General features: G+C 72.7%; 51 protein-coding genes, 1 tRNA gene and 1 pseudogene (1 of these 53 cut by a window edge). 35 read left to right on the top strand and 18 right to left on the bottom strand.

Going from position 1 to position 56,716, the window contains the following annotated elements; genetic code table 11:
- Positions 1-1,569, top strand: partial view of a DUF4118 domain-containing protein gene (locus tag CLV72_RS29595; RefSeq protein ID WP_281262449.1) — the 3' portion only. It extends 1,158 nt beyond the left edge of the window; only the last 1,569 of its 2,727 coding nucleotides appear in the window; the start codon falls outside the window, past its left edge; it ends in the stop codon at positions 1,567-1,569.
- Positions 1,566-2,243 (top strand): response regulator, encoded by a 678-nt coding sequence (locus CLV72_RS29590; protein ID WP_106253173.1) that lies wholly within the window; start codon positions 1,566-1,568, stop codon positions 2,241-2,243. Before CLV72_RS29595 ends, CLV72_RS29590 begins: the two co-directional genes overlap by 4 nt.
- Here CLV72_RS29590 and CLV72_RS29585 read toward each other — a convergent pair.
- Entirely contained in the window at positions 2,225-3,124 is a 900-nt protein-coding gene (locus tag CLV72_RS29585) for an SDR family NAD(P)-dependent oxidoreductase (RefSeq protein WP_170141169.1), read from the bottom strand. The two genes, CLV72_RS29590 and CLV72_RS29585, sit on opposite strands and share 19 nt — an antisense overlap.
- Before the next feature lie 407 nt (positions 3,125-3,531).
- On the opposite strand from CLV72_RS29585, the gene CLV72_RS29580 reads away from it, so the two are divergent.
- Both CLV72_RS29580 and CLV72_RS29575 read left to right on the top strand, forming a co-directional pair.
- Positions 3,532-5,910, top strand: coding sequence for a phosphoketolase family protein (locus CLV72_RS29580; protein ID WP_245930524.1), 2,379 nt, complete (start codon positions 3,532-3,534; stop codon positions 5,908-5,910).
- Between the two features lie 2 nt (positions 5,911-5,912).
- On the top strand, positions 5,913-7,037 hold the full coding sequence (locus CLV72_RS29575; protein WP_106253165.1) for an acetate/propionate family kinase: 1,125 nt from the start codon (positions 5,913-5,915) through the stop codon (positions 7,035-7,037).
- 6 nt (positions 7,038-7,043) lie between these two features.
- On the opposite strand, the gene CLV72_RS29570 is transcribed toward CLV72_RS29575, so the two are convergent.
- A complete protein-coding gene (locus CLV72_RS29570) occupies positions 7,044-7,997 on the bottom strand; it encodes an FAD binding domain-containing protein (RefSeq protein ID WP_106253163.1) in 954 nt (317 codons plus the stop codon).
- Entirely contained in the window at positions 7,994-10,579 is a 2,586-nt protein-coding gene (locus tag CLV72_RS29565) for a molybdopterin-dependent oxidoreductase (protein ID WP_106253161.1), read from the bottom strand. Before CLV72_RS29565 ends, CLV72_RS29570 begins: the two co-directional genes overlap by 4 nt.
- Before the next feature lie 228 nt (positions 10,580-10,807).
- On the opposite strand from CLV72_RS29565, the gene CLV72_RS29560 reads away from it, so the two are divergent.
- Positions 10,808-11,461: a TetR/AcrR family transcriptional regulator gene (locus CLV72_RS29560; protein WP_106253158.1), complete on the top strand. Its 654-nt coding sequence runs from the start codon at positions 10,808-10,810 to the stop codon at positions 11,459-11,461.
- Between the two features lie 6 nt (positions 11,462-11,467).
- On the opposite strand, the gene CLV72_RS29555 is transcribed toward CLV72_RS29560, so the two are convergent.
- Positions 11,468-12,829, bottom strand: coding sequence for a dihydrolipoyl dehydrogenase family protein (locus CLV72_RS29555; RefSeq protein ID WP_245930522.1), 1,362 nt, complete (start codon positions 12,827-12,829; stop codon positions 11,468-11,470).
- Between the two features lie 246 nt (positions 12,830-13,075).
- On the opposite strand from CLV72_RS29555, the gene CLV72_RS29550 reads away from it, so the two are divergent.
- The 4 genes from CLV72_RS29550 (at position 13,076) to CLV72_RS29535 (ending at position 19,022) form a co-directional block, all read left to right on the top strand.
- Entirely contained in the window at positions 13,076-13,672 is a 597-nt protein-coding gene (locus CLV72_RS29550; protein WP_211303167.1) for a TetR/AcrR family transcriptional regulator, read from the top strand.
- A 14-nt stretch (positions 13,673-13,686) separates the two neighbouring features.
- The gene (gene dnaE / locus CLV72_RS29545) at positions 13,687-17,220 is read left to right on the top strand and encodes a DNA polymerase III subunit alpha (RefSeq protein ID WP_106253154.1); all 3,534 of its coding nucleotides are present in this window, start codon (positions 13,687-13,689) and stop codon (positions 17,218-17,220) included.
- A gap of 64 nt (positions 17,221-17,284) precedes the next feature.
- On the top strand, positions 17,285-17,851 hold the full coding sequence (locus CLV72_RS29540) for an HD domain-containing protein (RefSeq protein ID WP_211303166.1): 567 nt from the start codon (positions 17,285-17,287) through the stop codon (positions 17,849-17,851).
- Positions 17,852-17,999: 148 nt separating this feature from the next.
- Entirely contained in the window at positions 18,000-19,022 is a 1,023-nt protein-coding gene (locus tag CLV72_RS29535; protein ID WP_106253149.1) for a phage baseplate protein, read from the top strand.
- Between the two features lie 24 nt (positions 19,023-19,046).
- Here CLV72_RS29535 and map read toward each other — a convergent pair whose 3' ends face one another.
- Positions 19,047-19,829 carry a type I methionyl aminopeptidase gene (map, locus tag CLV72_RS29530; protein ID WP_106253146.1) on the bottom strand — a complete coding sequence of 261 codons (783 nt, stop codon included), beginning with the start codon at positions 19,827-19,829 and terminating at the stop codon, positions 19,047-19,049.
- Positions 19,830-19,893: 64 nt separating this feature from the next.
- Here map and CLV72_RS29525 point away from each other — a divergent pair, with 64 nt between their 5' ends.
- Positions 19,894-20,187, top strand: a complete 294-nt coding sequence (locus tag CLV72_RS29525; protein ID WP_106253144.1) for a helix-turn-helix domain-containing protein — start codon at positions 19,894-19,896, stop codon at positions 20,185-20,187.
- Positions 20,188-20,346: 159 nt separating this feature from the next.
- Here the strand turns inward: CLV72_RS29525 and soxR are convergent.
- Positions 20,347-20,799, bottom strand: a pseudogene (gene soxR, locus CLV72_RS29520) (redox-sensitive transcriptional activator SoxR); the annotation flags it as partial.
- A 111-nt stretch (positions 20,800-20,910) separates the two neighbouring features.
- Between soxR and CLV72_RS29515 the strand changes: the two are divergent.
- Together CLV72_RS29515 and CLV72_RS29510 are read left to right on the top strand one after the other, a co-directional pair.
- The gene (locus CLV72_RS29515; protein WP_245930521.1) at positions 20,911-22,113 is read left to right on the top strand and encodes a sensor histidine kinase; all 1,203 of its coding nucleotides are present in this window, start codon (positions 20,911-20,913) and stop codon (positions 22,111-22,113) included.
- Between the two features lie 64 nt (positions 22,114-22,177).
- Positions 22,178-22,822, top strand: coding sequence for a response regulator transcription factor (locus CLV72_RS29510; protein ID WP_170141168.1), 645 nt, complete (start codon positions 22,178-22,180; stop codon positions 22,820-22,822).
- Positions 22,823-23,318: 496 nt separating this feature from the next.
- Here the strand turns inward: CLV72_RS29510 and CLV72_RS29505 are convergent, their stop codons facing one another.
- From CLV72_RS29505 to CLV72_RS29490, 4 genes are all read right to left on the bottom strand, one after another.
- Positions 23,319-24,851 carry a nitrilase-related carbon-nitrogen hydrolase gene (locus CLV72_RS29505; RefSeq protein ID WP_106253142.1) on the bottom strand — a complete coding sequence of 511 codons (1,533 nt, stop codon included), beginning with the start codon at positions 24,849-24,851 and terminating at the stop codon, positions 23,319-23,321.
- A complete protein-coding gene (locus CLV72_RS29500; protein WP_106253139.1) occupies positions 24,848-25,507 on the bottom strand; it encodes a DedA family protein in 660 nt (219 codons plus the stop codon). The genes CLV72_RS29505 and CLV72_RS29500 overlap by 4 nt, the downstream gene beginning before the upstream one ends.
- A 344-nt stretch (positions 25,508-25,851) precedes the next feature.
- Complete coding sequence (locus tag CLV72_RS29495; RefSeq protein WP_245930520.1) at positions 25,852-26,397, bottom strand: gamma-glutamylcyclotransferase family protein; 546 nt, start codon at positions 26,395-26,397, stop codon at positions 25,852-25,854.
- Positions 26,398-26,417: 20 nt separating this feature from the next.
- Positions 26,418-26,777 (bottom strand): hypothetical protein, encoded by a 360-nt coding sequence (locus CLV72_RS29490; protein WP_106253222.1) that lies wholly within the window; start codon positions 26,775-26,777, stop codon positions 26,418-26,420.
- Between the two features lie 357 nt (positions 26,778-27,134).
- Between CLV72_RS29490 and CLV72_RS29485 the strand changes: the two genes are divergently transcribed.
- Both CLV72_RS29485 and CLV72_RS29480 read left to right on the top strand, forming a co-directional pair.
- Entirely contained in the window at positions 27,135-27,410 is a 276-nt protein-coding gene (locus tag CLV72_RS29485; protein WP_146159619.1) for a hypothetical protein, read from the top strand.
- Positions 27,411-27,959: 549 nt separating this feature from the next.
- A complete protein-coding gene (locus tag CLV72_RS29480) occupies positions 27,960-28,571 on the top strand; it encodes a LysE family translocator (protein ID WP_106253219.1) in 612 nt (203 codons plus the stop codon).
- A gap of 11 nt (positions 28,572-28,582) precedes the next feature.
- Here CLV72_RS29480 and CLV72_RS29475 read toward each other — a convergent pair whose 3' ends face one another.
- A complete protein-coding gene (locus CLV72_RS29475) occupies positions 28,583-29,116 on the bottom strand; it encodes a GNAT family N-acetyltransferase (RefSeq protein ID WP_106253216.1) in 534 nt (177 codons plus the stop codon).
- A 217-nt stretch (positions 29,117-29,333) separates the two neighbouring features.
- On the opposite strand from CLV72_RS29475, the gene CLV72_RS29470 reads away from it, so the two are divergent.
- The gene (locus CLV72_RS29470; protein WP_106253133.1) at positions 29,334-29,816 is read left to right on the top strand and encodes a nitroreductase family deazaflavin-dependent oxidoreductase; all 483 of its coding nucleotides are present in this window, start codon (positions 29,334-29,336) and stop codon (positions 29,814-29,816) included.
- Positions 29,817-30,781: 965 nt separating this feature from the next.
- On the opposite strand, the gene CLV72_RS29465 is transcribed toward CLV72_RS29470, so the two are convergent.
- The gene (locus tag CLV72_RS29465; protein WP_106253130.1) at positions 30,782-31,366 is read right to left on the bottom strand and encodes a TetR/AcrR family transcriptional regulator; all 585 of its coding nucleotides are present in this window, start codon (positions 31,364-31,366) and stop codon (positions 30,782-30,784) included.
- 86 nt (positions 31,367-31,452) lie between these two features.
- Here CLV72_RS29465 and CLV72_RS29460 point away from each other — a divergent pair, with 86 nt between their 5' ends.
- The 3 genes from CLV72_RS29460 to CLV72_RS31935 all read left to right on the top strand — a co-directional run bounded on the left by CLV72_RS29460 (position 31,453) and on the right by CLV72_RS31935 (position 35,161).
- On the top strand, positions 31,453-32,622 hold the full coding sequence (locus CLV72_RS29460) for an MFS transporter (RefSeq protein ID WP_170141166.1): 1,170 nt from the start codon (positions 31,453-31,455) through the stop codon (positions 32,620-32,622).
- Positions 32,623-32,800: 178 nt separating this feature from the next.
- Positions 32,801-33,967: a DUF418 domain-containing protein gene (locus CLV72_RS29455; RefSeq protein ID WP_106253125.1), complete on the top strand. Its 1,167-nt coding sequence runs from the start codon at positions 32,801-32,803 to the stop codon at positions 33,965-33,967.
- Positions 33,968-34,744: 777 nt separating this feature from the next.
- Entirely contained in the window at positions 34,745-35,161 is a 417-nt protein-coding gene (locus tag CLV72_RS31935) for a hypothetical protein (RefSeq protein WP_146159618.1), read from the top strand.
- A gap of 66 nt (positions 35,162-35,227) precedes the next feature.
- Here CLV72_RS31935 and CLV72_RS29450 read toward each other — a convergent pair whose 3' ends face one another.
- Complete coding sequence (locus CLV72_RS29450) at positions 35,228-35,740, bottom strand: flavoprotein (protein ID WP_342755699.1); 513 nt, start codon at positions 35,738-35,740, stop codon at positions 35,228-35,230.
- 53 nt (positions 35,741-35,793) lie between these two features.
- Positions 35,794-36,501 (bottom strand): HAD family hydrolase, encoded by a 708-nt coding sequence (locus CLV72_RS29445; protein ID WP_106253119.1) that lies wholly within the window; start codon positions 36,499-36,501, stop codon positions 35,794-35,796.
- Positions 36,502-36,602: 101 nt separating this feature from the next.
- On the opposite strand from CLV72_RS29445, the gene CLV72_RS29440 reads away from it, so the two are divergent.
- The 11 genes from CLV72_RS29440 (at position 36,603) to CLV72_RS29395 (ending at position 46,151) form a co-directional block, all read left to right on the top strand.
- Complete coding sequence (locus tag CLV72_RS29440; RefSeq protein ID WP_106253116.1) at positions 36,603-37,817, top strand: helix-turn-helix domain-containing protein; 1,215 nt, start codon at positions 36,603-36,605, stop codon at positions 37,815-37,817.
- 675 nt (positions 37,818-38,492) lie between these two features.
- Complete coding sequence (locus CLV72_RS29435) at positions 38,493-38,816, top strand: hypothetical protein (RefSeq protein ID WP_106253113.1); 324 nt, start codon at positions 38,493-38,495, stop codon at positions 38,814-38,816.
- Positions 38,817-39,131: 315 nt separating this feature from the next.
- The gene (locus CLV72_RS34030; protein WP_106253213.1) at positions 39,132-39,500 is read left to right on the top strand and encodes a helix-turn-helix domain-containing protein; all 369 of its coding nucleotides are present in this window, start codon (positions 39,132-39,134) and stop codon (positions 39,498-39,500) included.
- Positions 39,497-39,889: an ATP-binding protein gene (locus CLV72_RS29425; protein WP_106253111.1), complete on the top strand. Its 393-nt coding sequence runs from the start codon at positions 39,497-39,499 to the stop codon at positions 39,887-39,889. Before CLV72_RS34030 ends, CLV72_RS29425 begins: the two co-directional genes overlap by 4 nt.
- Before the next feature lie 81 nt (positions 39,890-39,970).
- A complete protein-coding gene (locus CLV72_RS29420) occupies positions 39,971-40,705 on the top strand; it encodes a GntR family transcriptional regulator (protein ID WP_106253108.1) in 735 nt (244 codons plus the stop codon).
- A gap of 108 nt (positions 40,706-40,813) precedes the next feature.
- Positions 40,814-41,221 carry a plasmid replication, integration and excision activator gene (locus tag CLV72_RS29415; RefSeq protein WP_106253210.1) on the top strand — a complete coding sequence of 136 codons (408 nt, stop codon included), beginning with the start codon at positions 40,814-40,816 and terminating at the stop codon, positions 41,219-41,221.
- A 101-nt stretch (positions 41,222-41,322) separates the two neighbouring features.
- The gene (locus CLV72_RS29410; protein ID WP_146159617.1) at positions 41,323-42,807 is read left to right on the top strand and encodes an FtsK/SpoIIIE domain-containing protein; all 1,485 of its coding nucleotides are present in this window, start codon (positions 41,323-41,325) and stop codon (positions 42,805-42,807) included.
- A gap of 77 nt (positions 42,808-42,884) precedes the next feature.
- A complete protein-coding gene (locus CLV72_RS31930) occupies positions 42,885-43,112 on the top strand; it encodes a hypothetical protein (RefSeq protein ID WP_146159616.1) in 228 nt (75 codons plus the stop codon).
- Complete coding sequence (locus CLV72_RS29405; RefSeq protein ID WP_106253106.1) at positions 43,109-44,791, top strand: replication initiator; 1,683 nt, start codon at positions 43,109-43,111, stop codon at positions 44,789-44,791. Before CLV72_RS31930 ends, CLV72_RS29405 begins: the two co-directional genes overlap by 4 nt.
- On the top strand, positions 44,788-45,018 hold the full coding sequence (locus CLV72_RS29400) for an excisionase family DNA-binding protein (RefSeq protein WP_106253103.1): 231 nt from the start codon (positions 44,788-44,790) through the stop codon (positions 45,016-45,018). The genes CLV72_RS29405 and CLV72_RS29400 overlap by 4 nt, the downstream gene beginning before the upstream one ends.
- Entirely contained in the window at positions 45,018-46,151 is a 1,134-nt protein-coding gene (locus CLV72_RS29395; RefSeq protein ID WP_106253102.1) for a tyrosine-type recombinase/integrase, read from the top strand. The genes CLV72_RS29400 and CLV72_RS29395 overlap by 1 nt, the downstream gene beginning before the upstream one ends.
- A 100-nt stretch (positions 46,152-46,251) precedes the next feature.
- Here the strand turns inward: CLV72_RS29395 and CLV72_RS29390 are convergent.
- Positions 46,252-46,322, bottom strand: a tRNA-Gly gene (locus CLV72_RS29390).
- A gap of 65 nt (positions 46,323-46,387) precedes the next feature.
- On the opposite strand from CLV72_RS29390, the gene dcd reads away from it, so the two are divergent.
- Positions 46,388-46,984: a dCTP deaminase gene (dcd, locus tag CLV72_RS29385; RefSeq protein ID WP_106253099.1), complete on the top strand. Its 597-nt coding sequence runs from the start codon at positions 46,388-46,390 to the stop codon at positions 46,982-46,984.
- Between the two features lie 124 nt (positions 46,985-47,108).
- Here dcd and CLV72_RS29380 read toward each other — a convergent pair whose 3' ends face one another.
- Positions 47,109-47,702 (bottom strand): rhomboid family intramembrane serine protease, encoded by a 594-nt coding sequence (locus tag CLV72_RS29380; RefSeq protein WP_106253097.1) that lies wholly within the window; start codon positions 47,700-47,702, stop codon positions 47,109-47,111.
- Positions 47,703-48,191: 489 nt separating this feature from the next.
- Here CLV72_RS29380 and CLV72_RS29375 point away from each other — a divergent pair, with 489 nt between their 5' ends.
- The 4 genes from CLV72_RS29375 (at position 48,192) to CLV72_RS29360 (ending at position 52,725) form a co-directional block, all read left to right on the top strand.
- Positions 48,192-49,640 (top strand): quaternary amine ABC transporter ATP-binding protein, encoded by a 1,449-nt coding sequence (locus CLV72_RS29375; RefSeq protein WP_425428138.1) that lies wholly within the window; start codon positions 48,192-48,194, stop codon positions 49,638-49,640.
- Positions 49,637-50,929, top strand: a complete 1,293-nt coding sequence (locus CLV72_RS29370; RefSeq protein WP_106253094.1) for an ABC transporter permease — start codon at positions 49,637-49,639, stop codon at positions 50,927-50,929. Before CLV72_RS29375 ends, CLV72_RS29370 begins: the two co-directional genes overlap by 4 nt.
- Before the next feature lie 66 nt (positions 50,930-50,995).
- Positions 50,996-51,925 carry a glycine betaine ABC transporter substrate-binding protein gene (locus CLV72_RS29365; RefSeq protein WP_106253092.1) on the top strand — a complete coding sequence of 310 codons (930 nt, stop codon included), beginning with the start codon at positions 50,996-50,998 and terminating at the stop codon, positions 51,923-51,925.
- A 218-nt stretch (positions 51,926-52,143) separates the two neighbouring features.
- Positions 52,144-52,725 (top strand): DUF6069 family protein, encoded by a 582-nt coding sequence (locus CLV72_RS29360; protein WP_106253089.1) that lies wholly within the window; start codon positions 52,144-52,146, stop codon positions 52,723-52,725.
- A gap of 132 nt (positions 52,726-52,857) precedes the next feature.
- Here CLV72_RS29360 and CLV72_RS29355 read toward each other — a convergent pair whose 3' ends face one another.
- Positions 52,858-53,733: a hypothetical protein gene (locus tag CLV72_RS29355; RefSeq protein ID WP_146159615.1), complete on the bottom strand. Its 876-nt coding sequence runs from the start codon at positions 53,731-53,733 to the stop codon at positions 52,858-52,860.
- A gap of 483 nt (positions 53,734-54,216) precedes the next feature.
- Positions 54,217-56,376 (bottom strand): (Fe-S)-binding protein, encoded by a 2,160-nt coding sequence (locus CLV72_RS29350; protein ID WP_106253083.1) that lies wholly within the window; start codon positions 56,374-56,376, stop codon positions 54,217-54,219.
- 245 nt (positions 56,377-56,621) lie between these two features.
- Between CLV72_RS29350 and CLV72_RS31925 the strand changes: the two genes are divergently transcribed.
- The coding region (locus CLV72_RS31925; RefSeq protein ID WP_146159520.1) for an Hsp70 family protein at positions 56,622-56,716 on the top strand (95 nt) is incomplete at its 3' end.

Genomic DNA, 56,716 nt, shown 5'->3' with positions numbered 1-56,716 from the left:
TCGGCCGAGGCGCTGAGCCGGGCCCGCAAGGCGTGGGGCTGGGCGCTGGCGGTGCTGGCGCCGCCGGTGCTCAGCATGCTGCTGCACCTGCCGGGGCCCGACCGGCTGAACCTAACCACCGACTTCCTGCTCTTCCTGGGCGTCACCGTGCTGGTGGCGCTGGTGGGCGGGCTGTGGCCGGCCATGGTGGCCGCGGTGTGGGCCAGCATGATGCTGAACTTCTTCTTCACCCCGCCCACCCGCACCCTGGTGATCTCCCACCCCGACAACGTGATCGCGCTGGGCGTGTTCGTCGCGGTGGGGGTGTCGGTGGCGGCCGTGGTCGACCTGGCGGCCCGCCGCGCCCAGCAGGCGGCGCGGGCGCGGGCGGAGTCCAGCACGCTGAGCCTGCTGTCCACCAGCGTGCTCAGCGGGGAGCGCACCGTCAGCTCGCTGCTGCGGCGGGTGTCGGAGACCTTCGGCCAGACCTCGGTGACGCTGCTGGAGCGCAACGGCGGCTGGCGGCCGGTGGAGAGCGTCGGCGGCGCGCCGTGCACCGGGCCGGGCGACGCCGACGTGCTGGTGCCGGTGAGCGACACCCTCAGCCTGGCACTGCGCGGCCGGGTACTGCCCGCCGAGGACCAGCGGGTGATCAGCGCCTTCGCGATCCAGGTGGGCGCGGCGCTGGAGCGGCACCGCCTGGTCGAGGACGCGGCCGCGGCCAAGCGGCAGGCCGAGCACAACAAGATCCGCACCGCGCTGCTGGCCGCCGTCTCCCACGACCTGCGCACGCCGCTGGCCTCGATCAAGGCGTCGGTGAGCAGCCTGCGGGCCACCGACATCGATCTGGACCCCTACGACCAGGGCGAGCTGCTGGCCACCATCGAGGAGTCCGCCGACCGGCTCGACGGGCTGGTGGGCAACCTGCTGGACATGAGCCGGCTGCAGACCGGCTCGGTGGTGCCCAAGACCCGCGCGGTGACCCTGGAGGAGGTGGTCCCGGCCGCCGTGGTCGGCGTGCCGCCCGAGCGGGTGAAGATCAGCCTGCCGGAGTGCCTGCCGCCGGTGCTGTGCGATCCGGGCCTGCTGGAGCGGGCGGTGGCCAATGTGGTCGAGAACGCGGTCAAGCACGCCCCCGGCGGCTCCCCGGTGCTGGTGGCGGCCAGCTCGCTGGCCGGCACCGTGCAGGTGCGGGTGGTGGACCGCGGCCCCGGCGTGCCCGACGCCGCCAAGGAGCGGATCTTCGAGGCCTTCCAGCGGCTCGGCGACGCGCCGCGCGGCATGGGGGTGGGGCTGGGCCTGGCGGTGGCGCGCGGCTTCACCGAGGCGATGTCGGGCACCCTGTCCGCCGAGGACACCCCCGGCGGCGGGCTGACCATGGTCTTCTCGCTGCCCGCCGCGCAGACCGGGGACGGCGGAAACGACGGCGGTGCGGTGGGCGTTGAGGAGACAGAGTGCGTTGAGGAGACGGAAACAGGGCGCGTCGAGGAGACGGGGCGCGTCGGAGGGGCAGAGCGCGCTGAAGGGGCGGAGTCCGCCGACGAGGCGGGGGACGGCGGCGCGGCCCGAGGCGATGGAGGGAAAGCGTGACGCGGGTTCTCGTGGTGGACGACGAGCCGCAGATCGTCCGCGCGCTGCGGATCAATCTGCGCGCCCGGGGCTACGAGGTCGACGCGGCGCCCGACGGCCGGGCGGCGCTGGCCGCCGCGGCGGCCGGCCACTTCGACGTGGTGCTGCTCGACCTCGGCCTGCCCGACATGGAGGGTGTGGAGGTCATCCAGGGGCTGCGCGGCTGGACCGGTGTGCCGATCATCGTGCTGTCGGCCCGGCACAGCTCGGCTGAGAAGGTCCGCGCGCTGGACGCCGGGGCCGACGACTACGTCACCAAGCCCTTCGGCATGGACGAGCTGCTGGCCCGGCTGCGGGTGGCGGTGCGCCGGGCGGTGCCGGTGGAGTCCGAGGCGGTGCTGCGCACGGCGTCGTTCACCCTGGACCTGGCCGCGCGCAAGGCCCGCCGCGAGGACGGGCAGGACGTGCGGCTGACCCCCACCGAGTGGCGGATCCTGGAGGTGCTGTCGCGCAACTCGGGCCGGCTGGTCAGCCAGCAGCAGCTGCTGCAGGAGGTCTGGGGTCCCAGCTACCGCCGGGAGACCAACTACCTGCGCGTCTACCTGGCGCAGCTGCGGCGCAAGCTCGAACCCGACCCGCACCGCCCCCGCCACCTGATCACCGAGCCGGGGATGGGCTACCGGCTGGAGGTGTAGCCGGGCGGCCCGCCGCGCCCGGCGGCCGGGCGCCGCCCGGTGCCGCTGAGCGGGGTGAGCACCGCCCCGTCGGGCGGCAGCACCGCCGCCGACAGCGCGCCGCCCAGCCGGGTGGTCCACGGCGTGTCGGGGCCCGGGTAGCGGGTCAGCGCCCGGCAGACCGCGTCGGCGGCGGCCTCGGGGTCGATCCCGGTGTCCGCGGTGTAGGGGCGCCCGTCCGCGGGCTCGCGGACGGGGGAGAAGTTCACCGAGGTCGCGGTCACGCCGTCGTCGGGCCCGCCGGGCACCGCCGTGCGCAGCCAGGTCTCGAAGGCGGCGCGCGAGGCGGCGTAGGCGGCCCACCCGTCGGCGGGGCCGCCGGCGCGGGCGGTGCCGATGGTGACGATGTGCCCGCCGCCGCGCGCCCGCATGGCCGGCAGCAGGCCGAGCAGCAGCCGGACCGGGCCGAGGTAGTTCACATGGGCGGCGCGGGTGTGGTCGGCGAAGCGCTCCACCGGGGAGGGGCCCGGGGCGCCGGCGCGGCGCAGCGAGCGGGAGGCGTCGTTCACCACGATGTCGACCCGGCCGTGCTCGGCCAGGACCTGTTCCACCAGGTGGGCCACTGAGGCGGGGTCGGCGATGTCGGCCGGGTGGACGCGGGCCGCGCCGCCGGCCCGCACCGCGGAGTCGCGCACGGCGGTCAGCCGCTCGGTGGAGCGCCCGGCCAGCAGCACGGTGGCGCCCGCCCCGGCCAGCCGCAGCGCGGTGGCGGCGCCGATGCCGGAGGAGGCGCCGGTGACCAGGGCGACCCGGCCGCGCACGGCGGTGCGCAGCGCGCGCAGGTGGGTGCCGTACCCGAGCGTGCCGAGGACCGCCCGTGCCTGGCGGTGCAGGGGTGTCACGATCGGTCCTCCCCGCGCGGGGCCGGTGTCTGCCGACGAAAAGCTATCGGAAACCTGGCGAAGCGGCACGAAGGGCGTCGGCGGAAACGGCCCGCCGGCCCGGCGGGGGAGCGGCGGGCGCGGCCGGCCGGAACCTGATCATCGATTGCATACGGTATTGACTCAGCGTGCGCATGGACGTACGCTTCGTGACGTTTCCTGGTGAGCAGTGCGGAGTCGTGACAGGAAACGCACGCGAGCGGCGGCCCTCCCCTCCCCGTATCCCCCTCGGGCCGCCGCTCCCGCACGCCCGCCGCGGCCCCCGTCCCCGGGCCGTGGTTGAAGGCTCGGCATCCGGGTTAAAGGCGGGCCCGAGGCGGCCGCGAGGGCCGTGCCGGGAAGGGGGACGACGAACCGTGCGGACCGAGATCCCGCCGCAGGCGCCCGGCGCGGCGCCGGCCTTCGACCAGCGGGCGCAGCTCCAGGTGGACGCGTTCTGGCGGGCGGCCAACTACCTGTCGGTGGGGCAGATCTACCTGCTGGACAACCCGCTGCTGACCGAGCCGCTGCGCCCCGACCACATCAAGCCGCGGCGGCTTGGCCACTGGGGCACCACCCCGGGCCTGAACTTCCTCTACGCCCACCTGTCCCGGCAGGTCGCGCTGCGCGAGCTGGAGATGATGTGGATCGTCGGCCCCGGCCACGGCGGTCCGGCCGCGGTGGCCTGCGCCTGGCTGGAGGGCACCTACACCGACGTCTACCCCCATGTGGGCCGGGACGCCGACGGGATGCGGCGGCTGTTCCGGCAGTTCTCCTTCCCCGGCGGCGTGCCCAGCCATGTGGCGCCGGAGACCCCGGGGTCGATCCACGAGGGCGGCGAGCTGGGCTACTCGCTGGCCCACGCGCACGGTGCGGCGTTCGACAACCCCAATCTGGTGGTGGCGTGTGTGATCGGGGATGGTGAGGCCGAGACGGGGCCGTTGGCGGCGAGCTGGGCGTCGGTGAAGTTCGTGGATCCGGTGCGTGATGGCGCCGTGCTGCCGATCCTGCATCTGAACGGTTACAAGATCGCCAACCCCACCGTCTGGGCCCGCGTGCCGGAGGAGGACCTGGCCTCCTTCCTGGAGGGCCACGGCTACCGCCCGTACTTCGTCTCCGGCGACGACCCCTCGGTCATGCACGGCAGGATGGCCGGGGTGCTGGACGAGGCGCTGGACGCGATCGCCGCCATCCAGCGCGCCGCCCGCCAGGGCGGCGGCGACGGCGCGCGGCCGCGCTGGCCGGTGATCGTGCTGCGCACCCCCAAGGGCTGGACCGGCCCCCGCGAGGTCGACGGCAAGCCGGTGGAGGGCACCTGGCGCTCCCACCAGGTGCCGCTGGACAAGGTCCGCGAGGACGGCGCCCACCTGCGGATGCTGGAGGAGTGGCTGCGCCGGTACCGGCCCGAGGAGCTGTTCACCCCCGGCGGCGTCCCGGTGGACGATGTCACCGCCGTGCTGCCGCGGCCCGAGCGGCGGATCAGCGCCAGCCCGCACGCCAACGGCGGCCTGCTGCTGCGGCCGCTGCGGCTGCCGGACTTCCGCGACTACGCGGTGGAGGTGGAGCGGCCGGGGACGGAGACGGCGTCGGCCACCACCGTGCTGGGCGGCTGGCTGCGCGACGTGGTCCGGGCCAATCCGCGGACCTTCCGGCTGATGGGTCCGGACGAGACCGCCTCCAACCGGCTGAGCGAGGTCTTCGAGGCCACGAACCGGGCCTGGTCGGCCGAGCGGCTGCCCACGGATGAGTTCCTGGGGCCCGACGGGCGGGTGATGGAGGTGCTCAGCGAGCACCTGTGCCAGGGCTGGCTGGAGGGCTACCTGCTCACCGGCCGCCACGGCCTGTTCAACTGCTACGAGGCCTTCATCCACATCGTGGACGCCATGTTCAACCAGCACGCCAAGTGGCTGAAGGTGTCGCGCACCCTGCCCTGGCGGCGGCCGATCGCCTCGCTGAACTACCTGCTCACCTCGCACGTGTGGCGCCAGGACCACAACGGCTTCACCCACCAGGACCCCGGCTTCATCGACCACGTGCTGAACAAGAAGCCCGAGATCGTCCGGGTCTACCTGCCGCCCGACGCCAACACCCTGCTGTCGGTGGCCGACCACTGCCTGTCCTCGCGCGACTACGTCAACGTGATCGTCGCCGGCAAGCAGCCGGCCCTGACCTACCTGCCGATGGACGAGGCGATCGCGCACTGCACCCGGGGCATCGGCACCTTCCCCTGGGCCGGCACCGACGACGGCGAGACCCCGGACGTGGTGCTGGCCTGCGCGGGCGACATCCCCACCCTGGAGACCCTGGCCGCCGCCGAACTGCTGCGCGAGCACCTGCCCGAGCTGAAGGCCCGGGTGGTCAACGTGGTCGACCTGATGCGCCTGCAACCCCCCACCGAGCACCCGCACGGGCTGCCCGACGCCGAGTTCGACACCCTGTTCCCGCCGGACACCCCGGTCATCTTCGCCTTCCACGGCTACCCGTGGCTGATCCACCGCCTCACCTACAAGCGCGCCGCCCACCCCCACATCCACGCCCGCGGCTACAAAGAAGAAGGCACCACCACGACCCCCTTCGACATGGTCATGCTCAACGACCTCGACCGCTTCCACCTGGCCATGGACGTCATCGACCGGGTGCCCGGCATCGGCCCGCGGGCGGCGCACCTGCGCCAGTACCTGTCCGACCAGCGCCTGGACGCCCGCGCCTACACCCGCCGCCACGGCGAGGACCGACCCGACATCCGCGACTGGACCTGGAGCCGCTGACCATGCGCGTCCTCGTCGTCAACGCCGGGTCGAGCAGTGTGAAGCTGAGCCTGCTCGACGCCGACGACACCGTGATCGGCCACCAGCGGCTGGCCGCGACCGCGGGGGTGGCCGGCTCCGAGGAGCTGGCCCGCGCCCTGGAGCGGCTGGACGGCGCCGACGCCGTCGGGCACCGGGTGGTGCACGGCGGCCCGGACTTCACCGCGCCGGTGCGGCTGGACGAGGCGGTGGTGCGGCGGCTGCGCGAGCTGACCGACCTGGCGCCGCTGCACCAGCCCAAGTCGCTGGCGGGCATCGACGCCGTGGGCGCCGCACTGCCCGGCACCCCCGCCGTCGCCTGCTTCGACACCGCCTTCCACGCCGGGCTCCCGGCCGCGGCGGCCGCCTACGCGCTGCCCGAGGAGTGGCGCTCGCGCTACCGGATCCGCCGGTACGGCTTCCACGGTCTCGCGCACGCCTACGCCGCCCGCCGGGCGGCCGAGCTGTCGGGCGGCGCCGCGGGGCGGCTGGTGGTGGCGCACCTGGGCGCGGGCGCCTCGCTGGCCGCCGTCCGCGACGGGGCGAGCGTGGACACCACGATGGGCTTCACCCCGCTGGAGGGCCTGGTGATGGCGACCAGGAGCGGCTCGGTGGATCCCGGCCTGGTGCTCTGGCTGGTCCAGCACGCCGGGATCGCGCCCGCCCGGATCGCGCAGACCCTGGAGCACGAGTCCGGGCTGCTCGGCCTGGCCGGCACCGCGGACATGCGCGAGGTGCTGGCCGCCGCCGACCGGGGCGAGGAGCCGGCCCGGCTGGGCCTGGAGGTCTACCTGCACCGGCTGCGCGCCGGGATCGCCGCGATGGCGGCCTCCCTCGGCGGCCTGGACGCGCTGGTGTTCACCGGCGGCGTCGGCGAGGCGTCGGCCGCGGTGCGCGCCGGGGCGGCCGAGGGGCTGCGCTTCCTGGGCGTGGCCGTCGACGCGGCCGCCAACGGCGCCGCCGACACCGGCGAGGCCGATGCCGAGATCGGCGCCGCGGGCGCCCGGGTGCGCACCTTCGCCATCGCCGCCCGCGAGGACCTGGAGATCGCCCGCGAGGTGCGCGAGGTGCTCGGCGCGGTGCGGCCCCGGGCCGCCGCGGGCGGCTAGCGGCCCTCAGCCCTGCTCGGCGGCGCGCTCCAGCACGTCGCGGACGGTGTCGCGGAGCAGGCCGACCTTGTAGCCGGTCTGCGGCAGCGGCCGGCAGCGCTCGGCGGCCAGCGCGGCCGCCGCGGCCAGCACGGCGGCGTCGGCGGGCCGGCCGATGAGGGCCTGCTCCACCTCGGTGAGCCGCAGCGGGGTGCGGGCGACCCCGCCCGCCGCCACCCCGGCGGCGCGGACCCGCCCGTCGGTGACGACCAGGCGCGCCACCGCCTCCACCAGCGGCCACTCCGCGGCGGTCCGCGCGGTGGCGCGGCGGTAGGCGGCGCGCTCACCAGGCTCGGGCACCGGCAGGTCCACGGCGAGCAGCACCTCCCCCTCGGGGAGCAGGTGGTCGCGGGTGGGGTCGGAGCCGTCGCCGTAGAGATCGGCCACCGCCAGGGTGCCGCGGGCGCGGGTCTCGGCGGTGGCGCCGTAGCCGACCAGCGCCATCGCCAGCGAGGACGGATGCGGCGCCACGCACGGACCCTGATCGACCGCGACCCCGTTCGCGTGCACGCCGGTGCGGGCCGGGCAGCCGGTGCCGCCGCTCTGGTGGCAGGAGAAGTGCGGATTGCGCAGGTAGGAGCAGCGGTTGCGCTGCAGCAGGTTGCCGCCGAGGGTGGCGGCCGCCCGCACCTGCGGGGTGGCCAGCGCGGCCGCCGTCGCGGTCAGCGCCGGGTAGGCGGCGCGCAGCCGCTCGTCGGCGGCGATCTCGGCGATCGGGGTGGTGGCGCCGATCCGGGCGGAGCCGTCGGCGCGCCAGCCCACCCCGCCGAGCGCCGCCACCCCGCCCAGGTCCACGTAGGGGCCGCGGGCCAGGCCGAGCCGGTGCAGCACGGTGAGGTCGGTGCCGCCGGCCCTCGGGCGGCCGCCGGAGGCCAGCGCCTCGGCGACGCCGTCCAGGCTGGTGGGGGCGGTGGTGCTCATCGGTTGATCCCTTCCAGCAGGCGGTCGGGGCGGATCGGCAGGTCGAGCGGGCGCCAGCCGGTGGCGTTGTACACGGCGTTGCCGACGGAGGCGGCGACGCCCACGGCGGAGACCTCGCCGAGGCCCACCCCGCCGCCGGTGACGTACTCCCAGCCGTCGGGGTGGAAGTGGATCTCCATCTCGGGGGTGTCGCCGATACCGGGCAGGTGGTAGTCCTCCAGGTTGTCGGTGAGCAGCACCCCGGTGGCCGGGTCGGCCCGGCGCTGCTCGAACAGGGCGTAGCCGACGCCCTGGATGATGGCGCCCTCGGCCTGGTTGCGGGCCGGCCCCTGCGCGTAGACGCGGCCGATCGCGAGCCCGCCCCAGACCCGGGTGACCCGCACCGAGCCGAGCAGGGTGTCGACCTCCACCTCGGTGACGTGCACGGCGCCGCTCATCCCGCGGCCGATCGCGGCGTCGGCGACGGAGAAGGGGAGCAGGTAGCCGCCGCGGTCGCGGGCGCGGCGGCCGGTGACGCGCAGGCCGTCCGCGCCGTCGAGCAGCGCCGCCACCGGGGCCTCGCGGCCCGCGGTGCCGGCGCCCTCGCGCAGCGCGGTGCGCAGCCGCACCGCGGCGTCGTGCGCGGCCGGGCCGACGGAGGTGGTGGAGCGGCTGCCGATGGAGGGAGGGCCCGGGACGTGGTCGCTGCTGCCGATCTCCACCCGGACCCGGTCGGCGGGCAGCCCCAGTTCCTCGCGGACCACGTTGGCGATGACGGTGCGCAGCCCGGTGCCGAGGTCCTGGGTGGCCGAGCGCGCCACCACGGTGCCGCGCTCCACCGTCAGCTCCACCTGGGTCTTGGGGCTGGCCATGTACAGCCAGTTGCCGGCCGCCACGCCGACGCCGCGCCGGAAGCGGCCGGCGGCCGAGCCGGTGGCGGGCCGCCCGGTCCACAGCGGCAGGGCGGCCGCCGTCTCGTACAGGGCCCGGCGCTTGGGGTTGCCGTCCCAGCGGCGGCGCAGCGAGATGGGGTCCTCGCCGAGGCGGTGCGCCATCTCGTCCACGGCCTGCTCCAGCGCCCAGGCCAGCTGCGGCCCGTTGGGGGCGCGGAAGGGCGCGCCGGGCGGCAGGTTGGTGAGCACGTCGCTGTCGCGGATGCGGCGCGGCGCGGTGCCGTACATGAGGCGGGCCATCAGGCCGACGGAGCTGCCGGTGGACGCGCCGCCGTCGCCCTGCGCGTCGACGGTGAGGGCGGCCAGCCGGCCGCGCTCGTCGGCGAGCAGGGACAGCTCGGTGCGGCTGCCGGGGCGGCTGCCCCCGTCGGTCAGCTCCTCGGCGCGGTCCAGCACCACCCGCACCGGCGACCCGGTCAGCCGGGCCAGCTCCACCGCGGCGACGGCGTCGGCCGTCAGGTTGGCCTTGGCGCCGAAGCCGCCGCCGACGTGCTCGGCGACGACGTGCACCTGTTCGCGCGGCAGCTTCCAGCGCTCGGCCGCCGCGTCGGCGACGGCGGAGACCCGCTGGGTGGAGATGTACAGGTGCAGGTGGCCGGCGTCGTCGAAGCGGGCGACGGAGGCGTGCGGCTCCAGGGCGGAGTGCACCTGGACGGCGGTGGTGTACACCGCCGAGACCAGCCGCTGGTCGCCGCGGCGCCGGGCCCGCTCGATCCGCCGCTCGGCGGTGCCGCCGCCGGGCAGGGGCAGTCCCGAGGTGGTGTGCAGATTGCCCTGCCAGCGGCCGGGCAGATTGGCGCCCTCGGCCGACGACAGCGCCGACTTGCGGCTCTCCTCGGTGTCGTAGACCAGCGGGGCGCCCTCGGCGAGCGCGGACCCGAACTCGGTGACGGCGGCCAGCGGGGTGTAGGAGACCTCGACGCGGGCCGCGGCGGCGGTGGCCGCGGCGTGGTCGGCGGCGGCCACGGCGGCGACCGGCTGACCGGCGTAGCGGACCACTCCGTCGGCGGGGCGCAGGTCGACCAGCGGGACGCCGTTCGCCTCGATCGCGTCGACCCGCGCGTGGGCGTGCGGGGAGCGGATGATGACGCCTTCGAGCTGGCCGGGCAGCCGCACGTCGGTGGTGTAGCGGGCGGCGCCGGTGACCTTCGCGGCGGCGTCGACCCTGGCCGGCTCGGCGGGTTCGTCGTGCCGGCCGGCGCAGGCGGCGGCGATGGCGGCGTAGATGCCCTGGTAGGCGCCGCAGCGGCACAGGTGGCCGGCCATCGCGGCGGCGATCTGCTCGCGCGAGGGCTCGGTGTCGCCGTGCTCGACCCGCCAGCCGTCGACGAAGGCGGCGGCCTCCACGACGAAGCCGGGGGTGCAGTAGCCGCACTGCATGGCGTCGTGGGCGGCGAAGGCGCGCTGCACCGGGTGCTCGCCGCCCAGGCCCTCCACGGTGGTGATCTCGCGGTCGGCGAGGGCGGCGGTGGGGGTGATGCACGAGGCGCGGGGCACGCCGTCGACCTGGACGGTGCAGGCGCCGCAGACGCCGGTGCCGCAGACCAGCTTCGTCCCGGTCAGGCCGAGGCCGTCGCGGAGCGTGCGGACGGCGGGCTCGTCGGGGTCGGCGTCGACACCGGTGACGGCGCCGTTGACGGTGAGCTTCATCCGGGCTCCTGTCGTTGGTGCGCGGAGCGGTGGCGGCATGGGCCGCCTGCCGATGTTGACAACGTCAACGTATGCAGCGAGGTTGTCGTTGTCAACATGGCCGCCGGGTCCGGGCCGCGCCCCCCGCGCCCGCGCCGGGCCGGGCGCGGGAGCGCGCACCGCGCTCACCTCCGCGAACTCCCTTCCCGCGCGCCCGGGGCGCGGCCGGACGCGTAGTAAGGTCACGGCATGAAGCGGTCCAGGAGCGGGCCGGGAACCGGCGGCCGCGTCGGCCCGGGCCCCGCGCACCCGGCGGAGTCCGGCGACGGCACCCGCGCCCGGCTGGTCGCGGCCGCCAGCGAGCTGCTGGCCGAGGGCGGCCCCGACGCCGTCACCCTCCGTGCCGTCGGCGCCCGCACCGGTGTGTCGCGCACCGCGCCCTACCGCCACTTCAAGGACAAGGACCACCTGCTGTCCGCGGTGGCCGCCCGCAGCTTCGGCGTCCTGCACGACGAGGTCCGCGCGGCGGTGCAGGCCGGCGGCGGCCCGGCCGGGCCGCTGGACGCGCTGGAGCGCGGCTGCGTCGCCTACATCCGGGCCGGCCTGGCCCGGCCGCGCCACTACCAGCTGATGTTCCGCGACGCCATCCCCTTCGACGACAGCGGCGAGTCCTACGCGGCGGCCGGGGTCGCGCTCAAGTACTTCGACGAACTGCTCGCCGCCTGCCGGCGCGCCGGCCACGTGCGCGCCGGCGAAGGCAAGGAGCAGGTCATCGTCTTGTGGGGCACCCTGCACGGCCTGGTCGACCTCAGCCTGACCGGGCGGCTGCACACCGGCAAGGTCGACGTGTCGGCCTCGGCGTCCCGGCTCGTCCGCGTCCTGCTCGACGGCCTGCGCCCCTGAGGCGCCTCAGCCCAGGTGGTTCAGCGCGTCCTCGATGGCGCGGTGGAAGGTCGGGTACGCGTACATCATGGTCGCCAGCCGCTCCAGCGGCACCCGGGCGTGCACCGCGACGGCCAGCCCGGACAGCACCTCGCCGCCCGACGGCCCGGCCGAGGTCGCGCCGACCAGCACCCCGGCGTCGGCGTCGGCGACCAGCTTGATGAAGCCCTCGTTGCCCGCCTTGTGGATGAAGCCGCGCGAGGACGACGGCAGCGCGCTGTAGCCGGTCGCCACCCGCAGGCCGCGCTCGCGGGCCTGGTGCTCGGTGACGCCCGCGGCGCCGATCTCGGGGTCGGTGAAGGTGACGCGGGGCAGCCCGTGGTACTCGGCCTCGTGCACCGGCAGGCCGAGGATGTCGTCGCCAACGATCTTCGCCTGGTACATCGAGACGTGGGTGAAGGCGCCCTTGCCGGTGATGTCGCCCACCGCCCACACGCCGGGCGCGGCGCGCAGCCGGCCGTCGACCGGGATGTAGCGGGCGTCGGGGTCCAGGCCGATGCGGTCCACGCCCAGGGCGGCCAGGTCGGTGCGGCGGCCGGTGGCCACCAGCAGCCGCTCGGCGCCCAGGGTGTCATCGCCCAGGTCCAGCTGGAAGCCGCCGCCCTCGTGCCGCACCCCCGACAGCTTCACGCCGGTGCGCACCGCCACGCCGTCGGCGGCCAGCACCTGGTCGAGCACCTCGGAGGCCTCGGGCTCCTCCACCTTCAGCACCCGGTCGCCCGCCTCCAGGATGGTGACCCGGCAGCCGAAGCGGGCGAACATCTGCGCCAGTTCGAGGCCGATGGGGCCGCCGCCCAGCACGGCCAGCGACTCCGGCACCTCCACCGCCTCCAGCGCCTCGCGGTTGGTCCAGAACGGGGTGCCGGCCAGGCCCGGGATGTCGGGCACCAGCGGCGAGGTGCCGGCGTTGACCACGATGGCGCGCTCGGCGGTGAACTCGCCGGAGCGCCCGTCGTCGACGGCGACGGTGCGCGGGCCGGTCAGCCGGCCGGTGCCGCGGACGAAGCGGCCGCCCTTGCCCTCGAAGCGCTCGACGGCGGCCCGGTCGTCCCAGTCGTCGGTCGCCTCCTCGCGGATGCGGCGCGCCACCGGCGCCCAGTCGGGCCGCACCTCGGCCTCGCCGGCCATGCCCGGCACCCGGCGCGCCTCGGCCAGCAGCCCGGAGGCGCGGATCATCATCTTGCTCGGGATGCATCCCCAGTAGGGGCACTCCCCGCCCACCAGCCGGTGGTCGAGCCCGACGACGGACAGCCCGGCCTCCGCCAGCCGCCCGGCCAGCGCCTCACCGCCCGGGCCCATGCCGATCACCACGACGTCAACGGTCTCCACCACAGCTCCCCCTGCTCCTACCGGCGGCTCGCGCGCCGCGCCCATCGGCCCGGCCCCGTTCAACCTACGCCGACCGAGGGCGCGCGGCCGGGCAAATCCGCCGCCCGGCGCGTGGACGCGGCCGTATCCGGCCCCGTCCGCCCCGGCCGCGCGGCGTTCCGGCCGCTCGGGCGCCGAGTCGATCTGAACATCCGTTCTGAACGAATGTTTTGAACGATGGTTCAGATCTGCGGTACGGTACCGGCCATGGGACACCGGGAAGAGCTGATGGCCGCGGCAGTGCGCTGCCTGGCCGAACGCGGCTACGGCCGCACCACCTCGCGCGATATCGCGGCCGCGGCCGGCGCGCCGGTCGGCACGATCAACTACCACTACGGCTCCAAGGAGGCGCTGCTCAACGCCGCCCTGCTCCAGGTGGTGCACGGCTGGGGCGAGCGCACCATCGGCGCCGCCTCCGCCGGCGCCGAGAGCACCGCCGACCGGCTGCTGCGGCTGTGGGACGGCGCGGTCAATTCCACCGTCGAGGAGCGCCCCATGCTGGTGGCCACCCTGGAGGCGCTCGCCCAGGCCGAGCACTCGCCCGAGGTGCGCAGGCAGATCGCCGACGCCTACGAGCGCGGCCGGCCGGAGCTGGCCGAGGCCCTGCACGGCATCCGCGACGGGGCCGACGACGAGGCGGCCCGCGCCGTCGGCTCCGTGCACATGGCGCTGATCGCCGGGCTCAACCTCCAGTGGCTGGTCGACCCCGACCGCGCGCCCTCCGCCCGCCAGGTCGCCACCGGCCTGCGCGCCATCGCCGCCGCCCTGGAGGACGGCGAGGCCGGCGCCGGCGGCACCGACTGAGCCCGGAGCCCGCGGTGACCCGCCCCTTCACCCACCTGCACGTCCACACCCAGTACTCGCTGCTGGACGGCGCCGCCCGCCTCGGCGAGCTCTTCGCCGCCTGCGCCGGCATGGGCATGACCCACCTCGCCATCACCGACCACGGCAACCTGCACGGCGCCTACGACTTCTTCCACTCCGCCGCCCGCGCCGGGATCACCCCCGTCATCGGCATCGAGGCCTACGTCGCGCCCGAGTCGCGCCGCGACCGGCGCCGGCACCAGTGGGGCCAGCCGCACCAGAAGCGCGACGACGTGTCCGGCTCGGGCAGCTACACCCACAAGACCATCTGGGCCACCGACGCCACCGGCCTGCACAACCTGTTCCGGCTCTCCTCCGACGCCTACGCCGAAGGCTGGCTGCGCAAGTGGCCGCGGATGGACAAGGAGAGCCTGGCCACCTGGTCCGCGGGCCTGGTCGCCTCCACCGGCTGCCCCTCGGGCGAGGTACAGACCCGGCTGCGGCTGGGCCAGTTCGACGCCGCGCTGAAGGCCGCCGCCGACTACCGCGACATCTTCGGCGCCGACGGCTACTTCCTGGAGCTGATGGACCACGGCCTGGAGATCGAGCGCCGCGTCCGCGACGACCTGCTGCGCATCGGCGCGAAGCTCGGCATCCCGCCGCTGGTCACCAACGACGCCCACTACACCCACGCGCACGAGGCGGCCGCGCACGACGCGCTGCTGTGCATCCAGACCGGCCGCGCCCTCGACGACCCCGACCGCTTCCGCTTCGACGGCACCGGCTACCACCTGAAGTCCGCCGCCGAGATGTACGCGGCCGACTCCTCCGACGCCTGGCAGCAGGGCTGCGCCAACACCATGCTGGTCGCCGAGCGGGTCGACACCGCCGGCATGTTCGCCAAGCGCGACCTGATGCCCGTCTTCGACATCCCCGAGGGCCACACCGAGACCAGCTGGTTCCGCGCCGAGGTGGCGCGGGGGCTGGAGCGCCGCTACCCCGGCGGCCCGGACGAGCGGCGGCTGCGGCAGGCCGAGTACGAGATGGACGTCATCATCCAGATGGGCTTCCCCGGCTACTTCCTGGTCGTCGCCGACTTCATCATGTGGGCCAAGGGGCAGGGCATCGCGGTGGGCCCCGGCCGCGGCTCGGCGGCCGGCTCGCTGGTCGCCTACGCGCTGGGCATCACCGACCTCGATCCGATCGAGCACGGCCTCATCTTCGAACGCTTCCTCAACCCCGAGCGCGTCTCCATGCCCGACGTCGACGTGGACTTCGACGAGCGCCGCCGCTTCGAGGTGATCCGCTACGTCACCGAGAAGTACGGCGCCGACAAGGTCGCCATGATCGGCACCTACGGCACGATCAAGGCCAAGAACGCCGTCAAGGACGCCGCCCGGGTGCTCGGCTACCCCTACGCGCTGGGCGACCGCATCACCAAGGCGATGCCGGCCGACGTCGGCGGCAAGGGCATCGAGCTGGCCGGCATCACCGACCCCGCCCACCCCCGCTACGCCGAGGCCGGCGAGGTGCGGGCCCTGTACGAGGGCGAGCCCGACGTGCGCCGCGTCATCGACACCGCCCGCGGCGTGGAGGGCCTGGTCCGGCAGATGGGCGTGCACGCCGCCGGCGTGATCATGTCCAGCGAGCCGATCACCGACCACGTCCCGGTCTGGGTCCGGCACGCCGACGGCGTCACCATCACCCAGTGGGACTACCCCAGCTGCGAGTCGCTGGGCCTGCTGAAGATGGACTTCCTCGGCCTGCGCAACCTGACCGTCATCGACGACGCCGTCCGGATGGTGCGGGAGGGCACCGGCACCGGCCTGGAGCTGCTGCGGCTCCCCCTGGACGACCCCGCCACCTTCGAGCTGCTCTCCCGGGGCGCCACCCTCGGCGTCTTCCAGTTCGACGGCGCCGCGATGCGCTCGCTGCTGCGGCTGATGAAACCGGACCGCTTCGAGGACATCACCGCCGTCACCGCCCTGTACCGGCCGGGCCCGATGGCGATGGACTCCCACACCAACTACGCGCTGCGCAAGAACGGGCGGCAGGAGCCCGCCCCGATCCACCCCGAGGTGGCCGAGCCGCTGCGCGAGGTGCTGGACCTCACCTACGGCCTGGTCGTCTACCAGGAGCAGGTGCAGAAGGCCGCCCAGGTGCTGGCCGGCTACACCCTGGGCCAGGCCGACCTGCTGCGCCGGGCGATGGGCAAGAAGAGCAAGGAGGTGCTGGACCGGGAGTTCGTCCCCTTCCGCGAGGGCTGCCGGGAGCGCGGCTACTCCGACGAGGCGGTCCAGGCCGTGTGGGACGTGCTGGTGCCCTTCGCCGGCTACGCCTACAACAAGGCGCACGCCGCCGCCTACGCGCTGGTGTCGTACTGGACCGCCTACCTGAAGGCCAACCACCCCGCCGAGTACATGGCCGCGCTGCTCACCTCCGTGCGCGACGACAAGGACAAGTCGGCGGTCTACCTCAGCGAGTGCCGCCGGATGGGCATCACCGTGCAGCCGCCCAGCGTGAACGAGTCCGCGGCCGACTTCGCCGCCCGCGGCGCCGGCACCGTCCGCTTCGGCCTGGGCGCGGTGCGCAATGTCGGCCGCAACGTGGTCGACTCGATCGTCGCCCGCCGCGAGGAGCTGGGCAAGTACGCCTCCTTCCCCGACTTCCTGGCCAAGGCCGACGCCGTCGTGTGCAACAAGCGCACCGTGGAGTCGCTGATCAAGGCGGGCGCCTTCGACGAGCTGGGCCACACCCGCAAGGGCCTCGCCGAGCGCTACGAGGCGATGGTCGACAGCGCCGTGCGGCTCAAGCGCAAGGAGGCCGAGGGGCAGTTCGACCTCTTCGGCTCCGGCGGCGGCGCGGCTCGCGAGGAGGCCGGCGGCCTGGGCCTGGACGCGGACTTCGCCGCCGACGAGTGGGACAAGTCCCGGCTGCTCGCGCAGGAGCGCGAGATGCTCGGCCTCTACGTCTCCGACCACCCGCTGCTCGGCGTCGAGCACCTGCTGGCCGAGCGGACGGACGCCGCCATCGGGCGGCTCACCGGCGGCGACCGGCCCGACGGCGCCGCCGTCACCATCGGCGGTATCGTCTCCGCCCTCCAGCGCAAGGTGACCAGGAAGGGCGCCACCTGGGCGATCGCCACCGTGGAGGACCTGGAGGGCTCCATCGAGTGCCTGTTCTTCCCCGCCGCCTACCAGCTGGCCGCCACCCAGCTGGTCCCCGACGCGATCGTGCTGGTCAAGGGGCGGCTGGACCGGCGCGACGACGTACCGAGGCTGGTGGCGACGGAGCTGAGCGTGCCCGAACTGCCGGCCGGCGGCGGGCAGGCGCCGGTGCGGCTCGGCATCGCGGCCTCCGCGGTCACCCCGGAGGCGGTCCGCCGGCTCAAGGAGATCCTGCTCGCCCACCCCGGCGGCACCGAGGTGCACCTGTGGGTGCGCGGCGCCGCCAAGACCTCGGTGTACCGGCTGGGCTTCCGGGTCGCGGCCGGCCCGGAGTTCTGGGCCGAGCTGAAGGCGGCCGTCGCCGTCACCCGGGTGCCCTGACCGGCCCGGGGACCGCGAGCGGGTAGCGTCGGGGGCGGTCGTCGATCAACGGATGCGGGGGGCGATGGACCCGTTCGACGAGGAGCGGCTGCGGCCGCTGCCGGCCGAGGCGCAGCGGCTGCTGGCGCGGGCCGGCGCCCCGCCGCGGCTGCTGGCCCACTCCCGGCTGGTGTGCGACACCGCCGCGCAGGTGCTCGACGCGCTGGCCGAGCGGCACCCCGGCCTGCCCGTGGACGCCGGCGCGGTGCTGTTCGGCGCCGCGGTGCACGACATCGGCAAGACCGTGCACCCCGAGGAGCTGTCGGTCTCCGGCCACCGGCACGAGCCGGCCGGCGCCGCGCTGCTGGCCGGGTACGGCGTGCCGCCGGAGCTGGCCCGATTCTGCGCCCTGCACGCCGACTGGGAGCGCGAGGCCGCCACCCTGGAGGAGCTGCTGGTCAGCCTGGCCGACAAGGTCTGGAAGGGCGCCCGGGTGGAGTCGCTGGAGCTGCGGGTGGTGCGCGTGCTCGCCGCCGCGAGCGGCCGGCCCGAGTGGGAGGTCTTCGCCGCCCTGGACGACGCGCTGACCGCGATCGCCCGCCACGCCGACGCGCGCCTCGCCTACCAGGCGCGCCATCCGGTGGCCGGCTGAGCCGGGCCGGGCGGGCCGGGGCGCCTTGGTCAAGCTTCGGTCTGGTTCGCGGATTAATGTCCGCTCATGTGCGCCCGCGGCGCGGGACGGCGCCGATCCGGCGGGGTACCGTCCGGGGGAGCGCCGTCCGCGACCCGGGAGGGGACCCGTGCCCATCGAAGCGACCAGGCGGCAGCTGCTGCGCGCCGGTGCCGCCCTCGGCCTGGCCGCCGCGCTGCCGGCCGTCTCGCCCGCGGCGCCGGCCGCCGCCGGCGTGCCCGACTCCCCGCGCTTCGACCTGACGGCGCCGTCCACGGCGCTGCTGCGCGAGCGGCGGCTGCACAACGCCACGGTGCTCCAGTCGCTGGCCTTCGACAACACCAACCGGCGGCTGTTCACCGTCCAGCTGGTGCAGGGCGGGCTGACCCTGACCGGGGAGTCCGGCCCGGTCAGCGGCGCCGAGCGCGCCCGCCGCGGCGACCTGGTCGTCACCCGGCTCGACCTGTCGGGCGAGCGCACCGGCCGGATGTACCTGAAGGGCTTCGGGCACGGCGTGCAGATCGGCGCCGAACCGGTGGGCCCGGACAGCTACCTGTGGACCGAGACCGACGCCGTCAGCGACGGCACCGACGCGTGGGGGCGCGCCCTGGCCCGCTTCCCCTTCACCGACGGCCAGGTGCTGACCCCGGCCGCGGCGGACCTGGAGAAGCATGAACCGGTCCCCGGCGCCACCGCCACCACGGCGGCCGTCGACCCGGCGCACGGCCGGCTGGCCATGCGCTACCGGCGGTCGGGGCGGACGCGGGTCGCCGTGTACGCGCTCGACGACCTCAGAGCCCGCCGCTACACCCCGCTGGCCGACGTGGCCCAGCCGCCGGCGGTGGCCGCCGAGCACCCCTTCCAGGGCTACGCGGTGCACGGCCGCTACCTGTACATGCTGGAGGGCAGCGCCTACGGCACCCCCGGCTCGGCCGAGCCGACCGGCAACACCCACGTCACCTGCGTCGACCTCGGCAGCGGCGCGGTGGTGGACCGGCGGCTGACCCGGGCCGGCTACACGCTGCCGTTCCGCGAGCCCGAGGGCATGGCCGTCCAGCTCGACGGCTCCCGGGCCCGGCTGTGCATGGGCTTCGCCTCCGGCGAGGCCGGCGCGCGGCTGGCCAGCGTCTACTACAAGGACCTGCTGGTCTGAGCCGCCCGCCGGGCGGGCTCCGGTTCACGTCCGCGCGTGCTCCGGCAGGGTGAGGATCTCGGCCCCGTCGCGGGTGATGGCGATGGTGTGCTCGCTGTGCGCGGTCCGGCAGCCGGTCGCGCTCCGCAGCGTCCACCCGTCGGCGTCGGTGACCAGCCGGGCGGTGTCGGCCATCACCCAGGGCTCCAGCGCCAGCAGCAGGCCGGGGCGCAGCCGGTGGCCGCGGCCGGGCTGGCCGGTGTTGGCGACGTGCGGGTCCTGGTGCATCGTCGAGCCGATGCCGTGCCCGCCGAACTCGGTGTTGATCGGGTACCCGGCTTCGCTGAGGACGGTGCCGATGGCGTGGGAGATGTCGCCGACGCGGGCGCCCGGCCCGGCGGCGGCGATGCCCGCGGCGAGCGCGCGCTCGGTCGCCTCGATCATCGCGAGGCTCTCCGGGGGCCTCGCCTCGCCGACGATGAAGCTGATGGCGGCGTCCGCGGCGACCCCGCCTCTGGAGACGGCGAGGTCGAGGGTCAGCAGGTCGCCGTCGGCGAGCGTGTAGTCGTAGGGCCGCCCGTGCAGCACGGCGTCGTTGACGGCGGTGCAGATGTAGTGGCCGAAGGGGCCGCGCCCGAAGGACGGCTCGTAGTCGACGTAGCAGGACAGCGCCCCGGCCTCGATGATCATGGCCCGGGCCCACCGGTCGATGTCCAGCAGGTTCGTGCCGACCGCGCTGCGCCCCTTCAGCGTGTGCAGGATGTCGGCGACCAGGGCGCCGGTGTCCTTCGCCCGGGCGAGCTCGGTGGGGTTCAGGATCTCGATCATGCGGCGCCTTCCTTGCTTCCAATAACTATCCCGGTCATATTATCCCGGTACTAGAATCCGAGCCATGGTCAGGTTGCCGCTCACTCCCGCCGAGGTCGAACGCGGACAGCGCCTGGGCGCCCTCCTCCGCCGGGCCAGGGGGGCGCGCTCGCTGCTGGAGACCGCGCTCGACGCCCGCGTCTCACCCGAGACCCTCCGCAAGATCGAGTCCGGCCGGGTGGCCACCCCCGCCTTCCCGACCATCGCGGCCATCGCCGAGGTGCTCGGTCTCTCGCTGGACGAGGTGTGGGCCGAGATCAACCGGCCGGAGGCCGAGGCCGGATCCGCGCGGCCCGGCGCGGCGCACGCGAGCGGCTGAGCCCCCGGCCCGGCCCGGTCAGTGCGGTTCGCCCGCCTCGCAGTCCGGGCAGTCGGCCACCGGCCCCTCGGGGCAGGGGACGCACTGCTCCTCGGCCGCCTGCGGCTCGGCGGTGATGGTGGCGGTGCTCGCGGTGTTGCCCGCCGGCGCCGTCGAGCGCGGCGGGACGAGCAGCAGTGCGCCCGCGCCGCCGATGCCGAGGTGGTCGTGCGGGTTGGACAGCTTGCAGTGGCCCAGCGACAGGCAGCCGCAGCCGATGCAGTCGGTCAGGTCGTCGCGGAGCCGGCGCAGCTGCTCGATGCGGTCGTCGAGTTCGGCCCGCCACGCCTCCGACAGCCGCATCCAGTCGCCCCGGGTGGGGGTGCGGCCGTCGGGCAGCCGGTCGAGGGCGTCGTGGATCGCGGCGAGCGGGATGCCCACCCGCTGCGAGGCGCGGATGAAAGCGACCCGGCGCAGGGTGTCGCGGGCGTAGCGCCGCTGGTTGCCGGCGGTGCGGCGGCTGCTGATCAGGCCCTTGGCCTCGTAGAAGTGCAGCGCCGACACGGCGACGCCGCTGCGGGCGGCGAGCTGGCCGACGGACAGCTCGTGGACGGACTCGGGAAGTTGCGGCATGTCCACAGCCTAGCAAGACCTCAACTAATATTCAGGTCCATTTGCCGGGGTGTGCCCGGACCTGCGGCTTTCCGCATGGCGCCGGGGCGGAGCCGTCCCTAGAGTGGCGGGGTGCCCCCAGCAGCCAGGCCGCCCGGACAGGCGGCGGACCGCCGCGCGTTCCGGCGCCGGGCGCTCAGCCGCCTGCTCTGGCCGGCCGGACTGGCGCTCGGCCTGCTCAGCGCGCTCGCCGGAGCGGTGCTGCTGCCGGCCGGGGCGGTGCCGCTGCTGCTCACCGCCGCCTGGCCGCGCCCGCACCGCGCGGTGCTGCGCGCACTGCGGGCGGCGGCGGGCGCCCTCGTCGACCTGGACCGGCGCAGGCTGGCCTACTACTACGCCGACCCCGGTGCCGCCGCCCTCCCCGAGGGCGGCCGCGCGGGCGCGTACCTGGCCGCCCGCGTCCCCGTCGGGCTGCTCGGCGGCGCGGTGCTGTTCCTGCTGGTGTGGGGGGCCGGCACCGGCCTGGGCGTCCTGGCGCTGTGGCTGTCCGGGCACCGGGCCGACGGCATCGCCCCCAGCCCGGCGATCGTCGGCTACTTCGCCGCCGTCGGCGTCGTGCTGGCCTACCTCGTGCTCCAGGGCATCGCCGGAGTGGTCGCGCTGGAGCGGCGGCTCGCCCGGCGCTTCCTCGGCCCCGACCCGCGCGAACTCCTCGAACGCCGGGTCGCCGAGCTGGCCACCAGCCGCGCCGACGTGGTGGACGACCTCACCGACGAGCGGCGCCGGATCGAGCGCGACCTGCACGACGGCGTCCAGCAGCGGCTCGTCGCACTCGGCATGCTGCTCGGCCGCGCCCGCCGCAGCCCCGACCCCGAGCGCGCCGACGCGCTCTACCGGCGCGCCCTGGAGGAGTCCGAGCGCGCCCTGCGCGAGCTCAAGGAGGTGTCCTGGCGCGTCTTCCCGGCCGCGCTCGACCACGGCGGGCTGAACGCCGCCCTGGAGGCACTGGCCGAGCGCGCGTCCGTCCCGGTGCGGATCCACTCCGACGTGCCCGACCGCCCGGCCAACCGGATCGACACCGTCGCCTACTTCGTGGTCAGCGAGGCCGTCACCAACGCCGCCAAGCACGCCTCGGCCGCCCTCGTCACCGTGCACGTCACCCAGCGGGACGGCCGCGTCGCCGTCCGGGTCGGCGACGACGGGGTGGGCGGCGCCGACCCCGCGGGCGGCGGCCTGTCCGGGCTGGCCCGCCGGGTGGCGTCGGTGGACGGCGCCTTCGCCGTGCACAGCCCGCCCGGCGGCCCCACCACCGTCACCGCGGAGCTGCCGTGCTGACGGGCCCGCCCGGGCCGCGCCGGACCGCACCGGCCGGCGCGACCGCCGTCCATGGGAGTACTCCGTGCGCGTGATCCTGGCCGACGACTCCACCCTGCTGCGCGAAGGTCTCGCCCGGCTGCTCGCCGACGAGGGCCACGAAGTGGCCGCCGCGGTGGCCGACGCCGGCGCCCTGCTGGCCGCCGTCGCCGAGCAGCGCCCCGACGTGGCGGTCGTGGACGTGCGCATGCCGCCCACCCACACCGACGAGGGCCTGCGGGCCGCGCTGGAGATCCGCCGCCGCTGGCCGGACGTGGGCGTGCTCGTGCTCTCGCAGTACGTGGAGAAGCGCTACGCCACCGAACTGCTCACCGGCCCCGCCGACGGCGTCGGCTACCTGCTCAAGGACCGCGTCGTGCGGGTCGAGGAGTTCCTGGACGCCCTGGAGCGCGTCGCCGCGGGGGGCGCCGCCTTCGACCCCGAGGTCGTCAGGCGCCTGCTGGCCCGCACCACCCACACCGACCCGCTGGCCCGGCTCACCCCGCGCGAGCGCGAGGTGCTCGACCACATGGCGCAGGGCCAGACCAACGCCTCCATCGCCGCCCAGCTGCACATCTCGCAGAGCGCCGTGGAGAAGCACGCCAACGCCGTCTTCGACAAACTCGGCCTCAGCCACACGACCGGCTACAGCCGCCGGGTGCTCGCGGTTCTGCGCTACCTGGGGTCCTGAGCCCGCCGGTCCGGCAGGGCGGCCCGGACGGCGCGCCCGCGCGAGCCGGCCGGTCCGGACCCGCGACGGTTGGGGGACGTCCCGGGTCCGGACCGGAAGGGCGCGCGGCGGCTCCCCAGCGGGACGGGTCCGCCCGGCCCGCCGGTCCGACCGGTGCGGTACGCGCCTGCCGGCCGGGGGTGAGACCGGCGGCCGGGCGGCCGAGGCGCCGTGCACAGGCGGTGAGCAGGGCTCCCACGGCCGGGACGCCCCGAAGTCGGCCGTCGGGTCGGGGGACCCCCCGGTTTCCATTCTTCCGTGTCGACGGGCTGGGACGAGGCGGGCGGTGGGATCTGTGGACGGGCGGCCGGGCGGCCGGCGCCTTGTCCACAGGGCGGTGGATCCGGATGGCGCGTCCGTCCGGTGCCGGGTACCGGACCACCGGCCCCTTCTCCCGCCCCCGCCCCGGCGGCGCCCCCGGGGGGAGCGCCGCCGGGGCGCCGGGCACCGCGACGGGCTACCCGCAGGCGCCGATCCGCTCGGGGGCGGCCGCCGAGGGCGCCGCGCCGCGGCGGCGGGCGGCGGCCGCGGCCAGCGCGGCGGTCGCCGCCACGCACAGCCAGGCGAAGACGTCGCCCACCGCCCCGTACACGGTCCGCACTCCGCGCGTGGGCACCTCGGCCACCATCGTCTGCCGGTCGGTGCGGAAGTAGTCGACCCGCGCCAGAGTGCGGCCGAGCGGGTCGTAGCTCACCGACACGCCCCGGTTGGCCTGGCGGACCATGGCGAAGCCGTTCTCCACCGACCGGAACAGCGCGCCCCGCGCGTGCAGCTCGGCGATGCCCGCCCAGGTGTTGGCCGACACCAGCATCACGTCCACGCCCTGGGCCCCCGCCTGCCGCGACAGGTCAGGGAAGTCCGCGTCGTAGCAGATGATCCCGGACAGCCGCCCGAACGGGCCGTCGTGCACCGGAACCACCCCGTCGCCCGCCCGGTACGGCTCCAGGACCGGCACCGGGTGCGCCTTGTCGTAGGTCCACTCCACCGCACCGTCCGGCCCGACCAGCACGGTCTGGTTGCGCACGTACGGCTCGGCGCCCGTGTACACGGTCAGCGCCGACTGCACGTACACGCCGTGCCGCCGCGCCACCTCCCGGACCCGGTCCAGCAGGTGCCCGGCGTCGTCGCCCATGGTCAGCCCGGCCGACTCCGCCCAGACGACCAGGCGCGCCCCGGCCGCGGCCTCCCGCTCGGTCGACGCGATCAGGTCGTCGTTGACCGGGCCGAAGACCGCGCGCATCCGCTCCGGTCCCGCCGCCGCCATCTCCGGCACGGAGCCGAAGGCCGCCAGCCCGCCGGCCATCTCCTCCCAGGCGGCGCGGGACGCGCTCACCCCGGCCACCCGCACCGTCGGCCCCGTCGACGGCAGCAGCGCCAGGCGGGCGCCCCCGGCGGCGAGGACCGCGAGCAGCACCGCCGCGCACACGGCGGCGGTCCGCCGCGGGCCCGGCCCCGCGCCGCGCCGCGCCCAGACCAGCGCCGCGACGGACGCCGCCCAGGCCACCAGGAAGCTCACCCCGTACACACCGGTCACCGACGCCACCTGGATCAGCGGCAGATTGCCCGACTGGGTGGCGCCGAGCACGCCGTAGAGCACCCCGAACGGGGTGGCCGACGCGATCGCGAACTCCACCGCGACCTTGGCCAGCGGGAACACCAGGGTGACCGCCCAGGCGGTGCGCGGGCGGTCCGCCAGGCGGGGCGCGACGAGCCGGTCGACCAGGTACGGGACGGCCTGCGCCGAGCCGAGCGGCACGGCGAGGGCGAGCACCAGAGGGTTCGACTGCTCCGCGTTGACCAGCCAGAAGGCCATGGCGGCCGTCGACGACGCCCAGATCCCGAGCGTTCCGGGCACCGCTGCGGCGCCCCGGCTGAACACCAGCAGCAGCGCCGGGTACACCCATGCGGCCGCCGGCACGTCCCAGCGCCCCTGCACCGCCAGCAGCGAGACGGCCGTCCCGGCGAGCAGCCACAGGTACCGGCGGCTCACGCGTCCGCCCCGGACCCGCGGCGCGTCTCACGGTGCGCGGGGCGCCGCCGCTCCCGTCCGGCCGCCAGCAGCCGCGACACCGCGAACCAGGCGACGGCCAGGGCCGCGGCCACCAGCACGCCGCGGGAGAACAGCCCGGCGTACTCCTCCACGAGGTGCCAGTTCTCGCCGAGCAGGTATCCGGCCATGACGAACACGGTGTTCCAGATCAGGCTGCCGAGCGCGGTGTAGAGCAGGAAGACCGGGATCGGCATCCGCTCGACCCCGGCCGGAACCGAGATGAAACTGCGGAAGATCGGCACCATCCGGCCGAAGAACACCGCCTTCACCCCGTGCCGGGCGAACCACGCCTCGGTCCGGTCGATGTCGCTCAGCTTCACCAGCGGGATCCGCGCCGCCAGCGCCCGGGTGCGCTCCCGCCCCAGCAGCGCCCCGATCCCGTACAGCGCCATCGCACCCACCACCGAGCCCACCGTGGTCCAGGCGATCGCGCCGAACAGGCTCATCTCGCCCTGGCTGGCGGTGAACCCGGCCAGCGGCAGGATCACCTCGCTGGGGATCGGCGGGAAGATGTTCTCCAGGGCGATCGCCAGCGCCGCACCGGGCCCGCCCAGCGTCTCCATCAGCCCGACGACCCTGTCCACCAGGCCGTCCATCAGTCCACCCGAGCCGGGCGCCGCGACCGCCGCCGGCCCGTGCGAAGCGTGCGCGAGATCCTGTCCGATTTCTGAGAGCATGCCCGAACGCTACGGAGCGCACACCCGCCCCACCATGCGGGAAACCATCGGCCTCCACCGCCTTCCCGCAGCCCAGGGGGTGCGGTGGACCGTAGGGCGGCGCGTCGGCGCACCCGGCGCGCGGCCAAACCGCCCCCGGACGCGAGCCCGTGTCCCCAAGCTGTGGACGACGCCCGCCCGACGCCCGGTCGATCCACAGCCCACAGGGCCGGGCTTTCCCCGACGCCCGGCACCAGGAAGAATGGTGTGCAAGGGGGCTCCCCCTACGACGGCGCCGGAGGCGTCGACGGGGCCGGACGGCCCCCGTCCGGCCGCCGGCCGGCGCGGCCGCCACCGGCGGTCCGCGCGGCGGCCTCAGGCCGCGTCCCCCGCTCGAACGCACCGCGCCACTGGGCGCAGTGCTCGACGTAGCCGGGCAGGTGGACGGCTGCGAAGCGCTCGGCCGACCACGCCTCGGGCCCGGCCACCACCCCGGGCAGCGACACGTAGCACCAGCCGTGCCGTCCGTCGGTCGTGGTGAGGCGGCGCAGGTCGTAGAGGTCGGCGTCCTCGAAGGCGTCGACCACCCGCCACTCGGGCGGAGTGAGCCCGTGCAGCAGCAGCCCCTCGGCCGTACCGCCGCCCGCCGCCAGCACCGGGTAGACGCGTCCGGGCAGCGCCAGCGCCCGCCACCCGGCCACCCGCGCGGGCTCGTGCGCGGGCACCCGGTCCAGCAGCGCCCGCAGCACCGCCGGGAAGCGCAGCGTGCCGTAGGCGAACAGGGTGTCGGGACGGGCGGCCGGCCGGTCGGGCGAGGGGGCTTGCGACACGGGTACCTCCGGGTGAGTTCTCAGAGCTCGGGCCAGGTGTGGGGCTCGACATAGGCGTGCTCGCCGCGGAAGTACCAGTCGGCCAGGTCGCCCAGCCGCTCCAGGCAGGCGTCGTAGTACTCCGCGGGGGACGGACGGGGGAAGTCCGGATGCGAGGTCCACGGCCCCACCCACGTCGCCAGGTGGTAGAAGCCCTCGGCGAGTCGGCGGTCCAGCAGCTCGTCCCCGGCGCTGTCCGCGCAGACGGCCCGCATCGCCCGCTCCAGCCGGGTGAAGGCGGCCCGGTCCCAGGCCAGGTCCGCGCGCAGCCGGATCAGGAAGCTCCCGTCCTCGGCACCGAACTCCCGCAGCAGCACCGCTCTGGCATCGTCCGCGTCCATGCCCACAGCATGCGCCATCCCGCCCGCACCGCCGCGGGCCGCCCCTGCACCGGCCGGGTCCCGCCTCCGGCACCGGGCCCCGAACCCAGTCCCGCGCGGCCCGGCCTCTTGCACCGGGCCCAACCCCGCTCCGCGCCGCCCCGGTCTCGGCCTCGGTCCAGCCCTGCACTGGCCACGCGCCCGCCCCTGGCACCACCCCGGCCCTGGTCCCGGGCCCCGCCCGAGCGGCCTAAACCTCCCCGCGCCCGTCCGGCCGTCCCCGGCCCGTGCCGGAAGCGGCCGGAACCCGGCCGCCGCGTCCCGGGGTCTCACCGCCGTGTCGCCAGCGGTCGACGGGGCAACGAACATGGAGGCATCGTGAGTGGTCAGGCGCGCTGGACCGTCGTGATCGACGAGAGCATCGGACGCTACCGCCACCGCCACATCGCGGCGGAGGCCCGCGACGGCTACCCCACCCGCGCCGAGGCCCGCGCGGCCGCCCTCCACCTGGCCCGCGGCCACGTACCCGCCCGCCCCCGCGGCGCCGACCAACGCACGGTACTCCGCCACGACGAGGACTCCTACACCGTCATCGTCCAGAGCGCCATCCTCGGCGGCTACTTCCTCGTCAGCGTCGCGGAGGTCGTCGAGTAGGGGGCTGACGCCTGATCGGACCGGACGATCGGCGGACGGATAACGGATCGTTCACCTGGGTACGGCTGAATAGCCATATCGATAGATCGGGGCCAAGAGCCGCTACCCGTCGATCCGTCCGTGCGGCCGCGCACGCCGCACCCGACGCACGCATGCCACCACCTGAGGCCCCACCACCCAACGCCCCATCAGCGAGCACCACGGCCCCGCCGTGCTCCGCACGCCGCCCCGCATGAGCGGCACACCACCCCTACCGCCGTCGGCGCCCGACGTAGGGGGAGACCCCTTGCACACCATTCTCCCGCCGTTCCCAAGGCGCCGAAAGGGCCCGTCACGCCGCTGTGGACAATCGGCGCCCCGGGGCGCCGATTGTCCACAGCCTGGGGAAGGGGCTTGCGCGAGGCGTCCCGCGGCCCTCAGCCCGCCCCCGCCCGCACCGACCGAAAACCCGCTACGGCGATGTCAGCGCACCGGAGTAGTGTGCGTGTCGCACGGCGGACGGACCCCATGCCGCGCGCACCGATCGAGACCGACGCCGGGAGGCCCGCCGTGAGCATCGAGTTCCTGCTGACATCGCTCATCGTGGTCGCCACCCCGGGCACGGGCGTGCTCTACACCATGTCGGCCGGGCTGTCGCGCGGTGCGCGAGCGAGTGTGGTCGCCTCGATCGGCTGCACGCTCGGGATCATCCCGCACATGGTGGCCGCCATCACCGGCCTGGCCGCGCTGCTGCACACCAGCGCGCTCGCCTTCCAGGTCATCAAGTACCTGGGCGTCGCCTACCTGCTGTACATGGCGTGGACCACCCTGCGCGACAAGGGCGCCCTCACCGTCGAGCAGGACGGCGCCCCCTCGTCCGCGCTGCGGGTGATCACCTCCGGCATCCTGGTGAACATCCTCAACCCGAAGCTGACGATCTTCTTCTTCGCCTTCCTCCCGCAGTTCGTCAGCCCCGGCGAGACCAGCGCCTTCCAGCAGATGGCGCAGCTCAGCGCGGTGTTCATGCTGCTCACCTTCGTCGTGTTCATCGCCTACGGCGCCTTCGCCGCCGCCATCCGCACCCACGTCATCAGCCGCCCGAAGATCGTCACCTGGATGCGCCGCTCCTTCGCCGGCGCCTTCGCCGCCCTCGGCGTGCAGCTGGCCTTCACCAACCGCTGAACCCGCGCCGGTCAGCCCCACTCGCCACGGGCGATGCGGTACAGCACGTTCGGACGCAGCGGCCCCTCGGGCGCGGCCGGATCGTCGAAGGAGCCGGCCGGACGCATGCCGATCCGGCGCATCACCGCCTGCGAGCGCGCATTGGCGGCCGTCGTCACGGCGAGGATCTCGGCGAGCCCGAGCGTGCCGAAGCCGTAGGCCAGGACGGCCCGCGCGGCCTCGGTGGCGTAGCCGCGGCCCCAGGCCGCGCGGGCGAGCCGCCAGCCGATCTCCACCCCGGCGAAGGGCATGTGGTCCTCCACCCGGTCCAGGCCCGCGAAGCCGACGAACGCCCCCGTGTCCCGCACCTCGACCGCCCACCACCCGTATCCGCGCCGCTCGAAGTCCGCCTCGAACCGCGCCACGGAGGCGTCGCTCTGCTCACGGGTCAGCACTTCGCCCAGATGCTCCCGCACCAGCGGATCGGCGTTCATCGCCGCCCACGGTCCGAGGTCGGAGTCACGCCAGCGGCGCAGGACGAGTCGGTCGGTACGGAGTTCGGCCATGCCGCCCACCCGAACACGAGCCCCCGCCGCGGCGCGACCGGTTTTCCACGTGCGCACCCGCACCATCTGCGCGCGTGCCCGACCGGGACTCGGTTCTGCGACCGAGGCAAGGCAGGCCGCTCAGGAGAAGGCGGAGCGGGACGGCGGTCTCCCTTCCGCGCACGGCCTGTGCTGGACTGGCCCGACACAATCCGTCCACGGCAATGGAGTGAACGCGATGCCTCTCGACGGCGAATACGGCCCGAGTCCGGCGCAGTGGGTGCGTGAACAGGTCGAGCTGTACGAGAGTTCGGGCGGCACCCAGGGCACAACGCTCTGGGACACCGGCCTGCCGGTCGTCATCGTCACGATGCGCGGCGCTAAGAGCGGCCGGATCCGCAAGGTTCCGCTGATGCGCGTGGAGCACGAGGGACGCTACGCGGCCGTGGCCTCGAAGGGCGGCTACCCGCACCACCCGGTCTGGTACTACAACCTCAAGGCCGACCCGCGGGTGGAGCTCCAGGACGGCCCCGAACGCCAGGCCCTGACGGCCCGCGAACTCACCGGCGACGAGAAGGCCCAGTGGTGGCGGCGCGCGGTCGCCGCTTATCCGCCGTACGCCGAATACCAGGAGAAGACCGACCGCGTGATCCCGGTCTTCGTACTCGAACCCGAGCAGCCGGCCGGACCGGCGGCAGCCCCGGCGCCGGCGGGGAACTGAGCGTCGGACCCCACCCACCGGGCAAGGCGCCGCGCGCCGGGGACATGAGCCCGGCGCCGGCCTGGACGGGAGGCGGGACGGCCTCTGCCTCCGCCGTCGACCCCCGGAGGACATCGGGGACCGGACCACCGAGGTCGAATTCCGGCGCGCGTCGCCGATGTCGGCCGCCCGGGCGGCGGCCCCGGCCAGCCGGCGCCGTGCCGTACGCCGCTCGCGTCGCCCGAGCACGGCCTGCCCGCGAAACAAGCCGCGTCCCGGTGCCGCCACGGTCGCTGTCCACCGGTCCGCTCACCAAGGCCGACGCCCCCGAGGCGGCGTCCGCGAGCTCGCCGCGGCGAAATCCGAGAGCATCCGGCTGCGCCCGGCCCGACGCGACGTTCCCGCGAACGGAAAGAGGTCAGGTGAGCCGGAAGACACCCCTGACTCCGGCGTCGACCCTCGAAGCACTTCAGAACCGGTCGGCGTCCACCGGCCGCCCACCGGGGCCGCCCCCAAGGCAGCGTGCGCGAGCGCGCATCGTGGCGAAATCCGAGAGCAGCCGCCTCAATGCGGCTCGCCGCGACGTTCCCGGAACGCGAACGAAGCAAGGCCAGGTCAGACGGAACGGCCCCCACCCCTTCCGTCGACCCCGAAGGACTTCCCGACCGGACCAGCGCGGTCGAACTCCGCGCGCCTCGCCGACGTCGGCCGCCGCCGGGCGCCGCTCGCGTCGCCCGAGCGCCGCCTGCCCGTGAAACGGCCGCGTCACGGCGCCGCCACGGACCACGTCCACCGGTCCACGCACTCGGGCCGACGCGCCCCCGGTAGCGTCCGCGAGCACGCTGTGACGAAATCCGACAGCATCTGCCCACACCCGGCTCGACGCGACTTCGGACCGAACAGCCGGCACCCTCGCCGTCCGCCGGCACGGCGGGCGCGCACGGCGCCGAGACCGCACCCCGGTTGTCCCCGCTGCGCCGGTCCCGTCACGGCCGCTCGGGCACGATCGCCGCGGCGGCCTCCTTCGCCCAGGCGCTCGCGCGCCCGCTGGCGGTGGCGGCGTCCTCGCCGAAGACCAGGGCGGCGAGCTGGGGGACGGCGTGCGGCCAGGCCGCCAGCCCGACCAGGCCGAACAGGAGCGGGGCGGCCTGGTCCGGGGGGATGCCGAGCCGCCGGGCGAGCCCGTCGACCTTGCCGCGGTACTTGGCGGCCCGTTCGGCGGTGCGGCCGTGCTCGGGCGGCAGTTCGAGGGCCTCCCACTGGAGCAGGCGCAGCAGGTCGGGGTGGGCGCGGTGGTAGCCGCTCACGGCCTCGACGTACCGGGAGGCCAGTTCGCCCGCGCTCCCGGCGTCCTCCGGCAGCGGCACGACCTCGAGCAGGTCGTTCAGCGCGTCGGTGATGACGGCGGTGAACAGGCCCTCCTTGCTGCCGAAGTAGGCGTAGATCCGCTGTTTGTTGACGCCCGACAGCGCCGCGATCCGGTCGGTGCGCCCGCCCGCGAGCCCGTGGCGGACGAACTCGGCGCGCCCGGCGTCGAGCAGGGCGCGTCTGGTCGCGGTGGTGTCGGCCATGCCGCCGAAGTCTAGGGGCGCGGGACACCTGGATGCAACCATCCGGTTGGTTGCTCCAACCATCCAGTTGGTTGTACGGTCGCCGCGTGACCGAGACACCCACTCCTCCCCGCACCGCCCCCTTCGCGTCCACCGCCGCCTTCACGGCCGTCGCGTCGGTCGTGCTGCTCTCCCAGCTCTACGGCTCCATCGCACTGTTCGCCCAGATCAGCGCCGACCTCCACGTCGATACCGCCGCCGTCGGCCTGCTGCAGAGCGCCTTCGGCGTGGCCTACGCGGCCGGATTCATCCTGTGGGGGCCCGCGGTCGACCGCTTCGGTCCGCGCCGGACCATGCTGGCCGGACTGCTCGGCCTCGCCGCGATGACGGCCCTGGCTGCCTCGGCCGCCTCCTTCGGCTGGCTGATCGCCGCCCGCGTCGGCCAGGGGCTGGCGGCGGCAGCCTTCGCGCCCGCCGCCTTCGCCTACCTCGGCACACGGCTGGCCCCGCCGCGGCGCGTGGCCGCGGTGACCATCCTGACCAGCTCTTTCCTCGCCTCAGCGGTGATCGGCCAGCTGCTGGCGCAGCTCGCCGTGGACCACGCCTCCTGGCGCTGGTTCTTCGGCCTCAGCGCCGCCGCGCTGCTGGCCGTCGCGGCCGCGGCCGCGGCCGTCGTGCTCCCGGCTCCCGCACCCGGCTCCGGTGGCGCCCGGCCGCTCGCCGCCCTGTGGACCCTGCTGCGGCGCGGCCCCGTCCTGCTGCTCCTGGTGGCGACCTCGGCGGTACTCGGCCCCTTCATCGCGCTCTACACGGCGGCCGGCGCCTCCGGCTCCTTCCCGGCCCACGAGCTCACCGCGATGCGCGCCAGCGCGCTGCCCGCCCTGGTCTGGGCCGCGTTCGCGACGCCGGTACTGGGCAGGATCCCGGCCCGGGTCCGCCTCGTGGGCGCCTTCGCCGTCGCGGCCGGAGCCTGCGCCGCACTGGCCGGGCCCGCGGACGGCCGCACCGCCGTCACCGTCTGCCTGTTCGCCATCGCCGCCGCGGTGTCCGTCGCCGCGCCCGCCATGATCGAGACCCTGAGCGGCCACGCGCCCGAGCTGCGCGGCACCGTCACCGCCCTCTACACCTTCTGGCTCTTCCTGGGCGCCGCCCTGTCCCCGCTGCTGGTGACGGCGGCGGCCGCCTCCCTGCCCGCCACCGCGACGGCGTCCGCCGCGGCACTGGCCGCCGGCGCCCTGCTCACCCTCGCCGCACGCGCCGCCCCGGCGCGGGGATGACCGCCGCCTCGGGCCCGCCCGTACCCGGGCGGTGCCGCGGCCGCGCGGTGGTGAGCAGTCGCCGGTCGCCCGCTCACACCGCGCCGGGACGGCGGGCGGCGCCCCGGGGACGAGCACATCTGACGTCACGGAGCCGTTTTGACGTCTTAATGACGTCAATATGTGTCATACTGGCACCATGAATGTGGCTGCTGCCTCGTATGCGTCCACGGACGCCACCAAGAGATCCCTCGCGCCCGACCTGGCACGCGGTTTCATGCTGCTGGCCATCGCCATCGCGCACGCCCCGGCGTTCATCGCCGACTTCGACCGGGGCCCGGCCGCCCTCAACGCCGCGGCCGAGTTCTGCAAGCACCTGCTCGCCGACAACCAGGCCCGCACCCTCTTCGTCCTGCTCTTCGGCTACGGCCTCGGCCAGCTGGCCGAACGGCACCTGTCACGCGGCGGCGACTGGACCGACGTGCGCAGACTGCTGCGGCGCCGGGGCTGGTGGCTCCTGGTCATCGGCTTCCTGCACGCGGCACTGCTCGTGACGCTGGACATCATCGCCGCCTACGGCGCCACCCTGCTGCTGTTCGCGGCACTGGTACGGACCCGCGACGCGGTGCTGATGTGGACGGCCGCGCTGACCCTGGTGCCCGCCACCCTCATGGTCGCCTGGCAGGGCATGGTGGCCCTGACCCTCGCCGCGGACGGCACCCCGATGACCCTCGCGGAGTTCATGGCCGACGACTACCTGACCCACGTCGTCACCAACGCCGCGCCCTGGCCGTTGGACACCCTGGTCTCCGTCGTCGCGGTCGTCCCGGGCATGCTGTTCGGCATCTGGGCCGCCCGCCGCCGCTACCTGGACGAGCCCGAACGCCACACCGCGCTGCTGCGCCGCGTCGCCGTCATCGGCATCGCGGCCTCCCTCACCGGCCGCCTGCCCGCCACCCTGCTGCACACCGGCCTGTGGACCACCGACTCCACCCCGCTCGCCTGGGCCGCGATGACCGCCCACACCCTCGCCGGCAACGCCGGCGGCATCGCCATCGCCGCCGCCATCGGCCTGGCCGCCATCCCCCTCGCCCGCCGCCCCGGCCCCGTCACCACCGCCCTGGCCGCCCTCGGCCAGCGCTCACTGACCTTCTACCTGTTCCAGTCCGTCGTCTTCGTCGCCCTCTTCTACCCCTTCACCCTCGACCTGAGCGCCGACATGGGCATCGCCGCCACCTACGGCATAGCCATCGCCACCTGGCTCCTCTCGGTCGCCCTGGCCGACTGGATGCGCCGCACCGGCAACCGCGGCCCCACGGAATCCATCCTCCGCCGCCTCACCTACGGGCGCAGCCCGTCGCGCTGACCATCGGCGAAGCGCGTCGATCCGTGCACGTGGCTGGCACCGACGAAGGAGGTCAAGCGCACTGCCCCGGACCACGCATCCCCGCATGCCGCGGTGTGCCACGGAACTGGCACACGGCCCCGTTCCCGCCGCCAAATGACAAGGCCCAGGTCGCCAGTAACCACCGTCTGACCTGGCTTCGTCGTGAGAGCGGATGGCGGGAATCGAACCCGCGTTATCAGCTTGGGAAGTCGATCCCCGCGAAACTCGGTGACCAGCCAACACGCTGACCTGTGGCGACACTAACGATCACCCCGTGATTCCCCGCATTTCCCCATGATCACCCGCCCCGTGGGGCACGTGTGGGGCACGCCGAAAGCATCGTCACACGCGCCATTGGGCGCGCTTCTCCTCCTGCCGCCACCTCACCGACGCCCAGAACCAGGGCGGCCCGGCTCGGCTACGGCGAGAACCGGGGACAGGGACCAATGCCGAGACGGGTCGTCCTGGGCAGCCGGGGGCCTGGGGGCCGGCAAGGCCCCCAGGGGGAACGCCATCAGCTGATCCATGGGCCAGACCGCAACGCCCGGCATACGCGGCGCAGCTCCGCCACGCGTCCGTATATCGGCAACTGATCAAGCGCCACGGCCTACGTCGCCACCCGCTCGCTCGGCGGGACCGGGCGCCAGCCCGCAGCCCGCCGAGCGGGCGGCCGCGACGGCGCGGAGCGCCGTCGCGCTTGATCCAGTACAGCCGGATTCGGCAACTTCGCCCTTTCTGGCTGTGTAATATATGGCCGTGAATGTGTCAAGCATTGCTGCATTGCTATCGGCGCTGATACCTGGAATTGCGGCAATCGTGCCTATGCTGCTCGGTCAAAGCAGAATACGCAGAAACCTGCGGCACGATATCGAGCTATTGAAGGAGTTGCCTGAGAATAGCGACGCGCGTGCATCTATAATGCAGCATGTCGAATGGCAGGCTGCGAGGCTCCGGGCTCGGGAGGAGACCGGAAGTAGAGAGGTGGGCCTCGGAGTTTTTGCTATTATCCTCGCGGTTGCATTTGGATATTCTTCGATCTTCCTCTTTGGGCAAGGGGTTTGGTGGAGTTGGCTTCTAGGTGTGGCTTGCGCCTTTGTGGCCCTAGTGGCAACGTATGGAGTGTTGGACAGTTTTACAATAAAGGAGCGAGTAAAAAAGAAAGAAAAGAAATAGACCCCACTGGGGCTGCCTGTGGTCAAATAGAATTGATTGATCTAGGCTGTCACGCTGATGTGTAATTCAACCTTCCTTTTCGGTCGTCACCGATTCGAGTGCTAGTTCCCATGGAAATTCGTCCTGCTTCCCTTGTCCTGTTCCAGGTTCATGGGGTCTGAAGGCTTCGGTTTCAATCAGTACGGTCACACCTTCCCGGCGAAGCGTATTTACGCTTCTATCGAATGGATGGCGATTGACTAGTGCGGTGTTAACGAACGGGAGAATAACCACTGGGACGCCCATGCCGATCAACTCGGTTAGTACGTCGAGTGCGTAGTTATCTGCTATCCCGTTGGCGAGCTTATTGATCGTGTTGGCGCTTGCCGGGGCGATGATGGCGGCGTCAGCCTTGGGTGACCTAGGTTGTCCCGGACTTCGGTGACGGCTACGTACACGTCTTCCGGTCTGTTCCTCTAGAGCTGCAATGTCGATGAAGTCTGTAGCGGCTGGTGTTGCAATTACTTGAACATCAAATCCGCGCAGTTGCGCTTGTTCCACCAAACTACTGACTTGCCTTGCGGGGCCCGCTGCGCACACGACAATGTAAAGAGTTCTCCGTTTGGGCACCCAGATTCCTTGGATTTCTTGGCTTAAGACTGCCGAATGTCGTGGTCCTTGACTAGCGTGTCCACTACGTCCGACAGATCAGGAACGACAATTTCCGGGTTTGCCTCACGAAGTTCGTCTGCTGAGGTCGATCCCGATGTCACTGCGATGACTCGTGCTCCTCCATCGTGTCCAGCGGCTACATCGCGGACTGTGTCGCCGACTAGCACGGTACTTTCGCGGTCGAATTCGACGTTATGTTTGCTTGCTGCCCGATCTTGGGCTATGCGTACCAGTTCAGCGCGATCGGTGTTGTCGTCCCCATAGGCGCCGATGTCAAGATCCAGAGCATCGGCGATTCCGAATGCTTGTAGCTTTGCTATGGCGGCGGCACGCGTGTTTCCGGTCAATACCGACTGCACGATTGTCGGATGTTCTGCCAATTGCCGTAGTGCGGAAGCGGCGCCGGGTAGAACGCGTCCTCTGGATCGGAGCGCCCCGGCATGGCGGTGGTACTCCTCGGCCTGTACGCGGGCGAAGGTCTCGAAGTGGTGGGGCTGCTCCTCGATGCCGTGCATCTCTAGCGTCTCGCTGAAGAGCTGCGGCTCAGTGTGGCCGCTGGCGTGGACCATGTCGCGCATGGGTATACCGGTGGCGGCCTGGAAGGCGGCGCCGAAGACCTCCCGGCCGACGCCCCCGGTCTCAATGAGTGTGTGGTCTATGTCCCACAGCACCAGTTGGAGCTTGCTCATGCGGCTAGTGTGCCCTAGTCGGCGTCGGCTGTGTCCCGGCTCGGTGCACTGGCTTGGCCTTGCCCTGTCGGTCGGATCATGATCAGCAAGGAAGCGGCGAGATGAGTTCTACGCCTGAGATTCCCGTCGGAGAGCGCATCAAGTTCTACCGGACCGGTCAGAGGAAGACGCAAGCTGTGGTCGCCGGTCTTGCCGGTGTCAGCGAGGACTATCTTTCGCAGATCGAGCGCGGTTTGAAGTCGCCGACGATCAATCTGTTGCATAAATTCGCGCGGATTTTGAACGTTCCGATGGCCTCGCTGCTGGGAGAGTCGCCGATTCGACAGGACGGCGAGACGCATCCGGTCTCCTCGGCGATCAATCGGGCATTGATCCTGGGTGGTGGTCAGGGAAGTTCAGGAACGGTGGACTTGGAGTCACTACGGAACCGAGTCAACAGCGCGTGGCAGATTTGGCAGTCCTCTCCGAATCGGTATACGGAGTCGTCGGCCCTTCTTCCCGACCTTGTCATGGACGTGCAGGCGGCAGTACGGGATTCGAGCGCAGCCGCTGACCAACGTCGTGAGGCGTCTCGCATCGCAGCAGATCTGTACTTTTTGCTGCGTACGTTCACTAAGCGGATCGGGCGCGTCGATCTCTCCTTGTTGGTCGCCGATCGCGGACTCATGGCCGCTCAGGAAGCGGATGACCCGATCAGGGTCGCTGGGGCACGGTGGAACCTCGCGCACGTCCTACTGGCTCAAGATGATGAGAACGCGCCTGATGGCGCTGAGGAAACCGCTGTTCGTGCGATCGAGGATCTGAAGCGCACGGCAGGGGAGAGCCGGGAAAGCCTCGCCATGCAAGGTGCCCTCTGGCTCACAAGTGCCGTCGCCTCGGTCCGGAACGGCGACCATTGGGCGGCGCGTGACCATCTCCGCGAACGCGCGCTACCCGCTGCGCGGAAGGTCGGAGAGGGCAACGTCATGTGGACCGTCTTCGGTCCCACCAACGTGCAGCTCCACGCCGTAAGCATTGAAATGGAGACCGGAGAGGCGTCGGAGGCTCTCCGGCTTGCCGATGACGTCGATGCCACATCGGCCGCGTCGATCGAGCGGCAGACGACCTTCTCCTTGGAAGTCGCCAGGTGCTACGAGCAACGGCGCAACGACTCCGGCGTCTTCGTTCATCTGCTGAACGCCGAAGAGACAGGCCCGGAAGACCTCAAGTACAACCTGTTGGCCCGTGACCTCGTGCGCGGCCTGGTGAAGCGGGCGCGACCGTCGTATGCGCGACAGGTTCGGGCACTTGCGAACCGGATTGGGCTGTTCGAGTAGATCCGGACTATCGGCTCACCCGAACTGAGAGTTCGGGTTGCACGCTTCGTGCCGCCGTAGCCTGCGTGTCCCGTGATGACGCAGCTACGAGAGGACGTCGTTCCGTGCAGCACTCCGAGAAACCCACCACGCCGAACCCCTGCCGCAACTGTCGTGGCCGTGGTTGGAAGACGGTGCATCAGCGGCGGGGTGTCGTTGTGCAGCTTCCTGGGATGGCGGGTGTTCCGACGTCGCGTCGTGATGAGTGCTGGGCGTGTCGGGGGACCGGGCGGGCTGCGGCGTGATGGCGATCGGTGGAGGCGCCGGAAGCGGGTCGTCGCGGGTTCGGGCGGGTCGAGTAGGGCGGAGGTGTGTCATGGGTTGTGCGGTCGGGTCGGCTGCGGGTCGTGCTGGTGGTTCGGGTGAGTTGGTGGCGGTCCGGGCGGCGTTTCCGGGTTGGCGGGTGTGGCGTAGTTCGGTGACGGGCCGGGTGTGGGCGGTCGGTGCGGGTCGGGGACCGCGGGGCGGTTGGGTGTGTGCGGACAGCCCTGCGGAGCTGTCGGCGGTGTTGGAGGCGCGGTTGCCTCGGCGTCGGCCGGTGGAGAAGGTGCGGCCGGTGGCCGAGGTGGCGATGCCCGTGGGTGACGAACTCGGCGAGCGGATCATCGCGGGTCTGGCGCGGTTGGGGTGTGCGGCGTGAGCGTGGCCGGGGCGGTGTCGGCTGCTGGGGCGCTGGTGGAGCTGGCTGAGGCGCTGCGGCTGCGGGGGATCGATCACGAGCTGCGGGCGGAGGGTCTGACGCTGCGGGTGTGGCGGGGTGTGTGCGAGGAGCGGGTTGCCCTGCGGCCGAATCTTGCGGATGGCGGTCGGTTGTGGTGGTGCGTGTGGTGGGCGCCGGCTCCTGATGCGGATCCGGGGGATGTGGGGGATCTGGATCCGGTGGTGCCGGTGGATGAGGTGGGGGAGTTCGCTCGGCGGGTGGATCGGGTGCTTGAGCCTGCGGTGTCCGCTCGTTCCTAGCTGTGGTCGTGCCCTTGGCCGCGGGTGTGTGTGACGCACCCCTTCGCCCGGGCTGAGGGCTTCCCCTTCGCGTGCGGGTTGGGGCGCCGCTGGTGCGGTGACGCGGAGGGTGCCGCCTCGGGCGGCTGGCGGGTCGGCGTTGTGTACCTGTCCCTGCGGCGTCGACCCGCCTCTCTTTCTGGGGGTCCGGTGTCTGTGGGAGAGCGGGCGCCGGGCCTCCTTCCAAGTGCCGCCGCGCGGCCGGGGTGTCCCCTCCCGATGGTGCCTCGGTCGCGCGGCTTGTCGGTTGTTCGTCGGTGGTGGAGTGGGGTTGTGATGGCGTCGGGTGACGTGCTGATCAGTGTGTCCTTAGCGGCTCGGCGGACTCGGTATGAGCCGGGTGAGTTGGTGGCCTTGGCCGCGTCAGGTGAGCTGGCGGCGGTGAACGTGAGCGGCCAGTGGTGGTTTCACCCGGATGCCTTGCCGCCGCGTCGGGTGCCGGTGACGTCGACGGGTGAACTGCCTGATCTGTTGCTGCCCAGTGAGGTGGCGGGCTTGTTCAAGGTGCATGTGAAGACGGTGAACCGGTGGGCTCGGGAGGGCCGGTTGCCCTCGACCTGGACTGTTGGCGGTCGTCGCCGGTTTCTGGCCGGCCCGGTCCGGGAGCTGTTGGAACGCGGCTGGGATGGATGGGAGGAGGCGTGAGCGGGGTGGAATTGATGCTGACCTTCCCGGCGACTCCGGCGGCGGTGCCGTTGGCGCGGCGGGTGGTGGGGTGTCTGCTGCGGGATCATCCTCGGGTGCGGGATGCCGAACTGGTGGCGTCGGAGCTGGTGGCGAACGCCTTGCGCAACACCACTGATGGTCACGATGTGCGGCTGCTCGTCGGGATCGAGGGCGATCGGGTGCGTATCGATGTGCGTGATGACGGCACAGCGCCGACTGACCGGCCTGCGGCGGTGGGTGAACAGTACTGGCCGGGGATCGTGTCGCTGCTGGCGGACGGGTTCGGTGCGGTTCGTCGTCCCGAGGTCGGCCACCGGGTGCACGGGGAGCTGGTGGAAGAGGGGTGGCGGGTGCTGCCGGTGCCCTGATGCGGGGTGCTCCTGACAGGTTGGCCGGGCGCGGGTTAGGGTGCTTGTGCACATGAGTACTAGAGTCGTCAGGCGGTCGTTATGTCGGAGATGGAGTTCGCGCCTCCCAAGTACGCGCGGATCGTGCAGGCGATTCAGCGGCGGATCTCCGACGGCACGTACGCGCCCGGGGCCATGCTGCCCTCGGAGTCCCAGTTGGTGCGGGAGTTCGGGGCGGGGCGCAGCACGGTGGTGCGGGCCTTGCAGATGTTGAAGATGCAGGGGTGGATCGACCGTGAGCACGGTCGGGGCTCGTATGTGAAGGGCGACCCGACCAAGCCGTCTGATCGGGCGCGCACCGCTGAGGCGGCCTACGATGCGGCGGAGTCGGCGCTGGGCACCGTGATTGCGTTCGCCGGGCGGGCCGATGTCCCGGCGCGGGTGGCGGGTGCGCTGGGGATTCCGGACGGGGCGCCAGCGGTGCTGCGGCGGCGGGTGAGCGCGGACGGTGAAGGCGCGTCGGGGCGCTTGGTGTCGGTGTGGGCGCCGTTGGACGTGGCGGCCGGCACCGACCTGGGGCAGGCGGCGCCGCTTTCGGTGTCGGTGCGGGCTCACCTGTTCGCCTTGAAGCAGCTGCGGCCGGTGCGGGTGACCGAGCGGCTGTGCGCTCGCGCGGCCACGTCCGAGGAGGCGGACGCGCTGAGTCTGGCGCCAGGGTCGCCGGTGCTGGGCATCGTGGCGACCGTCTATGACGCGGCCGGTCAGCCGATCGTCGCCCTCGACATCACGTTGCCGGGGGACCTGAACGAGCTTGAGGACAGCTACACCATCACCTGAGTGACCCACGTCACTCACTTCGACCACTCGTCCGGTCGAGTGGTCGCATATGATCTAGCTACTTGTCCGATCAAGCGGATGAGCGGCTGATGATGTGAGGTGGTCGATATGGCGATTCAGGGTCCGGTGCCGGTGGAGTTCGGGTTCGTGTTCCCGCACGGGGCGTACGCGCTGGGTGTGGAGGCGGTGACGGACTTCGAGACGAAGCGGCCGCAGATCGACAAGGCGACGGGGCTGCCGGTGTGGGCGGTCGAGGTGATCGATGCCGACCCGAACGCACGCGGCAAGGCGAAGTCGGTGAAGGTCAAGGTCGCCGCCGAGGTGTGCCCGACGCTGCCGGATGAGGTGGGCGGGCTGCCGTTCCGGCCGGTGGAGTTCGAGCAGATGACCGTCACTCCGTATGTGGAGGAGGTCGGGAGCCGGTCGCGGGTGGCGTATTCGCTCCGGGCGCGCGGGGTGCGGGCTCCCGGCGGTGGTGGTGCTCGTCGGGCGGCTCCGGTGAAGGACGCGGCCTGACGGGTCGGTGCGGGCGGGGTGGCCTGGTGTTGGCGCACTGGGCCACCCCTGGTGTCTCTCCTCTGTTCCCTGCTCTGAGATGAGAAGAGGTCTGCAAGCTTATGTCCTGGCAGGATTCCCGCCCGGGGGATTCGGTCGATCCGCTGGTGTCGCGGTCGGTCGTGCAGCCGGTGCGGTTCGCCGGTCCGGTGGTGAAGACCCCGGCGGTGTTCGTGATCGTGGTGTGGGTGTGGCGGCTGATCGCCGGGGTGGTCGGCGCGGTGGTGCTGCACCCGGTTGCAACCGGCCTCCTTGCCGTCGTGGTGGCGGTGGGGGTCGTGGTCGATCCGTGGTGGCTGTCGCTGGTCGGCGCGGGCCTGGTGCCGGTCGTCCTGGTGGTGTGGTGGTGGCTGTGGCGGGCGTCGTTCCTGCGGCTGGCCGGGTGGCGGTTGCTGGCGCTGTGGCGACGCTTCTGGGTGTACCGGCGGCACTGGCAGCCGGTGATGGTGGTCGCCGGGTTGGCGGAGTTCTACCAGGACCGGCAGTACCTCCCCAGGTTGGGCCGGGTGCGGTGCACTCCGCATGTCGACCGGGTGTCGGTGCGGATGCTCAAGGGCACGTCGCCGCAGGCGTGGGAGAAGCGCGTTCTCGCACTGGCGCACGGCTTCGACGCGCCGTCGTGCCGGGTGGTGGTCGACGGGCCGCGCCGCCTGGTCGTGGAATTCCCGCGCGGTGACTCCCTGTCGGGGGTGATCCCGGCGCTGCCGGTGCCGGAGGCGGTGGACTTGGCGGCGCTGCCGATGGGGCGCGCTGAGGACGGGTCGTGGTGGCGGATGCGGCTGCACGGCACGCACATCCTGGTCGCCGGGGTGACCGGGGCCGGGAAGGGGTCGGTGATCTGGTCGGCGATCCGCGCCATGCTCCCCGCCATCCGTGCCGGGGTCGCCGAGGTGTGGGCGGTCGATCCCAAGCGGATGGAACTGTCGCTCGGGCGGCGGCTGTTCGCCCGCTACGCCGACACCGCAGAAACCGCCGTGGGCCTGCTGGAAGACGCCGTCGTGCAGATGCAGGAGCGCGCGGGCCGCTACGCCGGGAAGGTCCGCAAGCACACCCCCACCACCGATGACCCGTTCGTCGCGGTGGTGGTGGACGAGGTGGCGTTCCTGACCGCCTACCACCCTGACCGCGACGTCCGCCGCCGTGCTGAAAACGCGCTGGCCACCCTCACGAGTCAAGGGCGCGCGGTCGGCTTCTCGGTGCTGGCGGCATTGCAGGACCCGCGCAAGGAGGTGATGAACCTGCGCAACCTGTTCCCCGACAAGATCGCGCTCCGGCTGGATGAGCCCTCCCAGGTGGACATGATCCTTGGCGAGGGGGCGCGGGAGCGGGGCGGCAATGCCCACTTGATCAGTGCCGACCCGGCCATGGGCGCGGGTGTGGGCTTCGTGCGCTTGGAGACCTCGCCCTACCCGCTGCGGGTGCGGGCCTCCTTCGTCACCGACTCTGACATCACCCGGATGGAAACCGACTACGGGCGCGGGTCCTCGCTGCGGTCATTGCCTGCCGAGTCCGGTGCGGATGACCTGTTCGGTGGTGATGCGGCGTGAGGGGATCGTGGACGCTTCGCCCACCACACGGCGAGGGCGGTCACTCCGATGATCAGGGAAATGGCGGACTGGATCCAGTGGCCGGTGTCGAAGCTCGCGAAAAGGCTTTTCAACAATTGAGGGTCACCGCCGCGCAGTACCCGGAGCCAGTCGAGCAGAGCGAACACGCCGATGTACGGCAGTTGGAACGCGTATATCAGCATGAAACCGGCCGTAAACAGCAGAAGTTTTCGCGGAAAATACGTCATACCGCGACGCTATGGGGCCCGGCCGGCATCGACAACGGGGTCGGGGTGGCCGCATGACGACACCTACGGGGAAGACCACCCGGGCCGAACGCATGGCGATGCCGCTCGCCCGGCAGGTCGCCGAACAGCTGGCTGAACGGCACGGCGTGTGCATCCGGCCGGTGTCGCTGCGGCGGGTCGACCTGGCCACCGGTGAGACGGCCGTGATCGATGTGCCGTGCGGTTCGACGCTGGAGAGCCGCTGTCCGGCCTGCGCCAAGCGCAAGCGCGCGCTGCGGGTTCAGCAGTGCCGGGAGGGCTGGCACCTGGACGCCGAACCCGTGATCGAACCGGACGATCCGACCGAGCTGCAACAGCACTGGATCGAGCGGCGGGCCGTGGTGACCGCCGAACGCGACCGGATCGCCGCTGAGGGGACGGCCGACGCCGGGCAGCTGGCGCGGCTCGATGCGGTGATCGCCGATTTGGACGAGGAGATCACGGCGGCCGGGATGCGGGGCCGCGTCGCGCCCCCGCCGTCGTCTGGGGACGGGGAGCGGTCTGCTCGTCGGGTGCGGTCGACGCGGCGCCGCCAGGACGCGGCCGAGCTGCCCAAGCGGCAGATGTCCAAGACGACTCTCGGCCGCGTCTACACCGACCCGGCCAGTGGGAAGGCCTTCCGGCCGTCGATGTTCATCACGCTCACCCTCGATTCCTACGGCCGGGTGCGCTCCGATGGCACCCCGGTGGACCACGACGGCTACGACTACCGGCGGGCGGCGCGGGACACGCTGCACTTCGCCAAGCTGGTGGACCGGTTCGTGCAGAACCTTCGCCGGGTCGCCGGGTTCGATGTCCAGTACTTCGCGTCGGTGGAGCCGCAGCGCCGCTTGGCGCCGCACCTGCACATCGCCGTCCGCGGCACCCTGCCGCGCGCCGAGGTGAAGCAGATCGTGGCCGCGACCTACCACCAGGTGTGGTGGCCACCGACGGACGCCGTCCGGTACGACGGGACGCACCTCCCCGCATGGGACGCCGACGCCGGCCGCTACCTCGACCCGGCCACCGGGGAACTCCTGCCCTCGTGGGATGAGGCCCTGGACGCGTTGGACGCCGACCCCGGCGCCGCCCCGCTGCACGTGGTGCGCTTCGGCCGACAGGTCGATGTCAAAGGTGTCGTCGCGGGCTCGCCGGACGCGGATCGGTGCGTGCGGTACCTGGCGAAGTACCTGACCAAGCACGTGCACGAATGCCACGCCGCCGACACGCCCGCGCAGAAGGCGCACGTGGACCGGCTGATGGCAGCGCTGCAGTTCGAACCCTGCTCGGAGCGGTGCGCCAACTGGCTGCGCTACGGCATCGCGCCCAAGGACGCCAAGCCGGGGATGCGCCCCGGGTTCTGCCGCTCCAAGGCCCACCGGCGCGAGCACCTCGGCTACGCCGGGCGGCGCGTCCTGGTCTCCCGCAAGTGGTCGGGCAAGACGCTGGCCGACCACAAGGCGGATCGCCTGGCCTATGTCCTGGACCTCCTCGGCATCGACCCCGACCACCCCGGCCCGGGCGGCTCGTCGGCACCGCCGGGGCCGGTCCGCTCGTCGGGCTACGCCTGGGAGCTGGCGCGACCGACCGACCCCGACGTCAAGCCGCGCGAACACCGGCTGCTGGCCTCGCTCGGCCAGCACCTCAAACGCAGGCGGCAACTCCAGCAGGCCCGACAGCAGCGAGTTGATCTTTCGGCAACCGGGAAGGCGGCATGAACGGCAAGCGGGTGATCGGTCCGGATGAGCGGCTGCTGACCGTGGCGCAGGCGGCCGAACGGCTCAACACCTCCCCGCGCTACCCGCGCCGGCTGATCGAGGAGCGGCGCATCACCTTCGTCAAGATCGGGCGGCACGTGCGCATCCCCGAATCGGCGATCCGGGAGCTGATCGCCGGGGGAGTGGTCGAGCCGATCGGGATCCGTGTCGGACGGCGGGCCGCGTGATGTCGAGTGCGCACAAGGAACGCGACTTCGGGACCATTCGGCAACTCGCGTCGGGCCGCTGGCAGGCGCGCTATCGAGGACCGGACGGCGTTCGCCGCTCGGCTCCGGTCACCTTCCGGACCAAGACCGACGCCAAGCGGTGGCTGAGCCTGAAAGAAGCCGAGATCGCTCGGGGCGAGTGGATCAGCCCTGAGGCGGGCGGTGTCCTGTTCGGCGCGTACGCGGCCGAGTGGATGCAGGGGCGCGACGTGAGTCCGAAGACCGAGCAGTTGTACGAAGGGCTGCTGCGGTTGCACCTGCTGCCCACCTTCGCGGAATCGGCGATCAGCGACATCCGCGAAGGCGATGTCCGCAAGTGGCGCACGGCCCGGCTGAAAGGCAAGGTCGGCCGGGTGACGGTGGCTAAGGCGTACCGGCTGCTGCGGGCGATCCTGAACACGGCGGTGCGGGATGAGCTGATCCGCAAGAACCCGTGCCGGATCGAGGGCGCCGATCAGGAGAAGAGTCCTGAACGGCCGGTGCTGTCGGTGCCGGAGGTGTTCAAGCTCGCCGACGCGATCGCGCCCCGGTACCGGGCGCTGGTGCTGCTGGCGACCTTCGGGTCACTGCGGTGGGGCGAGCTGACCGGCTTGCGGCGGCGCAACCTGGATCTCAAGGCCCGCACCGTGACGGTCAGCGAGACCATGTACGACCTGGCGACGCTGGTGCCGGGCACGCCCAAGTCCGACGCCGGATACCGCACCGTGCAGCTGCCCGCGCTGATCATTCCGGCCCTGGAAGAGCACCTGGACCGGTACGCCCAATCGGGCCGGGACGGGTTCGTGTTCGTCGGGGTCAAGGGCAAGCCGCTGCGCCGGTCGAACTTCTCCGCCTACTGGTCCAAGGCGCTGGAAGCGATCGGCCGGGACGGGGTGCACTTCCACGACCTGCGGCATACCGGAAACACCTACGCGGCCGAAGCCGGGGCGAGTCTGCGGGAGCTGATGAACCGGATGGGGCACTCCTCCACCCGGGCCGCGCTCGGCTACCTGCACGCCCGTGACTCCCGTGCCCGGCAGCTGGCGGACGCGCTCGGCGAGCGGGCCGCCCGGGAACTGCTCGACGCGGTCGGCGCCGAGGAGGAGCCGACGTAGACCGTGGGGCACGTGTGGGGCACGCCGCCCCGCCTCCGCCCCAAAATGACAAGGCCCAGGTCGCCGGTTCACACCATCTGACCTGGGCCTTCGTCGTGAGAGCGGATGACGGGAATCGAACCCGCGTTATCAGCTTGGGAAGCTGAAGTTCTACCATTGAACTACATCCGCGTGGGCCCCATGGGGCCTGCGTGCAGCTTACCGGATTCTGGTGGGCAGCCGGTAAGTTTCTTGGTGTGCTGCTCTCCGACCGTGACATCAAGGATCAGATCGCCGCCGGGCGGGTGGTGATCGATCCGTTCGACCCCGCGATGGTGCAGCCGTCGAGTATCGACGTGCGGCTCGACCGGTACTTTCGGGTGTTCGAGAACCACCGGTACCCGCACATCGATCCGGCGGAGGAGCAGCCGGATCTGACTCGGATGGTGGAGCCGAAGGGGGATGAGCCCTTCATCCTGCATCCGGGGGAGTTCGTGCTGGCGTCCACCTACGAGGTGCTGACGCTGCCGGACGATCTGGCCTCGCGGCTGGAGGGGAAGAGTTCGCTGGGGCGGCTGGGGCTGGTCACGCACTCCACGGCCGGGTTCATCGATCCTGGCTTCTCGGGGCATGTCACCTTGGAGCTGTCGAACGTGGCGACGCTGCCGATGAAGCTCTGGCCGGGGATGAAGATCGGGCAGCTGTGCCTGTTCCGATGCAGTTCTCCGGCGGAGTTCCCGTACGGCTCGGCCGTCTACGGCTCGCGCTACCAGCACCAGCGCGGGCCCACGCCCTCGCGGGCGCACCTGAAGTTCCACCGCACGGTCATTCCCGAGACGCCCTCGGAGCACTGACCCCACCGTCTGCCGCCTGCTGTGCAGTCAGGGCGCTGACCGTGCGTCTCCCTCCGCGCGTCTCCGCTCTCCCACCCGACATGCGCTCAAGGCGCCCACGGAGCGCTGAGTGCTCCGGCCGTCGTCACCAGGACGGGTTGTACGGGTCCGGTGCGGGGGTGGGGCGCTCGGTGCGGCGGGGGAGTTTGAGGGCGGCGATGACGCCGCCGATGAGGCCGAAGAGGTGGCCGATCCAGGAGATGCGGGGGTCGACGGGGAGGACGCCGAGGATGAGGGTGCCGTAGAAGATGACGACGCAGATCATCGCGACGATGTCGAGGGTGCGCCGCTCCACGAAGCCGCGGACGACCAGGAAGCCGAAGTAGCCGAAGACGAGGATGCTGGAGCCCGCGACCAGCGTGTGGTCGCCGGAGAAGAGCCACACCCCCAGGCCGCCGGTGAGGATGATGATCGCGGTGGCACCCAGGAAGCGGCCGAGGCCGCTCATGGCGACCAGTAGGCCGAGGACGACCAGCGGCAGCGTGTTGCTGATCAGGTGGTCGAAGCCGAAGTGCAGGAAGGGCGCGCTGAAGATGTGCGACAGCGAGCCGAGGTGGCGCGGCACGATGCCGTAGCCGTCGAGCCAGCCGCCGCCGAGAAAGTCGACGATCTCGAGCAGCCACACCACGGCCGTGATCGCGAGTACGGCGTACACCGCCGAGAGTCTTGAGCCCTTCACGCTGCCACTCTATGCGGGCCCGCCGGGCCGCGCACGGCCGCTGCCGGTACCGGCCAGCGGCGATCTCGATCAGGTCACGATGTCGAGTGACCCGGCCTACACATCGTCACGGAACGGCCGCGGCGGGGCTGTTGTGGCTGGAATCACAAGTCGCAAGGTCAACCGTACCGCCGACCACTGGAAATGCCCGCATTTGCTGGTTTCCGTACCTTCGGTCCGTTATCGCGGCGTTATCAACCGATACGAAACTCCCAGAGTCCGTCGGTAGGGTGACCCGCCGGACGCACAGACGGTGATCACGACGATCGGACGCTCGCCCGGTAACGGGTGCGTCACCCCAGGTAGGCCAGGTTTGCGACGGCCCGTGGGGGTAGACCCCGGTCGTCTTTCGCCGGTACACCCGTGACGCTCTCGTGGCCGCGGCGGTCGCGCCGTGCCCGGCGCACCGGTACGCCACCGGGCTCTGAACCGACGACCGAAGAGGAGATCGTGCCAGCAGCAGTTCGCGCCGCCAAGGTGTACAAGGTGTTCGGCAAGCGGGCGGAGCGCGCGGTCAAGGACCTCGAAGCCGGCGCCACCCGCGAGGAGGTGCGCGCCTACGGGGCCACCGCCGCCGTCATCGACGTGTCCTTCGACGTCGAGCCGGGCGAGATCTTCGTCGTGATGGGCCTGTCGGGCTCCGGCAAGTCGACGCTGATCCGGATGCTCAACGGCCTGCTGGTGCCCACCTCCGGCACGGTCGAGGTCGACGGCACCGACATCACCCGCCTCAAACCCGCCCAGCTCCGGCAGATGCGCAGCCAGAAGGTCAGCATGGTCTTCCAGCACTTTGCGCTCTTCCCGCACCGCAACGTGCTGGAGAACACCGCCTACGGGCTGGAGGTGCGCGGCGTTCCGGTGGACGAGCGGCAGCACCGCGCCGCCCAGGCGCTGGAGCTGGTCGGCCTGAAGGGCTGGGAGCGCAACCTGCCCGAGCAGCTGTCCGGCGGGATGCGCCAGCGCGTCGGATTGGCCCGCGCGCTGGCCGCCGACACCCCGATCGTGCTGATGGACGAGGCCTTCAGCGCGCTCGACCCGCTGATCCGCCGCGATATGCAGACCCAGCTGCTCGAACTCCAGAGCGAGCTGGGCAAGACGATCGTGTTCATCACCCACGACCTCAACGAGGCGATGCGGCTGGGCGACCGCGTCGGCGTGCTCCGCGACGGGCGCGCCGTGCAGATCGGCACCGCCGAGGAGATCCTCAACGACCCGGCCAACGACTACGTCGCCCAGTTCGTCGAGGACGTCGACCGCACCCGGGTGCTCACCGCCAGTTCGGTGATGGCCGCGCCCATCCCGGTGGTCGGCGCCGAGGCCGGCCCGCGCGCCGCGCTGCGCACCCTGCGCGAGAACCAGACCTCGGTCGCCTTCGTGCTCCGCCGCGACCGGCGGCTGGTCGGCGTCGTGCACGAGAAGACCATCGGCCCCGCCGTGCGCACCGGCCAGAAGTCACTCGACGGCCTGGTCGACACCGACGTGCAGCGCGTCTCGCCGGACACCTCCGTCGCCGACCTGTTCGCCCCGGCCGCCGAGTCCTCGGTGCCGCTGGCCGTCGTCGACGACGCCGGGCGGCTGCGCGGCGTGATCCCGCGCGTCACCCTGCTGGCCGCACTGGCGGGCAACGGCAATGGCAACGGCGCCGAGACGGCGGACGCCGGACACGACGCCGCCGCGGCCGAGCCGGCCGACACCTCCCGCACCGAGCCCGACACCGCCGAGCCGGCCGACACGGCGGAGCCGGCCGAGGACGCCGACGCGTCCGACCGGCCCGCCGCCGGAGCCGATCCCGCCGAAACCCCGGCCGAGGACCCCGCCGACCCGCCGCCCGACACCGGCCCGGCCCCGCCGGACGCCGCCGGCGAGGAGCGCCACGGCGGCCAGGGGGCGGCCCGATGAACGCCTTCACCGCGATCGGCGACTGGTTCGCCAACGCGCTGGCCTGGGTGCTCGGCCGCTCCGAGACGCCGCCGCGCATCCCGATCGGCACCTGGTTCGAGCAGGGCATCGACGCGCTGCGCGAGCGCGGCGGCGCCTTCTTCGACCTGGTCGGCGGCTTCATCGCGTGGGTCGTGGACCTGCTGGCGGCGCTGTTCCACCAGCCGCCGGCCACCGCGCTCGCCGTCGGCGGCGCGGCCGTCATCGCGGCCGCAATGCTCAGGACGCGCCGCCGCGCGGCGCTCATCACGGCCGCGGCCGTCGTCGCCCTGTTCGTGCTCGAAGCCCTGACGGGCGTGCTGAACACGCTGATCAGCACGGGCGGCATCCCGTCCTTCTTCTTCCTGTGGGCGATGGCGCTCTTCCAGGTCGACTTCGTGTTCCCGCCGCTGATCATCGCGCTGCTCGCGCTGGCCGCCTTCGCCGTGCTGGCCGCGCTGCCCGGCGGCGGGCGGCGCCCGCGCGTGGTCGCCGCCTGCGCGGTCGCCGCGGTGCTGCTCGCCTACGGGCTGGTCTGGCTGGTCGGCGTGCCCGTCCCGCTGCTGGTGACGGCGCTGTTCGCCGTGCTCGCCTGGCGGGTGGCCGGCTGGCGGCTGGCCCTGTTCACCGTGCTCGGCTTCCTGCTGATCATCGCGATGAACATGTGGGCCGGCGCGATGGACTCGCTGGCCCTGGTCCTGGTGGCCAGCACGATCGCGGTGGTCATCGCGGTGCCGATCGGCATCGCCGCCGCCTACAACGACGGCGTGAGCCGGGTGGTCCGGCCGGTGCTGGACCTGATGCAGACCATGCCGGCCTTCGTCTACCTGATCCCGGCGGTGTCGTTCTTCAGCATCGGCGCCGTCCCCGGCGTCATCGCCACCATCATCTTCGCGATGCCGCCCGGCGTGCGCCTCACTGAACTGGGCATCCGCCAGGTCGACCCCGAGCTGGTGGAGGCCGGCGAGGCCTTCGGCGCGCCGCCGGGGCAGATCCTGGCCCGGATCCAGTTCCCGCTGGCGCTGTCCACCGTGATGGCCGGGGTGAACCAGGTCATCATGCTCAGCCTCTCGATGGTGGTCATCGCCGGCATGGTCGGCGCGGGCGGCCTCGGCAGCGACGTGTACGAGGGCGTCACCCGGCTGCAGCTGCCGCAGGGCTTCGAGGGCGGCGTCGCGGTGGTCATCCTCGCGATCTTCCTGGACCGGCTGACCGCCGCCGTGAGCCGGCGGTCGGCGACGACCGCCGCACGGCAGGGAGCGGAGGCGTGAGGCGCACGGCGTGACCCGGCAGGACCGCACGACACACGGAAGCGAGTAGGGGAGATGGGTATTCCGATGGGAACGAACAACCGGCGGCTCCGCGGAGCCGGGGCGGCCGCGGGCCTGATGTCCCTGGCCCTGCTGGCGGCCTGCGGCGGAGGCGGAGGCGTGGCCACCGGCCCCGAGGAGGGCGGCGCGAGCGGCGCGGCCGAGGGGCAGGAGATCACGATCGGCTGGATCCCGTGGGAGGAGGACATCGCCGTCACCCACCTGTGGGCCGCGGTGCTGGCGGACCAGGGCTACACGGTCGAGCTGACCAACCCCGACGTGGCGCCGCTGTACCAGGGCCTGGCCGGCGGCGACATCGACCTGTTCCTCGACACCTGGCTGCCCGACACCCACGCCGACTACTGGGAGCAGTACGGCGAGCAGCTGGAGGACATCGGCGTCTGGTACGACAACGCCGTGCTGACCATGACGGTCCCGTCCTATGTCGAGGGCGTGGAGTCGATCGAGGACCTGGCCGACAACGCCGACATGTTCGGCGGCCGGATCGTGGGCATCGAGTCCGGCTCGGGCCTCAACCGCACCATCCGCGAGGAGGCCATCCCCACCTACGGGCTGGACGACTACGAGTTCGTGGAGTCCTCCACCTCCGCCATGCTGGCCGAGCTGGACAGCGCGATCGCGGCCGAGGAGCCGATCGTCGTCGGCCTGTGGCGGCCGCACATCGCCTACGCCAACTACGACCTGCGCGACCTGGAGGACCCCGAGGGCGCGATGGGCGCGGGCGAGGAGATCCACATGGTGGGCCGCCAGGGCTTCGCCGCGGACTACCCCGAGCTCAACGGCTGGCTGCAGAACTTCACCCTGAACGACGAGGAGCTGCAGTCGCTGGAGACGCTGGTGCTGCAGGAGCACGAGGACGACCCTGAGGCGGGCGCGCGCGCCTGGCTGGCGGAGAACCCCGACTTCCTGGAGCGGGTGGGCGTCCCCGCCGCCTGACGGCCGGCGATTCCCCGGTGGGCCGTGCTCCGCGGAGCACGGCCCACCGCGTGTCCGGGGCGGCGGTCCGGGCACGGACCGACGCACGGTTCCGCACCGCCCGGCACACGCCACCACCTCCCCGTGCCTCCCGTGCCGACGGGGACGACACGCCGTTTTCGCTACTCTCCGTCGGGTATCGGTCACTCGTCGTCAAAGCGGGAATGGGGGAAATCGCCATGGCGGCCTATTCGGGGGGTTCCGGCCCGCGCGAGCGTCCCGGGCCCGACAGTGCCAGGCTGTGGGTCGGCGGTGTCGCCACCGCCGTCGTCGCCGCGCTCGTCGCGCTGATCGGCGTACTCGTCTTCCGCAGCGTGCTGCGGGTGCCCGTGCTCGGCCAGGCCGCGCCCGGCGCCGGGATCGGCGGCGACCTCGGCGTGGGCAAGTACGCGCTGACCGCCGCCTTCGCCGCCCTGGTCGCCACGGCGCTGGCGAACGTGCTGCTGGTCGCGGCGCCGCGGCCGCTGTCCTTCTTCGGCTGGATCGGCGGGCTGATGACCGCGCTGGCCGCGGTGGCGCCGTTCACCTACGGGGTGCCGCTGCGCGAGCAGATCGCGCTCGCGCTGATCAACCTGTTCACCGGGGCGGTCATCGTGTCGCTGCTGTCGGGGGCGGCGCGCAGCGCCGGGCGCGGGCTCGCCCCGCTGGACGGCTTCCCCGCCACTCAGCGGCACCGGCGCAACCCGCCCCGGGCCGAGGCGCCCGTCCCGCCGACCGCCGAGCTCCCGCCCACCCGGGTGTGGGAGGACGGGCCCGGCTGAGACGCGAACCGGCCGCGGCGGGCGCTCGCCCGCCGCGGCCGGTGCCGTGCTGTGGTCCGGCCGCCGGCCCCCTGGGGGACCGGCGGCCGGACCGTGTCATCGGGCCGGCGCCCGCGGCGCCGGCCGGAGCGGTCAGACCTGGTCGTCGGTGACGGCCGAGGCGCGGCGCTTGCGCGCCACCACCATCGCGGCCACACCGCCGCCGATCGCGATCGCACCCGCGGCGACCAGGCCGCTCAGCTGCGCACCGGTCACCGGCAGGGCGCCTTCGCCGTCACCGGCCTCGTCGTCGTCGGTCTCGTCGGGCATGGCCGGCGCGGACGGGCTCGCGGACGGCGTGGCGCTCGGGTCCTCGGACTCGCTGGGCTCGGGGGTCGGCTCCTCGCCGGGCTCGGAGGGGTCCGGGCTGGGCTCCTCGCCGGGGTCCGAGGGGTCCGGGGTCGGCTCCTGGTCGTCACCGGTGACGGTGACGGTGGCGATCGCCGGGCTGGAGTCGGGGGTGCAGACGGTCACGCTCGGGCCTCGGTCCTGCTGCACGTCGACCGTGACGGAGCCGATGCCGAAGGTGAGGTCGCCGGGGCGGGTCAGCGGCATGCTGCCGGTGATGTCGCCCCACTCCAGGGTGCCGCCGGGGGCGGTCTCCTCGGGGTTGGTGCCGGTGAGGGTGAGGCTGTCCTGGGTGGCGGCCGCGCCGCCGACCACCAGATCGACCGTGACGGAGGCGTCGCCGGCCGCGATCGGCTGGTCCGGCCAGACCCCGAAGGTGCTCTCCAGCTCCTGGATGTAGACCTCCAGGTCGGTGCCGGTCTCGGCGGACTCCGGCACGCCGAGCACGACGTTGAGGTCGCCGGCCTCGTCCCATGCCTCGCCGTCGAGGGTGCAGGTGACCGGCACGCTCTCGGAGTAGGTCTGGATCTCGTCGGCGGCGGCGGCCGGGGCCATGAGGGCGAAGCCGGTTCCGGCGATGGTCATGGCCGCGGGCAGCGCGATCAGGCGCTTCATTCTCACGATCGAGTACTCCTCAGCGATTGCTCGAGTCGGCGGGAAACACAGGGGCGGGAAACACAGGGGGTGGGGGCGCTGCCCGTCTCGCGGGCCGGCGGTGTGGACGGCGGCAGGCGCAGCGAGATCCATCAGGAACCGACGGGGTCAGGGCCGAAGCGCCGGGCCGCATGCGCACCAGGGGGCGCCACCGGAGGCCACCGGGACGAATATATCGATCTCCGACATCAGTGGATGACACCGACCCTGCTCGTTACGAAGCAGTTATAAATGGCGGCGTTTTTGACCGGCAAAGTGAACGCAGAGTGATGGGGTACCTACGCTGACCTGCGCGAAACGTTATGTGAGCAAGAAAATGCCCGGCGGTGTAAACCGCCGGGCATCTGTCTGGAGAGCATTTTCCGGTTCCCGGTGCGGACGCTTTTGCCGGATGCGGCCACGGCAATTGCCGGATTCGGTCAGCCGGGCCGCACCGACCCGGCGCCCGTGCTAGTCCTCCGTCGCGCCCGCGGCCGGGACGGGCTCGCCGCGCACCGAGCGCACCAGCAGCTGCGCCACGTCGACCACCTCCAGCGACTCCTTGGCCGCCCCCTCGGACTTCTTCGCGTTGACCGCGTCGCCCAGCATCACCTGGCAGAAGGGGCAGGCGGTGGAGATGGTGTCGGGGTCGGTGCCCAGCGCCTCGTCGACCCGCTCGGTGTTGATGCGCTTGCCGATGCGCTCCTCCATCCACATCCGCGCGCCGCCCGCGCCGCAGCAGAAGCCGCGCTCCTTGCAGCGGTGCATCTCCTGGGTGCGCACGCCCGGGACCTGCGCCATGATGTCGCGCGGCGGGGTGTAGACCTTGTTGTGGCGGCCCAGGAAGCAGGGGTCGTGGTAGGTGATGTTCTCCTCGATCGGGGTGACCGGGGTGAGCCGCCCCTCCTCCACCAGCCGGGCCAGCAGCTGGCTGTGGTGGATGACGTCGTACTCCCCGCCGAGCTGCGGGTACTCCCGGGACAGGGTGTTGAAGCAGTGCGGGCAGCTCGCGACGATCTTGGTGGCGCCCGCCTCGTTCAGCGTCTCGACGTTCTGCTGCGCGAGCATCTGGAAGACGAACTCCATGCCGAGCCGGCGGGCGGGGTCGCCGCTGCACGCCTCCATCGGGCCCAGCACCGCGAACTTCACCCCGGCCAGGTGCAGCAGCTCGGCGATGGCCTTGGTGGTCTTCTTGGCGCGGTCCTCCAGCGCCCCGGCGCAGCCCACCCAGAACAGGTACTCCACGTCGTCGTCGAGGCGGCCGTCGACCACGGGGACCTCGATCGGGTCGGTCTCGCGCTCGGCCAGCTCCTGGATCCAGTCCAGCCGGCGGTCCTCGGCCAGGCCCCAGGGGTTGCCCTTGTTCTCCAGGTTCTTCAGCATCGTGCCGGCCTCGGACGGGAAGTCGGACTCGATCATCACCTGGAAGCGGCGCATGTCCAGGATGTGGTCGATGTGCTCGATGTCGACGGGGCACTGCTCGACGCAGGCGCCGCAGTTCGTGCAGGCCCACAGCTCGTCGGGGTGGATGACGCCGTTGTCGGCGCCGACCAGGGGGCGCTCGGCCTCCAGCACCAGCGCGCTGGGCAGCTCGGCGCGCTGCTCCTCGGTGGCCGTCAGGTAGGGGGCCTTGGCGTAGAGGTGGTCGCGCAGGTCCAGGATGACCTTCTTGGGCGACAGCGGCTTGCCGGTGTTCCAGGCGGGGCACTGCGACTGGCACCGGCCGCACTCGGTGCAGGTGGTGAAGTCGAGCATCCCCTTCCAGCTGAAGTCCTCGATCCTGCCGGCGCCGAAGACGTCCTCGTCGGGGTCGGCCTCCTCGAAGTCCAGCGGCTCGCCCTTGCTCATCATCGGCTGGGCCGGGCCGAGCGCCTGGCCGCCGTCGTCCTCGCGCTTGAAGTAGATGTTGAAGAAGGCGGTGAAGCGGTGCCAGGCGACGCCCATGGTCAGCTGCCGGGCGATCACGATGAAGAAGACCCACGAGACCAGGATCTTGAGCGCGGCGATGAGCGTGATCGCGAGTTCGCTGGGCGGCAGCACCGCGCCGAGCGCGTGCGAGACGGGGGTGGCCCACACCGGGTAGCCGAAGTGGCCGGTGGCGACCCGCAGGCCGCGGATGGCCAGCACGGTGATGAAGATGGTGGTGATCGTCGCCTCGACGTAGTACGCCTGCCACATGGTGGAGTTCTCGAAGCGCGAGGCGCGGCCGCGCCGGGACGGCTTGGCGATCTGGCGGTAGACCGACAGGCCGACGATGCTGACCAGGCCGACGGTGGCGATGATCTCGGTGAGCAGGCCGTAGGGCGTCCAACTGCCCAGCCAGGGCAGTTCGAAGTGGGGGTCCCAGACCTCGCCGTGCGCCTCGACCAGGGTGAAGACGAGCGAGACGAAGCCGACCATGACGAACCAGTGCGCGACACCCACCCACTGCCACTTCAGCATCCGGGTGTGCCCGAGGGTCTCCACCAGGGTGGTGCGCAGCCGGGGCCACAGCGGCCCGGTGCGTCCAGGGGCGGGCTGGCCGAGCCGGATGACGCGCACCATCCGGATGACGGCGAGCGCCATCAGGACGATCGCGACCACCGTCACGGCGGTGGTCACGACACCCAAGACGAGCCGCAGAGCGTCCATGCCGCGCCTCCTGTCGCACGGGGCGTCCGGTGCGGGTGCGCCGGACCACCGTCATGTTACTAGCTGGTAGGTGAATCCGGACTGAGCGGCGTGCCTGATCCGGCCGGACGGGAACAAGCTAGCGGGGCGGTCCGTTGGACACATCGGCAGCAAGCTTGAGTCGCGCTGACTCAACTGATTTGACAGGCTTTCCCCGGCTGACGCACCATGAGTGCGTCTGACTCAACTTTTCGAAGGAGTGCCCCGTGGCGCGTGCGGTTGGTATTGATCTTGGTACGACGAATTCGGTGGTGGCGGTGCTGGAGGGTGGGGAGCCCACGGTGATCGCTAATGCGGAGGG

Origin of the sequence: Allonocardiopsis opalescens (genome assembly GCF_003002095.1) — a bacterium.
In the GTDB taxonomy this organism is placed as follows: Bacteria; Actinomycetota; Actinomycetes; order Streptosporangiales; family Streptosporangiaceae; genus Allonocardiopsis; species Allonocardiopsis opalescens.
Note: the sequence above shows the minus strand (reverse complement) of the source record. Positions and strands in the feature narration are given on the sequence as shown.

Excerpts from the sequence above, each read along its gene's own strand:
- CLV72_RS29575 (WP_106253165.1), top strand. The coding sequence starts at position 5,913 with ATGCGCGTCCTCGTCGTCAACGCCGGGTCGAGCAGTGTGAAGCTGAGC.
- CLV72_RS29570 (WP_106253163.1), bottom strand. The coding sequence starts at position 7,997 with ATGAGCACCACCGCCCCCACCAGCCTGGACGGCGTCGCCGAGGCGCTG.
- CLV72_RS29565 (WP_106253161.1), bottom strand. The coding sequence starts at position 10,579 with ATGAAGCTCACCGTCAACGGCGCCGTCACCGGTGTCGACGCCGACCCC.
- CLV72_RS29560 (WP_106253158.1), top strand. The coding sequence starts at position 10,808 with ATGAAGCGGTCCAGGAGCGGGCCGGGAACCGGCGGCCGCGTCGGCCCG.
- CLV72_RS29550 (WP_211303167.1), top strand. The coding sequence starts at position 13,076 with ATGGGACACCGGGAAGAGCTGATGGCCGCGGCAGTGCGCTGCCTGGCC.
- CLV72_RS29540 (WP_211303166.1), top strand. The coding sequence starts at position 17,285 with ATGGACCCGTTCGACGAGGAGCGGCTGCGGCCGCTGCCGGCCGAGGCG.
- map (WP_106253146.1), bottom strand. The coding sequence starts at position 19,829 with ATGATCGAGATCCTGAACCCCACCGAGCTCGCCCGGGCGAAGGACACC.
- CLV72_RS29525 (WP_106253144.1), top strand. The coding sequence starts at position 19,894 with ATGGTCAGGTTGCCGCTCACTCCCGCCGAGGTCGAACGCGGACAGCGC.
- CLV72_RS29500 (WP_106253139.1), bottom strand. The coding sequence starts at position 25,507 with ATGGACGGCCTGGTGGACAGGGTCGTCGGGCTGATGGAGACGCTGGGC.
- CLV72_RS29490 (WP_106253222.1), bottom strand. The coding sequence starts at position 26,777 with ATGGACGCGGACGATGCCAGAGCGGTGCTGCTGCGGGAGTTCGGTGCC.
- CLV72_RS29475 (WP_106253216.1), bottom strand. The coding sequence starts at position 29,116 with ATGGCCGAACTCCGTACCGACCGACTCGTCCTGCGCCGCTGGCGTGAC.
- CLV72_RS29470 (WP_106253133.1), top strand. The coding sequence starts at position 29,334 with ATGCCTCTCGACGGCGAATACGGCCCGAGTCCGGCGCAGTGGGTGCGT.
- CLV72_RS29465 (WP_106253130.1), bottom strand. The coding sequence starts at position 31,366 with ATGGCCGACACCACCGCGACCAGACGCGCCCTGCTCGACGCCGGGCGC.
- CLV72_RS29455 (WP_106253125.1), top strand. The coding sequence starts at position 32,801 with ATGAATGTGGCTGCTGCCTCGTATGCGTCCACGGACGCCACCAAGAGA.
- CLV72_RS29445 (WP_106253119.1), bottom strand. The coding sequence starts at position 36,501 with ATGAGCAAGCTCCAACTGGTGCTGTGGGACATAGACCACACACTCATT.
- CLV72_RS29440 (WP_106253116.1), top strand. The coding sequence starts at position 36,603 with ATGAGTTCTACGCCTGAGATTCCCGTCGGAGAGCGCATCAAGTTCTAC.
- CLV72_RS34030 (WP_106253213.1), top strand. The coding sequence starts at position 39,132 with ATGGCGTCGGGTGACGTGCTGATCAGTGTGTCCTTAGCGGCTCGGCGG.
- CLV72_RS29420 (WP_106253108.1), top strand. The coding sequence starts at position 39,971 with ATGTCGGAGATGGAGTTCGCGCCTCCCAAGTACGCGCGGATCGTGCAG.
- CLV72_RS29415 (WP_106253210.1), top strand. The coding sequence starts at position 40,814 with ATGGCGATTCAGGGTCCGGTGCCGGTGGAGTTCGGGTTCGTGTTCCCG.
- CLV72_RS29410 (WP_146159617.1), top strand. The coding sequence starts at position 41,323 with ATGTCCTGGCAGGATTCCCGCCCGGGGGATTCGGTCGATCCGCTGGTG.
- CLV72_RS29405 (WP_106253106.1), top strand. The coding sequence starts at position 43,109 with ATGACGACACCTACGGGGAAGACCACCCGGGCCGAACGCATGGCGATG.
- CLV72_RS29400 (WP_106253103.1), top strand. The coding sequence starts at position 44,788 with ATGAACGGCAAGCGGGTGATCGGTCCGGATGAGCGGCTGCTGACCGTG.
- CLV72_RS29395 (WP_106253102.1), top strand. The coding sequence starts at position 45,018 with ATGTCGAGTGCGCACAAGGAACGCGACTTCGGGACCATTCGGCAACTC.
- CLV72_RS29370 (WP_106253094.1), top strand. The coding sequence starts at position 49,637 with ATGAACGCCTTCACCGCGATCGGCGACTGGTTCGCCAACGCGCTGGCC.
- CLV72_RS29365 (WP_106253092.1), top strand. The coding sequence starts at position 50,996 with ATGGGAACGAACAACCGGCGGCTCCGCGGAGCCGGGGCGGCCGCGGGC.
- CLV72_RS29360 (WP_106253089.1), top strand. The coding sequence starts at position 52,144 with ATGGCGGCCTATTCGGGGGGTTCCGGCCCGCGCGAGCGTCCCGGGCCC.
- CLV72_RS29350 (WP_106253083.1), bottom strand. The coding sequence starts at position 56,376 with ATGGACGCTCTGCGGCTCGTCTTGGGTGTCGTGACCACCGCCGTGACG.